This window comes from Mycobacterium sp. 2YAF39 (genome assembly GCF_052114565.1).
In the GTDB taxonomy this organism is placed as follows: domain Bacteria; phylum Actinomycetota; class Actinomycetes; order Mycobacteriales; family Mycobacteriaceae; genus Mycobacterium.
In genome coordinates this window covers 113,925-171,162 of the sequence record NZ_JBFREZ010000001.1, presented here as the reverse complement: position 1 = coordinate 171,162, position 57,238 = coordinate 113,925, and the positions used below count along the sequence as shown (strand labels likewise).

Sequence of the window (57,238 nt, the reverse complement as noted above, 5' to 3'; positions counted from 1 at the left end):
GCTGTCGTCGGTTCAGGTCGCGTTCCTGGCCGTAAAACCCGGGCCGCCACCGCTGTCGGCGGTGCTGCGCGCCCACCTGGCGGTCAAATCCGATCTCGTACTCGCGCTGGCGGTCAACATCTTCAACCTGATTCCCGGTTCGATCGTGCTGGAGATCGATCAGACCAGGCGCATGCTCTACATGCATGTGATCGACGTCGGCAACGAAGCGGCGGTGGCCCGGTTCTACCGCCAGGTCACCGTGGTGGAGCGGTTGCTGGTGTCGACGTTCGAGCGCGAAGAGCATTGGCGGCCCTCGACAGATAAGGCGGATCGCGCATGACGTACGTGTGGATCGCTGCGGCGGTGATGTTGACGATCGCCGCCGCCGTCACGATGATCCGATTGCTTGCGGGTCCGAGCACCCTGGATCGACTGGTGGCGCTGGACACGCTCGTCGCCGTGACGATGTGCGGTATCGGAGTCTGGGCCGCCTACAGCCTCGACACGACGGTGACCTACGGCTTGACCGCGCTGGCGCTCATCAGCTTCGTCGGCTCGGTGAGCGTCGCCAGGTTCCGTGTCCCCGACGTCGAATCCCCTGTCGACTCCGGGAGCCGGCGATGAACGCGTTCGACATCGTGACCGCAGTGCTGATCCTCGGCGGCTCCGCACTCGCGCTGACCGCGGCGATCGGCGTCGTCCGTTTCCCGGACACGCTGACCCGTATGCATTCGGCTTCCAAACCCCAGGTGCTCGGCCTGCTGCTGGTGCTGATCGGCGCGGCGATCCGGCTACGCGGACACGTCGATGTCGGCATGGTCATCCTCACCGGGTTGTTCACCGTGATCACCGCACCGGTGGTGGCCAACCGGGTGGGTCAGCTGGCGTATCGGGAACAGAACGTGCGCGACGATCTACTGACGAAGGACGAACTGTACGAGTTCGCCGAACCCGAGGGTGGCAATGACCAGGACTGACGACGACAGCTGGGACATCACCGAGAGCGTTGGTGCCACCGCACTCGGTGTGGCGTTTGCACGCGCGCAGGAGGCGGCCACGAGTTGCCCGCTGTTCACCGACCCGTATGCGCAGCGATTCGTCGATGCGGCCGTCGCGCGTGGATGGCAGCTGCCGCCGTCGCACATGGTCGAACGGATACGGATGATCTCGAACTACGCGGCGTCGCGCACGAAGTGGTTCGACAACTTCTTCATCACCGCGGGGGCAAACGGCATCGTCCAGGCCGTCATCCTCGCCGCGGGGCTCGACGCCAGGGCATGGCGGCTGCCGTGGGCGACCGACGGCGTCGTCTACGAGATCGATCAGCCGAAGGTACTCGCCTTCAAGGCCGAGACGCTGGCCGACGACCGACCCGCTGCCCGCTACGTCCCAGTACCCATCGACCTTCGCCAGGATTGGCCGAAAGCCCTGCGCGACGCGGGATTCGACCCCACCGAACCGACGGCGTGGGCTGCCGAGGGCCTGTTGCCGTACCTCCCCGCCGAAGGCCAGGACCTGCTCTTCGAACGCATCCATGACCTCAGCGCGCACGGCAGCCGGGTCGCTGTCGAATCATTCGGCGCCGGGTTTTTCGATCCCGAATATCTGGCGAGCCGACGCGAACAGCTGCGCGAGATGCGCGAGAAGGCGGGTGTCGACGACAGCGATACCCCCGACGTCGCCGACCTCTGGTACATCGAGGACCGCACCGATGTCGCCGATTGGTTGATGGATCACGGCTGGCGTGTGACGTCCGAGGACTCCGAGGCGCTGATGCAGCGTTATAACCGCGCGCCCGCGGAGAACGCCGCGACGCCGCGCACCGTCTTCGTCGAGGGTCAGCGCGCCTAGTCCAGGGCTACTCGGAAAGCTGGAACTCGACCATCGCGGTGACGGTGTCGACGGCTTCGCGGAGCGCGCCGATTCGTGCGGCGACCGTTGGCGCGGCGAGCACTGCGTACTTGTCGGCAGGCCCCATCGGGAGTCGGGAGGCCAAGGCGTACAACCACAGCGAGGCATCGCCCGACGCATCGGCACCCGCGACGATGTCCCTCGCGACCACCTGTGCGCCACGTGCCTGCGCGATCCGCTCGAACAGCGCGACCATGCGGTCCTCGATGTCCCTGATCCCGTCGACGTCCACCTTGTCACCGGGTTCGTCGGGCCAGGGCTCGACCGCCGCCCGTGGGTACGGGTCATCGGGCTGCCACTCCAGCACCCGTATCCGCTCACCCATCACACAGCGCAGGCGATAGCGGCCCTCGCCGAGGTCGGCGCTCTCGCTGATGTGGGCCATCGCGCCGACGTCGCTGCGGACGTCCCCGCCGCCGACCTCGCGGCCCGCGGCGATGAGCACGACACCGAACGCCGGATCGTCTGTGGCGAGGCAGTCAGAAACCATTGCGCTGTATCGCGGTTCGAAGATCCGCAGCGGCAGCTCCTCACCGGGCAGCATCGCCATTTGCAGCGGGAACATCGGCGTGGAGGCCATCGTCAGATGTCCAACTCGGCGACCAGCGCGTCGACCACCGCTCGCAGATCGCCGTCGTTCGCCTCGGCGACCCTGCGCTGACGTTGGTAGGACCCGCCCGAGTTGCAGATGTCGGTGACCATGCGCAGTTCGTCGGCACAGTTCAGCGACGCAGCGACCGGCTCGAGGCGGTTCAGCAGGTCGTCGAGATCGTCGGTCACCAGTCGTTCGTTGCTGTCTTCGTCGAGAATGATCACCGCGTCCAGGCCGTAACGGGCTGCACGCCACTTGTTTTCCTGCACATGCCATGGCGGCATCGTGGGCAGCCGCTCGCCCGCGTCCAGGCGATGATCGAGGTCGACGATCAGACAGTGCGTCAACGCGACCAGCGCGCTCAGCTCGCGGATGTTGGACACCCCGTCGAAGATCCGCGCCTCCACCGTGCCTTTGTGCGGTGACGGTCTGATATCCCAACGGATTTCGTTCATGTGGTCGATGATGCCGGTCTTCTTCTGGTCTCTGACGAAATTTTCCCACTCATCCCAGCGGTAGAAGTGGAACGGCAACCCGGCCGTCGGCAGCTGCTGGAACATCATCGCCCGGTTGGACGCATAACCGGTGTCCTCACCGTCCCAGAACGGCGACGACGCCGAAAGCGCCAGCAGATGCGGGTAGTGGTTGAGCAACGACGTGTTGATCGCCATCACTTTGTGTGCCGACGAGATGCCCACGTGCACATGGACTCCCCAGATCAGCATCTGACGGCCCCACCACTGCGTGCGCTTGATCAGTTCGGCGTAGCGGGGTGCATCCGTCAGGCTCTCGGAGGTCCATTTCGCGAACGGATGCGTGCCCGCGCAGAACAACTCCATCCCCCGATCGCGCACGATCGGGCGCACCGTCGACAGCGTCGTTCGCAGATCGTCCATGGCCTCAGGGACGGAATCGCAGATACCGGTGACGATCTCGACGGTATTGCGCAGCAGTTCCTTGTGCACCCGGGGGTTGTTCTCGCCGAGTTCCTCGATCACCTCGGTGGCCACGTTGCTCACGTCGCGCGTTTCGGCGTCTACGAGTGCGAACTCCCACTCCACCCCGAGTGTCGGCCGTGGCGAGCCGACAAAGTCTATGTGGCTACTACTGCGTGCCGATGACACCGCACGCCACGCGCTTTCCGGCATCGCCGGTGGCCAGGGTGGTCTCGTCTGGCGGCGGTTGACCATTGACCTGCTGGTACCGCTCCGCAGGGATGTTGGCGAAGTTATCGGCCTTCTCGTGAATGATGATCGCGGTCTTGGCGCCGTTCGTCAGGTCCTCGGCGGTGAAGGCGTCGGTGGTCGTGACCAACATCGCGGAGCCGTCCTGGCGAACCTGCAACGACGACAGGTCGCCGCTGGCCGGATGGCCGCTGTGCCCGGGTACCTGCAAATGTCCACCGGCGGAGTTGAAGTCACCGGGCGCACCACCCGTCGGCGCGACCGAGTTGGCCTCGCACTTGCCGACCGAGTGGATGTGCAGGCCGTGGAAGCCCGGCGCCAGTTCGCCGTCACCGGTGGTCTCCACGGTGACGGTGGCGTATCCGTCGGTGAACACGATCTCGGCCGTGGCGACCGTGGTGCCGTTCGGCAGTTTCAGGTCGGCTTTCAGCGTCTCTCCGCTGGCCTGTCCTTCCTGCCCGCCACCGTGGCCACCCTCCCGCTCACCGGGCGGCGCCGCCGGCGGCGGCGAGCCGGTCCAGACCGACGGTGTGGTGCCCGGCGTGGTTGCGGGTTGTTCGGGAGCGCTGCAGGCACTCAACACAAGAGCGGGAACAGCGAAGCAAGCTGCGACAGCGACGGTCTTGAGCATGTGCAAGAGCCTAGCCGGTGACCACCACGAGCACGCCCGGCGGCTGCTCGGCCAACTCGGGAAGCCGCGGTTCGACCGGTGCGTCCAACAGCCGGCCCACCTCTTCGGCGGCCTCCCGCTCCCCGGGTGCGTCGCTGAAATACACCGTGTTGACCGTTACGTCCGGCAGCTGAAGGTTACCGGTCTCGGCGACGTTCCAGCCGCCCTCGCGCAGGCGATTCGCCGTACCCTCCGCAGCGCCGTCCACCTCCGAGATGTTGAACACCCGCACCTCGGGCCGTGCCGGCTTCGGCGACTCCGACGGGCTGGTGCTGGTGGTGGTTGCCGCGGTGGTCGTCGCGATGGACGATGTCTCGCCATCGTCGTCGCCGCCACCCATCGCCTGGAATCCCACCAGCAGAAACACCACGCCGAGGAACAGCAGGACCATCACCATGGCGCGCAGGGGGAGACCAGAGGAATTGTGCTGATTCATTGCGTTCACTGTATCCAGCCGAACAAGCCGGTCCCGAATCCCCGAGGGGCTCAGGTTACGTCGAAGCCCAGCCGGCGCGCCGCTCGCGCCTTCTGCCTGCTCGCACGCAACCGTCGCAACCGCTTGACCAGCATCGGGTCCGCTACGAGCGCCTCAGGGCGATCTACCAGCGCGTTGAGCACTTGGTAATAGCGGGTTGCCGACATGGAAAACAGTTCCTTGATTGCGTCTTCCTTGGAGCCCGCGTACTTCCACCACTGACGTTCGAACGCCAGGATGTCGTGTTCGCGCCGGGTCAGCCCACCGGCAAGGGCAGGGTCGTCCCCGGATTGCTCAGTCCGCGCGATTGCGCCGTCCATATCGCTCCTGGACCCTTCCAACACTCGAAATAACATCGCTGTGGTTCGGCGATCATTCAACCACGGGTTTGCAAGCTGAGGCGTTCGACATGCCCGCGAGTCGGGCGATCAGGATTGCCGACTTAAGCTGTTGCGCGTGGCAGTCGTACCCATACGCATCGTAGGAGATCCCGTCCTGCACACCGCGACCGAGCCGGTGCCCGTCGGCGACGACGGTTCGCTGCCGACGGATCTCGCAGACTTGATCAACGACCTTTACGACACGATGGCAGCAGCCAACGGTGTCGGGCTTGCCGCGAATCAGATCGGTGTGGCCAAGCGAGTGTTCGTCTACGACTGCGCCGACGAACGCGGCAGAACCACGCGGCGCAAGGGTGTCATCGTCAATCCGGTGCTGGAGACCTCCGAGGTTCCGGAGACGATGCCCGACCCCGACGACGATGACGAGGGCTGCTTGTCGGTGCCGGGGGAATCCTTTCCGACGGGCAGGGCCGACTGGGCCCGGGTGAAGGGGCTGGACGCCGACGGCACGCCGATCACGCTGGAGGGCACCGGCTTGTTCGCCCGGATGCTGCAGCACGAGACCGGACACCTGGACGGTTTCCTGTACCTGGATCGGCTGGTCGGCAGGCACGCCCGAAGCGCCAAACGCGCGGTGAAATCACACGGGTGGGGCGTGCCCGGACAGACATGGCTGCCGGGCGAGGATCCCGACCCCTTCGGTCACTGATGCAGATCCCGCCGGTGGGAACGCGGGTGATGATTCGTCACCGGCTGCCCCCGGGGTCGGAGCCGCCGCTGACGGACGTGATCGGTCACCTGATGCGGACAGCGCCGACGCTGCAAGTGCGGACCAAGCGCGGGGATGTGGTGAGCGTCGCGGTCGAGGACGTGGTCGTGATCAAGGCGCTCACCGCCGCGCCGGTGCGCACCGCCGACATTCGCAACCTCGAGCATGCCGCTGCGCTGGCCTGGCCGGGCGTTGAGCAGCAATGGGTCGGCGGATGGTTCTGCCGGTTCGGACACGGCAGCACGAGGCGCGCCAACTCCGCTGTCCCACTGGATTTCTCAGCGTCGACTGATCTGGCTGCGGTTGCCGATTGGTATGCACAGCGATTGGTGGCACCCCTGCTCAGCCTGCCCGACCGGCTCTTTCGTGTGCCGCCGGATGCGTTGCCCGATGCCGAAAACCTCGTCATGGCATGCGATATCGAGCCTGGCGCTCAAGGCAACGGGGTGCACTTGGCGACGCGACCGGACGACGAGTGGCTGCGCATCTATGAGCGCGATGTCCCCTTGGAGGTGTTGACCGCGGTGGTCGATGGCTCGGTGATTTTTGCGACGATCGCGGGCGCAGCCGTTGCGCGGGCAGCTCTCACCGAGGCGCCCGACGGCACCCGCTGGTTGGGCTTGTCGGCGTTGAAGGTTGCCGATGATCAGCGCCGCCGCGGACATGCGCGGTCGCTGTGCACCGCGCTGCTAGGTTGGGGCGCCGACCACGGCGCACGCCGCGCCTACACCCAGGTCCTCGACGATAATTCCTCCGCCACAGACCTTTTCAAGTCGATCGGCTTCACGGTGCACCACCGCTCCCGCTACGTGTCGGCGGACACCCTTCAGAAGGGTGGTGGTTTGTAGATCGCGGCGAGCCAGGCTTGGTGTTGTCGTTCTTCTTCGGCGATGAGTTCGGTGCGTTCTCGGCGTTCGGCATTGATGCGGTCACGGCGGTCCTGGGCGCGGGGCTGCTTGCGCCGCGGCATCATCGCGCTGCGATCAGTCTCTGGGTCCACCACGTGCGCCGGCAGATCGAGATCACTCGTCGGCGTGGCCAGCGCGGGGAACATCGCCGCACCGTGAGGTTCAGTCGTGTAGCTGTGCCCGGTCGGCGAGGTCAACACCATCTTGCCGTCGGGCAGTTGTCGGTCGTTCCAGCCGCAGAATGTCTTGAGTAGATGGTGAATCCGGCAGTAGTGCTTGGTGTTCGACGGATGCGTCGGCCCCAGAGGGTAAGGCACCGTGTGGTCGATGTCGCTTTTTTCGACGGGCTTGTCGCAGCCCGGCCAGCGACACGTCAGATCGCGCCACTGGAGGAACTCCTTGGTCTTCGCACTGGGCCGATACCCTCGATCAGGTGCCGCACCCGTCGGGATGGTGAGCGGCTTGAGCGTGGCGGTCTTCGCCACTTCACGCACCGACTCAGCGGGCATGATCCCGAAGCCACGCAGATACCCCGGCGCATCACTGGTGCCGTCCAGCGTCGCTTGTTCGGCAAGCACATGGATCACGGTTGTGGCAGCCGCGCTCTTCGCGTCAGCCTGTGCCGCGGCGCAGACCTCCCGTCCGCACTCACACGCGAGGGTGGCCTCCAGGCGCGACAACGCGCCGGCCGCATCCGCACGACGCTGCGTCTGAGAGCGTGGATCGTGCTCACACACCGTGGCCGCCAACGCATCCAGCCGCGCGGTCAGTGCGGCCCCGTCGGTGGCGCGCAGGTGACCCGACGCAAAGGCCATACCCGGACCGGCCTCGTCGACGTCGAAGTACCGATTCTCGTCGACTTTGGGAGGAACGCGCACTCCGGCGGGATCAAACTTGGCCACCCACTGATCCACCCGATCCTGCAACTTTTTCTTGGAGAGCTTCATCCACTTTTCGCAATGCCGCGCGATCGCCTCGTCCAACTCAGACATCACGGCGTCATCGACGTTGTCGGTCCGGTTGATAATCGTCGACACCATCCGAAAATCGATGGTGCCGCGCAGAAACACCTTGGCCACCGACGGCAACCGATACGCCAACGCGCACGCGAACTGCACCTGGCCGACCGCGCGGGAATGGCTGATGTTCTGCACCGCCGACACGTCAGCAGCTGTCGCAGCGCAGTAATCGACCAGACACCACTCCATATCAGCCAACGCACCCTGATGCCGGACATACAACTCCGCCACCGCCAACAACCGCTGCGCGATACACATCGACTCGTAGCGCATCGACTCACCCATCACCTCGATGAGCTGCCGATCCCGATCACACTCGAACATACGTTCGACACTACAACCCACCGCCGACAAGTTCGGCCTCCGTAGGCTCGGAGGTATGCGGGTGGCCACATGGAACGTCAACTCGATCCGCGCACGAGTCGACCGCGTCGCGGACTGGCTCGAGCGCGCCGACGTCGACGTGCTCGCCATGCAGGAGACCAAGTGCTCCGACGAGCAGTTCCCCACCATGCCGTTCCTGGCGGCCGGGTACGACGTGGTGCATTGCGGCTTCAACCAGTGGAACGGCGTGGCGATCGCGTCGCGCGTCGGTATCGAGGACGTACAGGTCGGCTTCGACAACCAGCCGACGTGGAGCGACAAGCCCGAGGTGGAAGCCGCGGCAGAAGCGCGTGCACTGGGTGCGACGTGCGACGGGGTCAGGGTATGGAGCCTGTATGTGCCCAACGGACGCTTCGTCGGTGCACCGCATTACGTGTACAAGCTCAAATGGCTTGCCGCGTTGCGTGATACGGCGCAGAAGTGGCTCACCGATGACCCGAACGCCCAGCTCGCGCTGGTCGGCGACTGGAATATCGCACCGACCGACGAGGACGTGTGGAGCGTGGAGGCCTACGAGGGCAGCACCCACGTCACCGAGCCGGAGCGGGCGGCGTTCAACGCCATGCTGGACGCCCAATTCACCGATGTGGTGCGGCCGTTCACCGAAGGTCCGGCCGTTTACACCTACTGGGACTACACTCAGCTGCGGTTCCCGAAGAACCGGGGTATGCGCATCGACTTCATTCTCGGATCCCCGGCGTTGGCGCAGCGCGTGACCCATGCGGAGATCGTTCGCGAGGAACGAAAGGGCAAGGGCGCCAGCGACCACGCGCCCGTTCTCGTCGAGCTGACGTGAGGGACTAGGCAGCGTTGTCGGCGCCAGGCGCGTCGGCGTAGCGGCCGGGGTTGAACAGCGACGCGACGGCGCCGATCACCATCATCACCGCGGCCGCAGTGAACACGACGGTCAGGCCGGTGTGGAACGGTGCGGTGATCAGCTGCGGGAAGAACGTCTGACCGGTCAGTACGTCGGCGTTCACACCCGGTGCGTCGAGTGCGCCCGACGGACCCAGGAGTTCGGCGATCGGGTTGTAGCCGAGGAACGCGGCGAAGAGACTGCCGACCGGCGGCAGGTTGGCCACCTCATGCGCCACACCGGCCGAAACTCCTTGCGCCTGAAGGCCGTCGTACATGACGGTCGGCAGCGTGTTGGCGAGTCCGACGATCATCAACGAGAAGAAGATGCCGATCGACAGCGAGTTGCCCGCGTTGAAGAATGTCGATCGAACACCAGATGCGGCGCCCCGCTGCTCCGCGGGCACGCTCGACATGATCGCTGCGGTATTGGGCGCGGTGAAGATGCCGCCGCCCAGACCGTTGAGGAACACGAGCAGCGCGAAGATCCAGTAGTCGAAATTCACCGGGATCATCAGCAGCGCAACGAAGGTACCCGCCATCAGCAGCATTCCACCGACGGTCAGCGGCCGAGCCCCGAAGCGGTCGGACAGCCAACCCGCGGCCGGCGCCCCGACGAGGAACCCGAACGTGGCCGGGAGCAGATAGATGCCCGCCCACAGTGGCGTGGTTTCGAAACTGTAACCGTGCAGCGGAAGCCAGATGCCCTGCAGCCAGATGATCAACATGAATTGCAGGCCGCCGCGACCGACTGACGACATGAGCCCGGCGAGATTACCCATGCCGAACGACGCCGACTTGAACAACCTGATGTCGACCATCGGTGACGCGCTGTGCAACTCGAGCACGCAGAACCCCACCAGCAGCAACAGGCCGATGCCGATCGACCCCAGCACCCACGGGCTGGTCCAACCGGTTGTCGAGTCACCATAGGGCTGAATTCCGTACGTGATTCCGACCAGGAGCATCGTCAAGCCGAGCCCGAACGAAAGCAGGCCCGCCCAATCCAGCCGGCCTGCGGTCCGACTGCCCAGCTCACGCAGCGACCGGTAGCTCCATACGGTGCCGAGAATGCCGATCGGCACACCGACCCAGAACACCGCCTGCCAATGCAGCTCCGACAGGAAGCCACCGATCAGCAGGCCGAGGAACGATCCGGCGACCGCGGCCACCATGTTGACGCCGAGCGCCATACCGCGCTGGTTGGCGGGGAACGCGTCGGTCAGGATCGCTGACGACGACGCCATCAGCATCGCGCCGCCAACGCCCTGGACGACCCGCCATGCGATCAGCCAGACGGCACCGCCACCGAGATGAAACGGGTCGACGGACAGTGCGATCGCGGCGACCGTGAAAACGACGAACCCGAGGTTGTAAATCCGGACCCGACCGAACATGTCACCTAGGCGACCGAACGGCACGACGAGGACCGCCGTCACGACCAGGTAGCCCATGATCATCCAGAGCAGGTAACTGACATTGTGCGGCTCGAGCGGGTTCAGCCCGATGCCGCGGAAGATCGCAGGCAGCGAGATCAGCACGATGGACGCGTTGATGGCAGCCAGCAGGATGCCCAACGTGGTGTTCGACAGGACAACCCACTTGTAGAACGGGTGGGCGTGGTCCATGGCAACCCGCCGGGTGGCGGTGTTTTCCATCGGCGTGCCGGCCGTCCCGGCAGTGTCGGACTTATCCGTCTCGGTCGTCATCTACTTCGCTTTTACATATCAAGGGCGCCGTCAGGCACAAAACACATATATTAGCTATACAAAGCAACCCGAGGCAATTCCTATTCCCGCGCACCACCGACCTGAGCTAGCGTGGCAAGCGTCCATAACACGGGAGCGCACACCCAGTGCGCTGAGAGGACGGGTGGGCCCGTCGACCGTACGAACCTGACCGGGTAATGCCGGCGTAGGGAGATGATCGAACTGTCGCATCCGTACCTTCCGCTGACACCGCCAGGCCAGACGCCGCTTCGGGTCATCACGATCGCCGGATCCGACTCCGGCGGCGGTGCGGGCATTCAAGCCGACTTGCGGACGTTTGCCATGCTCGGCGTGCACGGCCTGGTCGCCGTCACCGCGGTGACCGTGCAGAACTCCGTGGGAGTCAAGGGGTTTCACGAGATTCCACTGGAGGTCATCGCCGGACAGATCGAAGCGGTCGCATCCGACATCGGCGTGCAGGCTGCGAAGACCGGCATGCTCGCGTCCTCCGCGATCATCGACACCATTGCCGACACCTGGCGCAGCCAGGGTCTCGCAGGCACCGTGCCGCTCGTCGTCGACCCGGTGTGCGCGTCGATGCACGGCGATCCACTGCTGCATCCGAGCGCGCTGGATTCCCTGAAGGGTCAACTGTTTCCGCTCGCCACCGTGGTGACACCGAACCTCGACGAGGTGCGTCTGCTCACCGAGATAGACGTCGTCGACGCCGATACGCAGCGTGCGGCCGCCCGCGCCCTGCATGCGCTCGGACCGCAGTGGGTGCTGGTGAAGGGTGGGCACCTGCGGGCGTCCTCGCACAGCCCGGATCTGCTGTTCGACGGCACGGACTTCGTCGAATTCGACACCGCCCGTATCGACACCGGACACGACCACGGCGCCGGCGACACGTTGGCCGCCGCGATCGCGAGCGCACTCGCCAACGGCTACACCGTGCCCGATGCGGTCGCGTTCGCCAAGCGTTGGGTGACCGAATGTCTGCGCGCCGCATACCCCCTGGGCCAGGGCCACGGCCCGGTGTCGGCACTGTTCAGGCTCCGCGAATGACTCTCGAGCAGATCGCAGGCATCGCCCACGAGCCGACGCGAAATCCCAAGGGTGTCGTCGTGCTGACCCACGGCGCAGGTGGCAGCCGAGAATCGCCGTTGCTGCAGAAGATCTGCGACCAGTGGGCTGCGCGCGGCTGGCTCGCGGTGCGGTACAACCTGCCGTACCGGCGGCGACGCCCAAAGGGACCGCCGTCTGGATCCGCCGCATCCGACCAGGCGGGCATCGTCGAGGCCATCGAGCTGGCACACACCCTCACCAAGGGTCCGGTTGTGGCAGGTGGTCATTCCTACGGCGGCCGAATGACGTCGATGGTCGTCGCCGACGACGCAGCGAAAGTCTCTGCGCTGACCCTGTTCTCGTATCCGCTGCACCCGCCCGGGAAACCGGAGCGGGCGCGCACCGAGCACTTGCCCCTGATCTCTGTGCCGACGGTGTTCACCCATGGCACCGCCGATCCGTTCGGCAGCATCGAGGAACTGCGGCCCGCCGCGGCACTCATCCCCGCGGCCACGGAGATCGTCGAGATCACCGGCGCCCGACACGATCTCGGTTCGAAGTCCTTGGATGTTCCGGCACTGGCGATCGACGCCGCACTACGATTGCTTGGCGCGTCCTAGAGACTGGGCGAACGCTGGTCATCGTTCCGCGGATGACGCTAATGTCACGGCATGACCACGCCGCCGGGAAATCCCCCGCCATATGGCCAGCCACCGTCTCCGTACGGTCAGCAGCCTCCGTACGGCGGCCAGCCGCCGAATGCGTATCCGCCACCGCCACCGGGTTCCTATCCGCCACCGCCGCCAGGTGCGTACCCACCGCCCCCGCCACCGCCTTACTCTCAGCAGCCGCCCGGCTATTTCCCGCCGCCGAAGTCCAATTCGAAAAAAATCATCTTCGTCATCGCCGGAGTCTTCGCACTGGTGGTCGTGCTCGTCATCGGCGTCGTGGTGCTGTATCTCGCTTTCGGCCAGGGCACCGTAACGGCGACGGACGTCAAGATGGGCGACTGCCTGTCGGAGATCCCTGGTGACACACAGGTGCGAACGGTGAAGACGATCGAGTGCACAGAGCCGCACGCGGGTGAGGTCTTCGCGGTGATACAGATGCCGGGGGGCGATTTCCCTGGCCAATCCGCCATCGATACATACGCCGACAAGTGCAGTCCTGAACTGGCGGACTACGCACCCTCGGCGATGACGGACGACTCGGTCCAGCTGTACGTGCTGTACCCCACTGCCGAGACGTGGGAACAGGGCGACAGGGCGGTGACCTGCATCGCGACGCTCGACCCGCCGCGGTCCGGCACGCTCAAGGGCTGAGCCCTTAGCCGAAGTTGAGTGGTACCTGAGGTACCGTTTAGGGATGACTTCGGAGCATTTCGACGCCGTCATCGTGGGCGCCGGTTTCGGGGGGATCGGTGCTGCCATCCAGCTCAAGCGGATGGGGTATGAGAACTTCGTCATCCTGGACCGTGAGGACGACCTCGGCGGAACGTGGCACATCAACCGCTACCCGGGCCTGGCCGTCGACGTCCCGACGACCACCTACTCCTACTTCTTCGAGCCCAACCCCAACTGGTCGCGGCTCTTCTCCGCCGGCTCGGAGATCAAGCAGTACGCCAACGACGTGGCCGACAAGTACGACGTGCGCAAGCACATGCGGTTCAACACCACCGTCGACAGCGCCCGCTGGGACGAAGAAGCCAAGGCCTGGTGCGTCGCACTGGCCGGCGGTGAGACGCTGAGCGCGCGCTACCTGATCACGGCCACCGGCTTTCTCTCCCAGCCGAGGACACCGGACATCCCGGGCATCGCGGGCTTCGCGGGCAAGGTCATCCACACCACGGACTGGGACGACAACTACGACCTCGACGGCAAACGGGTCGCCATCATCGGCACCGGTGCCACCGCGGTGCAGCTCATTCCCGAACTTGCGAAGAAGGCCGCAGACCTGACCGTGTACCAACGGACGCCGATCTGGGTGGTGCCCAAGCTCGACTTCGGCTTCTCAGAGCGTGCGAAGCGCCTTTTCGCACGAGTGCCGTTGGTGCAGCGAGCCATCCGTGCGATCACCGACGCGCTCTACGAGTTCTTTGTTTTCGTCGAGCTGCACCAGGGCGACGTCTTCTTCCGTCGACTGAACGTCGCGGCAGGCGACCTCTCCAAGACGCACCGCATTCTCTCTGTTCGGGATCCCGAAGTGCGCAAGCAGTTGACACCCGACTATGACTTCGGCTGCAAGCGGCCGACGTTCTCCAATGACTACTACCGGATGTTCAACAAATCCCATGTCCACCTGCAGTCCAACGGGATCGAACGCATCGAGCCGGACGCAATCGTCTCCAACGACGGCACGAGGACGCCGATCGACACACTCGTGCTGGCCACCGGATTCGACCTGTGGGAGGCGAACTTCCCCGCCATCGAGATCGTCGGACGAGAGGGCCGCAACCTCGGAAAGTGGTGGCGCGACAACAGGTTCCAGGCGTACCAGGGTGTTTCGGTTCCGTACTTCCCCAACTACCTCAGCATGGCCAGCCCGTACGCGTTCCTCGGGCTGAACTTCTTCAACAGCGTCGAATACCAGATGCGGCATATGGACCGACTGTTCGGCGAGGTGAAGCGCCGCGGCGCCACGACGTTCGAGGTCACCGAGACCGCCAACACCCGCTACTTGGACCGGATGACCGAGCTGATCGGCGATTCGGTGTTCATCCGCGGCAATTGCGCTACATCGAGGTCCTATTACTTCGATCCCCGCGGTGAGCCCAACCTGCTGCGCCCCATGGCGACGCGCACGGCGATCAAGGAAGCCTCCGAGTACCCGTTGAGCGACTATCAGATTGCGTGACACGAGAGGAACATCAGCTGTGCCGAAAGGGAATTCACGTGCTGCCCAGGTGGCCGGGCTGGGCTTGGCCGCCGTCGGACTGGCTCATTTCGTGAAGCCGCAGCTGTTCGAGTCGATCACCGTGGCGGCATTCCCGCGCGACACCCGCCAACATATTTACGTCAACGGCGGGATCGAAACCGCGATCGGGCTCGGGCTCGCCGCACCGAAGACCCGCCGCTTCGCGGTCCTCGGCACCGTCGGGTATCTGGCCTACTTGGCGGGCAACGTCGCGCGTAATCGGTAGCGGCCCAACAGCGTCAAGTCGAGAAGCCGCTTCACCGTCGCCAGGCTGTGCGGCGATCGTTCATAGCGCATCAGACGGCCGAGATCGATAACCAGTGACATCGAGGCGTGGACGGCGAACCGCGCTTGTCCGGGTGTCCACTCCGGCCGCACCGCCACCACCAGTTCCACCCAGGCCTCCACAGTCGATCGCTGCATATTGCGCAGGATCTTCTGATCGGACGCCGACATGTTGAGGCGCTCGCTGTAGTAGACGTAGTCCAGCTCCGGCCGGTCGAACGAGCGCACCACGTACCCGTCGATGACCGCGGTCAGAGCTTCTTCCGGGTCGTCGATCGTCGCCGTGATCGTCGACGTGTCCGCCGACAGCCGGTCAGCCGCCCTCCGGAACGCCGCCGCGAGGATGTCGCTCTTACCCGAGAAGTAGCGATAGATCCCCGACGCCGGCATGCCGACCGCCGCCGCGATGTCTTCCATGCCGGTGTCCCGGTACCCGTTGCTGTTGAACAGCTGCATCGATTCGTCCAGCAGCGCTTCGTATCTCGACGACTCCACGCCCGTCGGAGTGTCGGCTTCGACGGTATCGTCGCCGTCGCGCGGGTCGGGAAGTTCGGCGGAGAGAACCGCGTCGGCGAGGTCTGCCAGCAGCGCCCGCACCTGAATGGCCGGCAGCTTGGCCCGGTGATCGACGATGCTGCCAACCACCGAAAGGACCGCCGTGGACAGCGTCCACCGTTGCCGCGCCGTCAGCTCCGGACGAATGGCCCGCAGCGGTCGCTGGATTCGTTGATGGACGGTGCGCATCTGCGATATCAGCGTGGCTTGATCGTCGCCACGCAGGTACCTGCCCTCCCACCGGTACAGCCCGCCGGACTCTCTATTGGCCATCGCGGTGTCGATGAGCGAGGCGATCAGCCGGTGCAGCACGAGTTGCGGGTCCTCGGCCGCGGCGTCATCGGCGAATTCCGTGCAGTCCACCAGCTGCTGGCCGAGGCTGAGCACCGCGTCCCGGAAGAGCTCGTACTTTCCCGCGTAATGCCGGTACAGCGCGGCGGCCGAGATACCGACGCGCGAGGCGATGGCCTCCATGCTCACGCCATGGAAGCCCAGCGTGCTGAACGCTTCTGCCGAAGCGCGCGCGATCTGCGCTTTGCGGTCCTTGGGGCGGCGCCGAATCGTGTCGTCGCTCGCGGGCCGGGGGCGCGCCATGGCGACCACCATAACGGACCTTACGCACACATCGCGTCCCACTTCGGCTGAAAAACCTGAGTCCGAGGCGTTGCAGAGACGAGAATCACCATTAACATAGGGGGGCAGGATCGTGAACGGGGGAACACTTTGCAACAGCGTCACCATCGCCTGGCGTACACCGGAATCGCCGCAGCAGCCTTGCTGGCCGTCGGACTCCTGGCGTTGAACTTCCCGGTCTTCCTCGATGCCTACGACCATTGGGGTTGGCAGATCAAATGCGGCACGGGTTACTTCTCCGATCTGACTCAGGCGGCTGCCACCGTCGGCGACGTGAACTACGTCGACGAATGCGAATCTGCTCTGCTGATACGGCGCACGTGGGCCGGCTCGCTCGTGCTGATCAGCGCGGCGGTGGGTCTCGTCGTCCTGGTCGCTTCCGCGACGACATCGGCTCGCGAGGAGACCCTGCTGGGGTACCGCGAGACTGCCGGTGACCGGCTGACCTAGCATCAGCGCGTGAGCGCGCCCGGCAGCCCGGAACCGGAACTACATCGTCGGCTCGGCACATTCGACGCCGTGACCATCGGTCTGGGTTCGATGGTCGGCGCGGGCATTTTCGTCGCCTTGGCTCCCGCGGCGGCAGCCGCCGGGTCGGCCCTGCTCATCGGTCTGGGTATTGCCGCCGTGGTCGCGTACTGCAACGCCACCTCGTCGGCCCGATTGGCCGCCAAGTACCCGCAGTCCGGCGGCACATACGTGTACGGCAGGGAGCGCCTCGGCGAGTTCTGGGGCTTCACGGCGGGGTGGAGCTTCGTCGTCGGCAAGACCGCATCATGCGCGGCAATGGCGCTGACCGTCGGCTACTACGTGTGGCCGTCCCACGCGCATGCCGTCGCGGTGGCCGCCGTGGTCGCCCTGACGGCGGTGAACTATCTGGGCATCCAGCGCTCGGCGCTGTTGACACGCCTGATCGTCGCCGTGGTCCTTGTCGTGCTCGCAGTGGTGGTGGTCGTGGTCCTTGGATTCGGCGATGCGGATGTCGAGCGGATAGGCATCGGCGCCGACGTCTCGGCCTTCGGCGTGCTGCAGGCCGCCGGACTGCTGTTCTTCGCGTTCGCCGGGTACGCGCGCATCGCCACTCTCGGGGAGGAGGTGCGCGATCCGGTCCGCACGATCCCGCGCGCCATCCCGATCGCGCTGAGCATCGCGCTGGTGGTCTACGGTGTGGTCGCCTTCGCGGTGTTGAGCGAATTAGGCAGTGCCACATTGGCTTCCGCCACGGCTCCCCTTGCCGACGCGGTAGCGGCAGCGGGGTTCGGAGTTCTGGAGCCGATGGTGCGCGCTGGGGCCGCCGTTGCTGCGACCGGTTCATTGCTTGCGCTGGTCCTCGGGGTCTCCCGAACGACGCTGGCGATGGCGCGTGACCGCCATCTGCCGCATGCGCTGGCCGTGGTTCACCCGCGGTTCGGCAGCCCGCACCGGGCCGAGGTTGCGGTCGGCGTCGTGGTGGCCGTCGCGGCGGCGGTGGTGGACGTCCGCAGCGCGATCGGCTTCTCGTCGTTCGCGGTGCTGCTGTACTACGCGATCGCCAACGCGTCGGCCTGGACTCTCGAGCCGGTCGGCCGGCGACATCGGGCCTGTGCCGTGAGAGTCATCCCGGCCGTCGGGCTGGCGGGCTGCCTGCTGCTCGCGTTCACTCTGCCCGTGTCGTCGGCGATCGTCGGCTCTGGTGTGGTCGCCGTCGGGATCGTTGCCTACGGTCTTAGGGCATGGCGTTCTTGACATGGACTCCGCTGTTCAAATGGACCAGAGTCGACTCGCGCGCCGACGACGACTTCGTCGTCGCGCCTGACGAACGTCTGGACTGGTTCCGCACGATCGGCATCGGGGCACAACATGTCGTCGCGATGTTCGGCGCCACCTTCCTGGTGCCGGTGCTCACCGGATTCCCTCCGGCGACCACGCTGCTGTTCTCGGGTGTCGGCACGGTGCTGTTCCTATTGATCACCGGTAATCGACTGCCCAGTTACCTCGGGTCCAGCTTCTCGGTGATCGCTCCGGTCACCGCGGCGGTCGCGTCCAACGGCACCGGCAGCGCTCTAGGCGGCCTCGTCGCGGTCGGGCTGACCCTGATCGTCATCGGCGCGATCGTCCATCTGGTCGGCACACACTGGATCGATGCGGCGCTGCCGCCGGTGGTCACCGGCGCGATCGTCGCCCTCATCGGTTTCAATCTCGCGCCCTCCGCGAAGTCAAATTTCGACAAGGGTCCGCTCGTCGGCATCGTCACCCTGGTGCTGCTGGTGGGAACGCTGGCATTCTTCCGCGGCATCATCGGACGGCTCGCGATCTTCATCGCCGTTGTCGCCGGATACGTGCTCGCCCTGATCCTCGGCGACGTCGACACGTCGGGAATCAAGGCGGCAGCGTGGCTCGGTCTACCCGAGTTCCAGACGCCGACGTTCACGCTGGCGGTGCTGCCGATGTTCCTGCCCGCCGTGATCGCATTGGTCGCCGAGAACGTCGGGCACGTCAAGTCGGTCGGCCAGATGACCGGTACCGACGTCGACCCGGTGACGGGCCGCGCTCTGGTCGCCGACGGGGTGGCCACGACATTGGCAGGCTTCGGCGGCGGTTCGGCGACAACCACATACGCCGAGAACATCGGGGTCATGGCGGCTACCCGCGTCTATTCGACTGCGGCGTACTGGGTTGCCGCAGCGGTCGCCATCATGCTGTCGCTGTGCCCGAAGGTGGGCGCGGCGATCTCAGCCATCCCCGCAGGGGTTCTCGGCGGAGCAACCGTCGTTCTCTACGGACTGGTCGGCATACTCGGAGTGCGGATCTGGCTGACGAACCGGGTCGATTTCTCCAAGCCCCTCAACCAGATGACCGCCGCGATCCCGTTGATCATCGGCATCGCCGACTTCACCTGGCATGCAGGGAATCTGACGTTCACCGGTATCGCGCTCGGTTCGATAGCCGCCCTCGTGGTGTACCACGGTATGCGACTCTTGGGTCTGCGCCAGACTAGGGAGCGCTCCGATGCCGCTGATCCGGCGCCGGAACTCCGTTGACACCCTCGACCGACTGCGCGTAGGTACCCACCGCAAACGCCGCTGCGGACCCCATCACCGACAGCGCGTCGCGGTCGATATTGTCGATCGTGTCGCGGGCTGTGCGGTAGTTGGGGTCATACGGTGCGCCGGCGCGGCCACCCCAAAGCCGGGCCTGCACCTCGGTTTTCGCCTGGTTTGCGCCCGCCGTCAGGCCTCCGACCGGAACGCCGGCGGACAGGAACGCGTAGTAGTCGGTATAGCGGGTCAGCGGCATATCGGCGGGCCGCACCCCGGCGTTGTTGAGGTATCCCGCCAGCGTCCGTTCGATACCCGCCGAGCCGTCAGGGACTGTCTTCAATGGGATTTCGGGGTTCGGCTGGCCCGACTGGTCACCGTCGTAGGTGAAGTACCCGGCGTTCGGTGAGCCGATCATGTCAAGGTTGAGGTACAGCGCGATCTCGTCGAGCTCTCCGCCCTGCAGTCCGCGGATGTATTTCGTCGCCCCCTGAAGCGAGTTCTCCTCCGAACCCCATAAAGCGAACCGCACGGCATTGTGGATCTGCGGAGACGAACCGAGCGCCGCCGCGGTCTCCAGCACCGCCGCGACGCCGGAGCCGTCATCGTTGATGCCGGGACTGACGGCTGAGCTGTCGAGGTGTGCGCCTACCATCACCACGTTATTGGTATCGCCGGACTTCGTTTGTGCCAGCACGTTTCGTACCTTCTTCATGACCGGCTTGTTGTCCAGCACCAGCTTCACGGGCGCGTTGGTCCTGCGCAACGCCGCGTTGACATCGTCGCCGATGACGCCGACGGGGACGGTGAGCTTCTGGTAGTACCCCGGAGTGAAGAGGCCTGCCGGGCTGCCGTTGGCCCCCGGGACGCTGACGACGAGCATGCCGACGGCACCTCTGTCCACGGCGGCGTTCTCCTTGTCGACAATCGAGCAGCCCGTGTCGTCGACGACGGCGATCGCGCCCTTCACCGATGTCGTGCCGTAGTCAGCGGCGCGGCAGCCGGCCGCCGCCTTCTGTGGTCGCAGCGTCACCGCGTTCAGCCCGCCCCGCGGGGTGGTGATCAGAAGTGACGCCTGGTCGACGTCGTGATTGCGGCCGCCGATCGTGAGTTGCGGGTTTCCGCCCTGCGTGCGTTCCAGAACCTCGAATTCCGGAGTTTGGACATCAAAACCCTTGTCCTGCAGAAACTTTACGACGTAGTCCACGCTTGCGTCGTATCCTGGGGTGCCATTGGCCCTGCTGCCGCCGTTCGCATCCGCGATCTTCTGCAGTTCCTGCAGGTGGGTGTACATCCTGTCAACGCCGACCTTGCCCGCCAATTCGGCTGCCAGATCCGGTGACGGCCCCGCCGAGTCAGATGAGGAGCACGACGTCAGCACCACGACCGCCGCGACGGCTGCTGCCCACTTCATCATGATTCGAGTACGTGGCGCGTGCGGTCGTCGCGGATCGGGATACCGTTACGTCCACTCTGATCCTGCGCGTAGAGCGCGACCGCGTATGCGGCACCGCGACCGTTGATTTCGAACGCGGTCTGATCCAGGTTGTCGATCGTGTCGCCGGCCTTGTGGTAATTCGGATCGAACGGCTGACCCGCTTCGCCGCCCCACCGCTCGGCCTGCTCGGGAGTCATCTTCTCCTCGGCGCCGGTGAACAGACCACCTGCGGCGATACCGGCGAGGGTGAAGCTACTGAAGTCGGAACGACCTTCGAATTGAATGTCCTCGGGGTCCTTTCCGGCTCTCTTCAGATACGCCACGAGCGTGCGCTCGATACCCGCCGACCCTTCCGGTATGCGCGGCGCCTGCGCATTCGGGTCCGGCGCAGCGGACTGATCGCCGTCGATGGTGAAGTACCCGGGGTTGGGCGAGGCGACCATGTCGAAGTTCAGGTAGAGCGAGAGATCCTTGAGCTGGTCGACGTTCAGAGAGGCCACGTAGTTGTTCGACCCGAGCAGCCCGAGTTCCTCTGCGCCCCAGAACCCGAAACGGACCGCGTTCTTCACATCCGGGGTCGGGCCCAGCTGCAGCGCCGTCTCCAGAACCGTCGCCACTCCTGAGCCGTTGTCATTGATCCCGGGTCCCTCGGGCACGCTGTCGAGGTGGGCACCCGTCATCACCACGTCGGAGGTGGATCCCGTCTTCGTCTGGGCCACCACGTTGCGGGTGTGCTCGACGCGCACGCCTGCGTTGAGTTTGATGGTCGTCTGCCCGGGGTCGGCGCGCAACCGCTCGCCGGAAGCCTTCGTGATCGAGATGACCGGGATCTTCACGTCGGCGTCGCCGAGCGTGCCTCCCATCTCGTCGCCGTCGACGTTGTTGGTGACGATCAACGCGACCGCGCCACGTTCGGCGGCCGCGGCCTGCTTGTCGCCGAACTGACACTTTCCGCGGTCCACGAGAACGACCGCACCCTTGACCGGAAGGCCGTCGTAGTCGGACGCCGTGCACCCCGGCGAGTCCTCGACGCGCGCGGGCACCAGCTCGCCCGCCACACCGTCGGGCCCTGTGCCGATGGTGTACTCGAGCGGCGCGGCCGCGATCGGGGCACCTCCCACAGTCAGGGCCGGCTTGTCGGCGTAAGGAATTCGCACTTCGAACTCGGGGGTCTGGACGTCGAAACCTTTGTCCCGCAGCGTGTTCGCGACGTAGTCGACACTCGCGTCGTAGCCGGGGCTACCGAGCGAACGGTTACCCCCGTGCTCGTCGGCGATCTCCTGCAGTTTGGTGACGTGCGCCATCATCGCGTCTTTGGTCACGGCCTGTGACACCTTATCCGCGAAGTCCGTGGCGGCCGTGGTGGGACCCGCGGGGGTCGGCGGTGGCTCAGACGGCTGAGGGCGCATTTCGCGTCCACACCCCGACAGCACCATGACTGCGACCACCGACAGCGTGGCGATTCTCGAAAACGTTGTATGCCCCATCGCCCACCACGTTAGCCCGAGCCGGGCGCACCGCGACCGGACATCTGCGCAACAACCAGATCTGCGACGATTCGCATGCCCGCGGCGTTGGGGTGCAAGGGCGCAGGGCGGCCGGGCAGCGGCAGACCGAATCGTGTCGTCCACGGATCTGCAGACCACGCGTGGTGCTCAGTGCTGTGCTCGGCGACGCGCACCAATTCGCAACCGGTGTCAGTGGCGGCCTCGGCGGTGGCCCGCGCGAGTTCGGCTGCCACGTGGCGCCCCGTCGCGACATCGGTATCAGACAGCGGAGGCGCAGGGACGCCGGGCGGGGGCAGCAGCGTCAGGTAGTCCACGAACAAAACCCGCGCTTCGGGTGCGCGCTCGCGCAGCACGCGACCGACACGTCTGAGTGACTCACCGACCTCGACGAGTGCCCGATCGCGCGCTGAGGCGTCGAGCTGTTCGGTGAACCGGGCGCCGAGCAGCGGCAGGGCACGGACGAACCGGGGCAGACCGGCTGCGTAGAGCAACGGCACATATCCAACGTCGTTACCGCCGATCGTCACGGTGACCAGATGCTCGGTCCCGTCGAGCGCCTCGATCTGCGCCCGAGCTCCCGGCTGCGGCTCCGCCAGCACATTGGCGGTCGTCGCACCGGAGTACGTCACGTCGACGAGTTCGAGCCCGAGCCGCTGCGCCACCAGGTGTGGATAGTTACGGGCCGAACGTCCCGCGAAGAACGGGGCGCCCTCGGCCCGTGGCCTGATGCCGGGACCGGCAGCCATCGAACTGCCCAGTGCCACATACCGACTCATCGGACTCAGAGCGACGGGCTGGACGCCTGCGCCCAGAACCTCTTCGGAATCCGGCCCGCCTGGCGGGCCAGGTATCCGGCGATTACTGCTGAGGCCATCGCCGCGGCCATTGTGGGCGGATCGGCGGCACGGGTGACGGCCGTCGCGAGAAGCACTGCGTCGCAACCCAGCTCCATCGCCAGCGCGGCGTCGCTAGCGGTGCCGATGCCTGCGTCGAGCACCACCGGCACGGACGAGTGTTCGACGATCATCGCGATGTTGTGTGGGTTCGCGATGCCCAGCCCCGTACCGATCGGCGAGCCCAGCGGCATGACCGCCGCACAGCCGGTGTCCTCGAGCCTGCGTGCGAGCACCGGGTCATCGTTGGTGTAGGGCAGCACGACGAACCCGTCGTCGACCAACTGCTCTGCTGCCCTGATCAATTCGACAGCATCTGGCAGCAGTGTGCGCTCGTCTGCGATGACTTCCAGCTTGACCCAGTCGGTATGCAGCGCTTCACGCGCGAGCTGGGCGGTCAGCACCGCCTCGGCGGCGCCGCGGCAGCCGGCGGTGTTCGGCAACGGCGTGATGCCGAGCCGGTTGAGAAGATCGAGCACACCGGTGCCGCCCTCGCTGTCGACGCGCCGCATCGCCACGGTGGTCAGTTCGGTGCCGGACGCCACCAGCGCCTCTTCGAGAACGGTGAGGTTGGCCGCACCGCCCGTCCCGAGAATGAGTCGCGAACCGAACTCGCGACCCGCGATCGTCAGCGTCGTGTCAACCACCCTGCACCGCCGTCACCACCTCCACCCGCGCGCCATCGGCGAGCGTCGTCTGCCATTGCGAGCGGGGAAGCACCGACCAGTCGACCGCTACCGCAATGCCCTTGACCGAAAAGCCCAGCTGGTCAAGCAATGCGGCGACGGTCGTCTCTTCTTCGACTTCCACGGCTTCGTCGTTCACCAGGATTTTCATTGAATCCTCACCGCGCTCCCCACCAGGTCGACGTCGGGCAGCGGAGCACCGTTCAGCTCGCCGAGGATGGCCTCCGCCGTCCACGGTGCCAGCAGAAAACCGTTGCGGCCGTGTCCACCTGCGACCAGCGTGCGCTCGTCGAGCCTCCCGACGAGCGGCAGCCCGTCGGGAGTCATCGGGCGCAGGCCTGCGGCGCATTCGGCGAGTTCGTACTCGCCGAGCGCGGGCATCACCGCGCAGGCGTCGTCGAGCAGTTCGCGCACGCCGGTGACCGCCGGCGCGCTGTCGCGGCCGTGCTCGTACTGGGTGGCGCCTACAACCAGGCCGTCGTGTCGAGGCACGAGGTACACCTGACGGCCGTGTACGCGGGCGCGAATCACGCGCTGCGGCACCGGCATACATCCTCGCCGCCAGCGCAGCCGAAGCACCTCACCCTTCACCGGGCGGATCGGCAGGCCGGGCCACAGCGACGGCGCATCGATACCGTTCGCGATCACCACGCTCTCCGCTCGAGCTTCGGTCAACGCACCGACGGGCGGCGCCCATTGCACTCCGAGGCGTTCACAATGTGCGGCAAGCGCATCGACAAGCACCCGATTGTCGACGGCCAATTCGGTTTCCGCGCGGAAGCCGTGACGAATGCCCTGGGCCAGCAGCGGTTCGATCTCGCGGGCGGCGGTGGTGAGTGTCACCGGATGCCCCTGCGCAGCCAACCACTCGCCGACGGTTCTCAGGTCCGTGGCATCGGCCCTGTCCACGGCGACCACCAGAGACTCGCGCGCGGTGACGACGCGCTCCGGCAGGCCATCGAGGAAAGACCCCGAGCCCACCCGGTTCCACATGGCCAGCGATGCCAGCCCGAGCCGCAGCAGACGTTCCTCGCCGGGCCAGCCCTCGCTGTGCGGGGCGAGCATCCCGCCCGCGACCCATGACGCGCCGTACTCATCGCTGCGGTGGACGCGAACGGCCCAGCCGTCGAGCGCGGCGCGGCGCGCGACGGACAGCCCGATGACGCCGCCACCGATGACGGCGAGTGATCCTGTACCTGAGCCCATGGTCCCTCCCTTCGCCGGCATGACCCGGATCAGGTGTGACGGTAAGGGCAGGCGTGCCCACTCTCAGCCCCCGGTCTCGGGACTCCCGTGTCGACTCCCCAGAGTACTAGGGCCGCGCCAGTGCCATAGGCGCCTTCGCTGCCGCCGACCGTCGACGGTGCTGCGCCGCGCGCATCAAGATCTTGGGCCTCAGCAGGTTCGTGGGCGGATCGAGCAGCCCGACGACCCGCATGAACTGTTCGGCGACCTCGACGTCGTACTCCGCTACGGCCCCCAACCGGTCGGCGTACGCGTTGGTCAGCCGAACCGACAGCGGCCTGTTGCCCTCGATCTCCGGAAGGTTGAGGTCGGCGCCGGATGCGAACTTCCATGCGACTGCGATGGGTTTGGCCGCGGCACGGAAGTACCGTCGCGCCAGGTCCGTCGGCCCGGCCTGCAGACACCGGCCCAGTGATTCCGCCTGAAGCAACGCCACGGTCATGCCCTGCCCATAGATGGGGTTGAAACTGCACATCGCATCGCCGAGCACCAGCAGCCCACCGGGGAACCGGCGCAGCTTGTCGTACCTGCGCCACCGGCTCTCGGGGTAGCCGAACAGACATACCTCGGAGAGTGGTTCACCAGCGCTGACCGCGTCGACCAGATGCGCGGGCGCGATACCTGCGGCGACCGCAACCATCTCCTCGAACTCGTCGGGTGGCCGATACCCGGCCACGCCGAACACCGTCAACATCCACATGTCGTCCTCGTATCCCAGTAACGCCATTCCGGTCGGCCTGCCGGGAACCGGGCTGACGAGGACGATCTTCTCCCGCAGCGTGCCCGGCGGCAGGCGCAGCAGCTGACTCGCATACGTCACGCGCACCTTGACCTGTTCCTCGGGCGGGCGGCCGTAACCCAGCGCCGCGAGGAATGCCGGCGTCCGCGCGGCGCGACCCATCGCGTCGACCACCAGGTCGGCGTTGAGCAGGTGTTCCCGGTCGCTGCTGTTGGCTCTGATCCGCGCTCCCGTGACCCGATCACCGTCCGCATTGCATATCAGCTCGACAACGTCGTACCCATCCAGCATGCTGACATTTCCGATGGCGCGAAGCCGCTGTCGGACAAGGCTTTCCAGTAACGGTCGGCTCGGCATGAAGATCGGGGGAATATCGACGAAGCTGCCGCTGCGGGTCGTCACGTGTCCCCCTGCCGACATGTGCACCTCAGAAAGGTCCCGATAGTCGAGCATCGGCACCTCAGCTCCGACGAGATCTTCGGTGAACCCCGGGAAGAACTCGTTGAGAGCCGCCAAACCTCTCCCGAGAATCGCGTGACCGTGCCTGCCCTGCGGGACGCCCCGCCGATTGGCCGCCCCCGGCGGAAGCACATCGCGTTCGACCACGGTCACCGTGTCGTAATAGTCCGCGAGGACACGCGCGGCCGAAAGCCCGCCCATGCTCGCTCCCAGCACCACTGCGTGTTCACCGATTCTCGCCATGAATCGACCATCCGCGGCCGGGCGGGGAGGGCATAGCGTAGTCGGCTACGCCAGTCCCGAACGCGGTCGCTACCGTCGCGGTGTGCCCCAACTCCGCGAACGCCTGAACTCAGCGCAGCTCTACCTCTGCACCGACGCGCGGCGCGAGCGCGGCGACCTTGCGGAGTTCGCGGACGCGGCGCTTGCGGGCGGGGTCGACATCATCCAGTTGCGGGACAAGGGCTCTGAAGGTGAGCGGCGATTCGGCCCGCTGGAGGCGCGCGCAGAACTCGAGTCGCTGGCCGTCCTCGCCGAGGCCGCGCACCGGCATGGTGCATTGCTTGCCGTCAACGACAGGGCCGACATCGCGCGCGCCGCAGGCGCCGACGTCCTGCACCTCGGTCAGGACGACCTGCCGCTCGCGGTCGCGCGGAACGTCATCGGTCCCTCTTCGCTGATTGGCCGGTCCACCCACGACGACGCCCAGGTGGCCGCGGCGACGTCAGAAGATGTCGACTACTTCTGCGTTGGGCCCTGCTGGCCCACACCGACCAAACCCGGCCGCGCGGCACCGGGTCTGGATCTGGTGCGCGTAGCGGCGCAGTCGGAGACGTCCAAACCATGGTTCGCCATCGGCGGGATCGACTCGACACGTCTGCCCGAGGTCATCGCCGCCGGCGCGCGACGGGTTGTGGTGGTCCGCGCAATCACGGCGGCCGACGACCCGAGCGCTGCGGCGCGACTACTGAAAGACGAGCTCAGAGACGCTTGTTGACCAGCAGCGGGATGGCCGCGGATTCGGTGCGCAACAGTGCCCAGCTGGCGGCGAAGCCCGGATGGAGCGGCAGTTCTGCGACTTCGTCCTCGGCGACCCAGCGCAGTTCCGCACTCTCCCGATTGGGCGTGGTCGGTAGCTGCTGCGGGGCATCGGCGATGACCGTGGTGTAGCTCCAATATTCGTCGTCGGTGCCGAACACCTCTTTGGTGATGACCTTCGCGCGCACCGTGAGCTGGTCCTCGGTCAGCCCGGCTTCCTCGTGTGCCTCCCTGATGGCGGCCTGCTCCACGGTTTCGTGACTATCCCGGGCGCCGCCCGGTAGAGCCCACGTTCCGCCCTGATGACTCCACGGCGCCCGGTGTTGCAACAGCACCGCCGCCGAACCGTCTCGGTGCGGCGCCCGCAGCAGCAGACCGGCCGCACCGTGCCTACCCCAGAACCAGGCGCCGGTGTCGGACACCACCCAGCCGTCACCATCGCCGCGCACGCGTCAAGAATACGGACGCGCGTCTTCAATGAAGCTCTTAGCATTTTTTTATAGAGTGGAGGCCGTCGGAAAAGCACTAACTGGATGAGGTCCACGCACACGTGACTGTGGAGTTGGCGCACCCGTCGACGGAGCCACTTGCGTCGCGGTCGCCCACAACACCAGCGCACCCACGCTGGTGGTTCCTCTGGACCACCCCCGGCCGCATCCTGAGCATCGGCGTCGTGTTGTCCACGTTGGTGATCGCGAGCGCATTTGCCACCTCGACGACCATCAACGACCGCCAAGAGGCGCTGACCACCGTCCTTAACCACACCGAGCCGTTGGCGTTCGCGGCCGGACAGCTCTACACCACGCTGTCGGTCGCCGACGCCGCAGCGGCGACGGCATTCATCGCCGGCTCCGAACCGCAGGACGTCCGGCAGCGCTATGAGCAGGCGATCACCGACGCCTCTGTCGCGGTCACCCGCGCGTCGAGCGGGCTCACCGACGAGCCGATGGTGCAGCTGCTCGGCCGCGTCAACGCCGAACTCTCGGTGTACACCGGGCTGGTCGAGACCGCGCGGACCAACAACAGAGCCGGAAATCCGGTCGGCTCCTCATATCTGTCCGAGGCGTCGGCGTTGATGCAGACCCGGATCCTGCCCGACGCGCAGCGGCTCTACGAGCAGACCGCGGCGCGGGTGGATACTGAGACGTCGGCCTCGACACGGATTCCCGGTCCGGTGATCCTCGTCGTACTCGCGACTCTGATGTTCGGTGTGTTCGCGAACAGGTGGCTGGCGCGCCGGACCCGACGTCGGATCAACATCGGATTCGTCGCGGGCGGCATGGCGGTGCTGATCATGCTGGTCTGGGTCGGAACCGCACTCATCATCTCGACCGCCGACAGCCGCAGCGCGAAAGACACTGCGGCCGAATCGCTCAAGACCGTGACCAATCTCGCGATCAGCGCACAACAGGCCCGTGCCGACGAAACGCTGTCGCTGATTCGCCGGGGTGACGAGAACGTGCGCAAGCAGTCCTACTATCAGCGCATCGACGTGATGCAGCAGCAACTGTCGGACTACCTCGCGCGCGACGACGTGGTCGACAAGACCGATCTCGCCGACGCCGAGCAGCTCCTCAAGAGGTGGCGCGCGGCCGACGACCGGATCAACGCCTACATCGCAGTCGGCAACTACCAGGCGGCCACGCAGGTGGCGCTCGGCACCGGTGAGGACGACTCCACCCCCGCGTTCAACAAGCTCGACGACGCGCTCGGCAAGGGCATCGCCGAAAGCCGCGATCAGCTGCGCGGCGACATCGTCAACGCCCACCGCGTGCTGTCTGGCGCTACCGTCGGAGCAGCGGTCCTGTCCGTCGTGGCCGCGCTGGCGGTGGCGCTGGGACTGTGGCCAAGATTAAGCGAGTACAGATGATCGGGAAGCTCAGGCAGCTGACGGTCGTCCTCGCCGCGGCCGCGGTGCTGACGGGCTGCGCGCAGGCGTCGTCGGTGATTCAGACACCCGGCGTCACGCTCCCCCCGCCGACACCCGCGGGCATGGAGGAAATGCCGCCGGAACCGGTGCGAATACCCGACGACGCCAGCGACGACTGCGACCGCACCGCGAGCCTGCGCCCGTTCAACAATCAGGCCGACGCCGACGCCGCGGTGGAGAACATCCGGACGCGCGGGCGGCTGATCGTCGGACTCGACATCGGCAGCAATCTCTTCTCCTTTCGCGATCCGATCACCGGCGACATCACCGGATTTGACGTCGACATCGCCGGCGAGATCGCACGCGACATCTTCGGCACCCCGTCACAGGTCGAGTACCGCATCCTGTCGTCGGCCGACCGGATCGCCGGACTGCAGAACAACCAGGTGGACGTCGTCGTCAAGACCATGACGATCACGTGCGCACGCAAGAAGCTCATCAACTTCTCCACCGTGTACTTCAACGCCAACCAGCGGATCCTGGCATCACGCGATTCGACGATCTCGGAACCGTCGGATCTGTCCGGTAAGCGGGTGTGCGTCGCGAAGGGCACGACGTCGATGCAGCGGATCCAGGAGATCACGCCGCCGCCGATCATCGTCGGCGTCGTCGCCTGGGCGGACTGCCTGGTCGCGTTGCAGCAGAGGCAGGCCGACGCGGTGAGCACCGACGACTCCATCCTGGCCGGGCTGGTGTCGCAGGATCCGTATCTTCACATCGTCGGGCCCAGCCTCAACGAGGAGCCCTACGGAATCGGGATCAACCTGGAGAACACCGGGCTGGTGCGCTTCGTCAACGGCACGCTGGAGCGCATCCGGCGCGATGGCACGTGGAACACGTTGTACCGCAAGTGGTTGACGGTGCTCGGCCCCGCGCCTGCACCCCCAGTGGCAAGGTATTCGGGCTGATGGCCGAGGTACCGTCCGAAGAATTCGACGCAGCCGGACCGGGCACCCAACCGGCCAGCCTCGAGGACATGGACGTGGACAGCGCCGCCACGCTGCGGCCGATGGCCACCCAGGCGGTCTTCCGCCCGCACTTCGACGACGATTCCGAGGGAACGTTCGCCGGGACCGGCGACACCGAACCGCAGGAGCAGACGACGGCGACGCGGGCTCTCTCGCCGATGCGCCGCCTCGGCGGCGGTCTGGTAGAGATTCCACGCGTACATGCGAAGGATCCGCTTGAGGCCTTGATGATCAACCCGGTTGTCGCCGAGTCGAAGCGGTTCTGCTGGAACTGCGGCCGCCCGGTCGGCAGGTCAACCGATGACGGTGAGGCGCTGTCGGAAGGCTGGTGCCCCCACTGCGGCAGCGCGTATTCGTTTCTGCCGCAACTGAGCCCCGGCGACCGGGTCGCCGACCAGTACGAGATCAAGGGATGCATCGCCCACGGCGGACTCGGCTGGGTGTACCTCGCGCTGGACCACAACGTCAACGAACGCCCGGTCGTGCTCAAGGGTTTGGTGCACTCCGGCGATGCCGAGGCACAGAAGATCGCGATGCTCGAGCGGCGGTTCCTCGCCGAGGTCACCCATCCCGGAATCGTGAAGATCTACAACTTCGTCGAGCACGAGGACAAGAACGGCAACCCCGTCGGGTACATCGTGATGGAGTTCGTCGGCGGCACGTCGCTCAAACAGGCCAAGAAAGCCGAGCGGGTACCGGTCGCGCAGGCCATTGGCTACATGCTGGAGATCCTGCCCGCGCTTGGCTATCTGCACTCGATCGGGCTGGCCTACAACGACCTGAAGCCCGAGAACATCATGATCACCGAGGAGCAGCTCAAGCTGATCGACCTCGGTGCGGTGTCGACCATCAACTCGTTCGGATACCTCTATGGCACACCGGGTTACCAGGCGCCGGAGATTGTGCGGACGGGACCGACGGTCGCCACCGACATCTATACGGTCGGTCGCACCCTGGCGGCGCTGACGCTGAATCTGCGGACACGAAAGGGGCGATACACCGACGGTCTGCCGGAGGACGATCCGGTGCTCACCGAGTACGACTCGTTCGCGCGGCTGTTGCGCCGCGCGATCGATCCGGATCCGCGGCGGCGATTCGCCAGCTCGGAGGAGATGACGAGTCAGCTGCTCGGAGTGCTGCGCGAAGTGGTGGCGCGGGACACCGGTGTGCCCCGGCCCGGCCTGTCGACGGTGTTCTCCCCCTCGCGGATGACGTTCGGGGTTGACCTGCTGGTGGCCCACACCGACGTGTACCTCGACGGGCAGGTGCATTCCGAGCGGCTGACCGCGCAGGAGATCGTCAAGGCGCTGCAGGTGCCACTGGTCGACCCGGCGGACATCGGCGCCACGGTGATATCGGCGAACGTGCTCTCACAGCCGGTGCAGACGCTGGATTCGTTGCGGGCTGCCCGGCACGGTGCGCTCGATTCCGAGGGCATCGATCTCTCGGAGTCGGTGGAGCTGCCGCTGATGGAGGTGCGTGCGCTGCTCGACCTCGGCGATGTCGCGAAGGCGACGCGCAAACTCGACGATCTGGCTGAGCGCGTCGGCTGGCGCTGGCGACTGGTGTGGTTCCGCGCGGTCTCGGCGATGCTGACCTCCGACTATGACTCCGCCACAAAGTATTTCACCGAGGTCCTCGACACCCTGCCTGGCGAGCTGGCACCCAAGCTCGCCCTCGCCGCCACGGCGGAACTGGCGGGTGCGGTGGCCGACGAGGCCCACCAACGCAAGTTCTACGACACCGTGTGGTCCACCGACAACGGCGTCATCTCCGCCGGGTTCGGCTTGGCCCGCTCGGAATCGGCGGCCGGCGACCGCGACGGCGCCGTGCGAACGCTGGACCAGGTACCGGTCATGTCGCGGCACTTCACCACCGCGAGGCTGACAAGCGCGGTGACACTGCTGTCGGGGCGGTCGACCAACGAGGTCACCGAGCAACACATCCGCGACGCTGCCCGACGTGTCGAGGCACTCCCCGACACCGAGCCGCGAGTGCTGCAGATCCGGGCGCTCGTCCTCGGCACCGCGATGGACTGGCTGGCCGACAACACCGCAAGCACCAACCACATCCTCGGCTTTCCGTTCACCGAGCACGGACTGCAGCTCGGCGTCGAGACGTCATTGCGCAACCTCGCGCGCGTGGCGCCTACCCAGGCTCATCGGTACGCACTGGTTGATTTGGCAAACAGCGTGCGGCCCACGTCGACCTTCTAAAAGACCTGGCCAGACCCCAATTTCTCAGCAAATCCCAATGGTGGATGCGCTGATCTCGTAGTAGCGTTCGTACCAGGTTGAGTCCACAGCCTTCGAATGAGAAGGCAGATTGGGGGCTCCAAGTGACTGCATTTCACACCGCTCGAGTCTTTCGACCGGATCCCCAGTCGCTTGACCAGCGCGAAGCCCAGCATAGAGCCGTGTTCAGCGCACACCGCGATCCACCGACGACGGTGACAGTGGCAGTCGACGGGGAGGTCGACGCGTCCAACAGCCGCAGTCTCGCCAGCTACGTCGAGCGCCACCTCGCCGGTTCGACCCACGTCGTCCTCGACCTGCGGATGGTCGACTTCTTCGGAACGGCCGGCTTCGCCGCGTTGCACAACATCAACGTGATCTGTGCCGGCGTCGGCGCCACCTGGTCCCTCAAGGCCGGGCGACAGGTGCGCCGCCTTCTGGATATCTGTGATCCCGACGGTGCCCTGCCGCTCGAGAAATCACAGTCAGTGCTCGATGACGTCCATACACGCCCGGGCGATCGCCAGCTCCTCGTCGGTGGGAATCACTAGGACTGTCGTTCGAGACGTCGCGGTCGAGATTCTCCGCGCCGCTTTCTCGGAGCTCGCATTGAGCTGATCGTCGAGCTCGACGCCGAGCGCCGCCATACCCGCAAGGGCGTCGCGTCGAACGGCGGCGTCGTTCTCGCCCACCCCCGCGGTGAAGGTGATGACATCGGCGGAACCGAGCACTGCAAGGTATGCACCGATGTATTTCCGTAGCCGGTGGATGTACACGTCATAGGCGAGCTGCGCCGCTTCGTCACCGGCTTCGATGCGCTGGTGAACCACCCGGAAATCGATCTCGCCGCCGAGGCCGATCATTCCGGCACGGCGGTTGAGCATCGACTCGATGTCGTCGACGCTCATCTTGGCGGTGCGCCACAGATAGGTGATGAGACCCGGGTCGACGTCGCCGGAGCGGGTGCCCATCACCAGGCCCTCCATCGGCGTCAGTCCCATCGACGTCTCCACCGGCCGGCGGCCGACAATCGCCGACGCCGATGCTCCGTTGCCGAGATGCAGCACGATCTGGCGTAGTGAATCCAAGGGTGCGCCGAGAAATGTGGCCGCCTGCTCGCTGACGTACTGGTGCGAGGTGCCGTGGAATCCGTAACGCCGGATATGCCATTGTGCGGCGATGTCGCGGTCGATGGCGTATGTCGACGCTGCCGGCGGTAGGTCGTGAAAGAAAGCGGTGTCGAACACGGCGATGTGCGGCAGGTCGGGAAGCGCCTTGCGGGCCACCTCGATACCCAGTAGTGCGGGTGGGTTGTGCAGCGGCGCAAGCGGAGACAGCTCGGCGATCTTGGCGATCAGTGCCTCGTCGACGAGTGTGGGCTCATACAGGTCCGGTCCACCGTGCACCACCCGGTGCCCCACCGCGACCAGCCCCGCCAGATCGTCTGCCAACTCGTCGAACACCACCTGCAGCGCCGCGGCATGGTCGGGGATCTGGCCTTCCCCGATCCGTTCGACGATGCCGTCGGCGACCATGCATCCCGAATCCGGTTCGACGACAGCATATTTCAGCGACGACGAACCAGAATTCACCACCAGAACGCGACTCACAGCGTCTGCGCCTGAATCGCCGTGATCGCAACGGTGTTGACGATGTCCGCGACGAGTGCGCCGCGCGACAAGTCGTTCACCGGCTTCTTGAGCCCCTGCAACACCGGGCCGATCGCGATCGCACCCGCGCTTCGCTGGACGGCCTTGTACGTGTTGTTGCCGGTATTGAGGTCGGGGAAGATCAGCACCGTGGCGCGTCCGGCGACCTCTGAATCGGGCATCTTCGTCTTGGCCACCGACGGCTCGACCGCCGCGTCGTATTGGATTGGGCCGTCGACCAGCAGGTCCGGTTCCCGTTGCCGCACGAGTTCGGTTGCGGCCCTGACCTTGTCGACCTCCACGCCAGTGCCACTGGTACCGGTCGAATACGACAGCATGGCCACACGAGGCACGATGCCGAACCTGGCCGCCGTCCGCGCAGACGATATCGCGATGTCGGCGAGTTCTTCCGACGTCGGGTCCGGCACGATCGCGCAGTCTCCGTAGGCCAGCACCCGGTCCGCGAGACACATGAGGAAGATGCTGGACACCGTCGACACGTCGGGCAATGTCTTGATGATCTCGAACGATGGCCGCACGGTGTGGGCGGTGGTATGGCGCGAACCCGACACCATGCCGTCCACCATGTCGTTGTGAACCAGCATGGTGCCGAAATACGACACGTCGTGGATGATTTCGCGGGCGTGCTCGAACGTGACACCCTTGTGCTTGCGCAACTCGGCATATTGCTCGGCGAACTTGTCGCACAGCTCGCTGGTCTGAGGATCGATCACCGCTGCCGCAGCCAGGTCGAGTCCGAGTTCGGCTGCGCGCGAACGGATCTCGGATTCCTCGCCGAGGATCGTCAGATCCGCGACCCCGCGCCGCAGCAGCCGCCCCGCGGCGGTGAGGATGCGATCGTCGTCACCCTCGGGCAACACGATGTGCTTGCGGTCGGAGCGTGCCCAGTCCAGCAGCTGGTAGGTGAACATCTGCGGGGTGACCACCGAAGGGATCTCAATGGTCAACTGCGCCAGTAGATCCGCAGTATCGACGTGTGCGTCCATCAGAGCGAGCGCGGTGTCAATTTTGCGTAACGAGGTTGCGGTGACCCGGCCTCGCGCCGACGCCACCCTGCTGGCCGTTTCGAACGTGCCGAACCGTGTGGCGATGATCGGCAGCCGCAGGCCAAGCCCCGACACCAGCGACGCAATGGACGGGTGCAGCTCCAAGCCACCGTTGAGGATGAGGCACGACAGCGACGGGAAGCCCTCCGCGGCGTGTGCGCTCACGACCGCAAGCACGACGTCGGACCGGTCGCCCGCCGTGATCACGGCGACACCTTCATTCAGCCGCTCCAGAACGTGCTCGGCGGTCATGCCCGCCACCAGCACGTGCATCGCCTCACGCGACAGCAGCGCGGGATCGCCCGCGATCACGGTGCCCTCGACGGCGGCCTGCAGCTCGGCCGCCGAAGGTGCGACCAGCAGCGGCTCCTCGGGCAGCACGTAGCACTTCGGGGCGAACGGCTCGAGCGCCGCGGCCATGGCGTCCATCTCGCCGGCGTCACACCGGTTGGCGACCACCGCCGCGGTGTGCGCGTGCTGGGCGCGGATCTCGGCCAGGCACACGTCGACGATTTCGGCGACCTGTGTGGGGCTGCGGTCCTTGGCCTTCACCGCGAGCACGATGGGAGCGCCGAGGTTGGCCGCGATGCGGGCATTCGTCGACAGCTCACTCGGTGCGGCCACATCGGTGTAGTCACTGCCGACGATCAGCACCGCATCGCACTGGTCGGCCACTCGGTGATACCGGTCGACGATGTCGCCGATCGCACTGTCGGGGTCCTCGTGCAACTGCTGGTAACTGACGCCCACACACTCCTCGTACGTCAGTCCGGCCGTCGTCTGCGAAAGCAGGAGCTCCAGGATGTAGTCGCGCTCCTCACCGAGGCGGGTGATAGGGCGGAATACGCCCACCTTGGCGACGGTGGCGGCCAGCCGGTGCAGGATGCCCAGCGCGATCGTGGATTTGCCGGTATCGCCCTCTGGTGACGCAATGTAGATCCCCGAAGTCGGCTCAGCGGGCACTCGTCAAGCCTAGGGCAACTGTTGGCTCGCGGGCGGGCCGGAGTGGCGGCCGAAAATGTGCTAAAAATGCACGTTCGTGCGTGATCTTGATTTCCACCCCCGCGTAGACACACTCCGCTGGTCGGATACCCGCTGCTAGCGCGTTTTAAAATTGACGCATGTGTGATTTAGGTCATACGGCACGGCAAGTACCGGAATTTGCTGATAATGTACGGATCAGCCTAAATGCGTCATCAATACTGTCGTTGCTTAGGCAAAAAGCATAACTGACCGCCCGCGGGGGGCCGTCCCTGAGGTGAATCTTGGAAACGAAGTTCGCTGCTCCCGTGCGCCCAATCGCTCTACCAGAGGAACCACCAGTTCGGCCTTTTGCGGTCACGCAGAGGCACTGGTTCCGTCTCGCGGTTATCGGGATCTTGGCTCTTGCCGCCTATGCATTTGTCCTCGCCGACGTCATCGGCAACGCGCTATCGGGGTCGAGGGCGGCGATCCTGCTGGTCCTGCCCATCCTGATCGGTGTCATTGCCACGGGATACCGGCGAGCACCCGGGGGCGGCGTCAGCGATGCCGAATCGGACTGGATCGTCGCCATCCTCGCGGGGATCGTCGGCTTCACCGGGATTCATCTGTTGCAACAGCGGATGCCGACATTGGCGACGCTGTGGCATTTGGACTCGCTCGGTGTCGTGCTGTGGACCGCGTGCCTTTTCGCCATCATGTTCGGCGTCCGGTACGTCGTGCGGATGTGGCAACTGTGGTTGTTCGTCGTCTGTTGCGTCAGCCCGTTGCCGTTTCTCATGGCAGCGGCGGCGTTCGGCGGTTCCGATACCGCGATCACGCTGCTGACGGCCACCCTCGGCGCTGTGGCGGTGTTCCTCGCAGGGCGCGGCGCACCGCTTGGCCGGCGGGTGTCGGCCACGCTGGTGTGCCTGGTCAGCGCGGGCGTTCTCACGGCGGTGATCGGCGATCACCTCCGACTCTTGGCCACGGTCGTGCTGGTTGCAGGCATCGTGCCGGTCATCGTCACCGCCGTCATGCTGTCGGGTGCGAGAGGGCGACGGGCCACCGCAACCAGCGCACAGATCAACCTGCCTCACCGATCACCGCTGTCACTGCTGACGCTGGCGCTCGTGGCGGGTCTGTTGTTGACGATCAATCAGCCTCGCGCGCACAGCGAGGATCCTTCTGCAGCTGCTGCCGACTGGGCGCAACTCGCCGGTCTCGGTTCGCCGGACACTTTCCCGTTCATCACGAGGTACATGGGTCCCGACGCCACGCTGGTCCGCTATGCCGTACCCGCGAAGGCAGGGATGCCTACAGCAGCCGTCGACGTCATCACCACCAAGCGGGCTTCCGCGCTTCACGACCTCGACAACGTGATCTGGTACCCGACGACAAGGCCGCTCGAATACCGGCCGGTCGCAGACGAATCGATGCCCGCAGGCGCACGCGTCATCCACAGCAACGCCGACGCGACAACGGATGCAGCCGCGGTTGACTGGTACGCCGTCACCTGGGTGTGGGAGGCCGGTGACACCTTCCAACGTGTCACCGTGATCGTCAACCAGAGCCTTGCCAGCGATGCGCCGCCACCACCCCCGGAAGCCCTGTCGTTTCTCGACACATCGATCAGGCCCGTGCTGTGGTTGGCCCGCCAGCAGCCCGACGGCAACGGCCAGGTCGACCCCCTCGTCGTTGAGCGCGCGGACCACGTGATCGACCTGCTCGTGAATTCGTCCGTCACCGAACCCGGGGCGGAAACCAGTGTCTGAGACCCAGGAAGCGGTTGCGCTGCCGGCACACTTATCGGCACGCACGCTTCTGGGCCGCACGTCGTTGATCACCCTCGGCTGCGTAGTGGCGGTCCTCGTGGCCATCGTCATCGTCCTGCCGCACGACGTGCCACCTCTCATCACCGGGCTGATCGCGCTGTTATATCTGTGGTCGACGATCGACCGAAACTATCTGGTGCTCAGGGGTTTGAAGACGTCGTCGATGATCCGCGTGAGCAACGAAGAAGCAATGATGCTCACCGACGATGAACTCCCGGTCTATACCGTGCTGCTGCCTGTGTACGACGAGCCGGCCATCGTTTCCAACCTCATCAACGGGGTGGGCAGGCTCGACTACCCCAGCGACAAACTCGAGATCCTGCTGCTGGTGGAAGAGGACGACATCGCCACGCAGACGGCGCTCTTGGACGCGGATCTGCGGTCCGTGCGGATAGTCCTGGTGCCGCACAGCTTGCCCAAGACCAAGCCCAAGGCGTGCAACTACGGTATGTCCCTGCCAGATCTGAGGGGCGAGCTGGTCACGATCTACGATGCCGAGGACATTCCCGACCCGCTACAGCTCCGTCGCGCGGTTGTCGCCTTCCGGCGTAGCGCACCCGATGTCGGCTGCTTACAAGCGCGGCTCGCGTACTACAACGAGCGGCAGAATCTGCTGACCCGGTGGTTCTCTCTCGAGTACGACCAGTGGTTCGGTGTGGTGCTGCCGGCTGTCGAAGAGTTGCAATGCGTTGTGCCGCTGGGCGGAACGTCCAATCACATGCCGGTGAGGGTGTGGCGTGAGATCGGCGGCTGGGACGAGTTCAACGTCACCGAGGACGCTGATATCGGAGTTCGTCTGGCGCGGCACGGCTACCGGACGCGCATAATCGACTCGATCACGTTGGAAGAAGCCAACTCTGATGTGGTGAACTGGATCCGGCAACGGTCCCGCTGGTACAAGGGCTACCTGCAAACGATCATGGTCCATCTGCGCAACCCGGAAAGGCTGCGCAAGAAGATCGGCATCAAGGCAACTCTGCGTCTGATCAACATGACCGGTGGCGTACCGCTGACCGCCGCCGTCAATCTGCTCTTCTGGTTCATCATGGTGGTGTGGGTACAAGGTAGGCCGGGGTTCGTGGCCGAACTCTTCCCGGCGCTGACCTATTACATCTGCCTGGTGCTGTTCATCGTCGGTGCACCGATGTCGATCTTCGTCGGCCTGATCGCCACGCAAGCACTGGGTAAACCGTATCTGTGGTGGGCCGCGCTCCTCACACCGCTGTACTGGATCCTGCAGTCAGTCGCTGCGCTGAAAGCCTTGTATCAGTTGTTCTTCCGCCCATTCTTCTGGGAGAAGACCGTGCATGGTCTCACCCATTCGACAGCCTCACCCCAAACCACTGGAGGAAACTAATGCGCACGATCGTGCGGGCGCTCATCGTGCCACTCGCGTTGACCGGCGCTGTCGTCGGTCAGACCGTGCCGCCCGCCGGGCCCGTCGCATCCGCGCAGCCGTACGTCAGCCCTGTCGCCGAACCGGCGAACGTGACACCTGCGGTCAGCTGGACGCAGTTGGGGCTGCCCGAGCGGATGGACCTGGTCGGCTCGAACCAGCAGTCCGACACGTCGATCCCGGTGCCCGAAGGCATCGGACCCTCGATGCTGACCGGCCAGATCGGGTCGGTCGTCAACGTGGTCGAGGGACGCGTCGACGTACTGGATGCACGCGGCATAGTGCTGGGCAGCATCCCCGTACCCGTCGGTGTGGCCACGGTGCCGTTCACCGTCGACATCTCGGCCGCACAGGTGACCGAGGGCCGTGCACCGCTGAGTTTCATTCTGCGCGAGAACAACCCGCCGTCGAACAGCTGCACCGTGCTGCCGTCACTGTCGCTGAGCCAGCTCATGACCACGTTCTCCGGCCCGACCCCCGACCCCTCGACGGTGGCGGGCTTCCTGCCCGGCTACCTCGACCAGATCCTGATCAACGTCGGCCCGCATCCCAGTGGCAGCCAGCAACAGGCCGCCCTCAATCTGGTGGCCGCACTCACCCACGTGTACCGCCCGATGCCCGTGCGTATCAACGTCACCACGGCGGCCAACACACCACTGGCGGGCGGCGCATCGAGCCGCGTGATCGACATCCGAGACGGCCAGCAAGCCGGAATCTCCGTCGAGAACCCCGGAACCCCGAACGCGTTGCTGGCGATTACCGGCGTCGGCGACGAGTTGATGCAACAGGTCGACCTGATGGCAGACCGACGGATCGGACTCGCTCAAACCGATTCGGCAATAGTGCTTTCCGCGCGCACCGAAGTGGCTCAATCAACCAACATCAAGACCTTCGGTCAGCTCGGGATGACGGGTTCGACGTCCGCACTGGGCACCAGCACGCTCTACGCAGGCTTCGACGTCAGCTCATTCGGAGTGGGCCCCATCACCAGCGCCACGGTCCACTTGAAGGCCAAGTACACCCCGGTCGTCGGTGGGGAGGGCTCCATTCTCATCCGTTCCGGCTCGACGGTGGTCGCCACCCACACGCTAGACAGCTCCGGTGTTCTCGACGTGACCGGCGACATCCCCGCGGAATCGATCACCTCGAATGTCGGTATGGCGATGGAGATTCGCTACGTCCCGCGCCAGGAGTGCGCGCCGATGAACGATCGGGTGACCTTCACCCTCGATCCCACATCGACAGTGGCCGTCGAACCCGGTACGCACAATCGGGGCGGGTTCCCGGTTCTGCCGATGGCGTTCACCCCGGAGTTCGATGTCGCCATCGACACCTCCGAGCATCTGCCCTATGCCGCACAGGCGATCAACCTGATGGGACAGCAGACCGCAGTCACGCTGCGGCCGCGTCTGACCGAGTTCGCGGAGGCCGCCGCGTCGGGTACCCCGCTGCTCGCTGTCACAGGTAGTGACGAACTGGCCAAGGCCAAGATGAACGCGCCGCTGCTGCCCGGGGATAAGAACAACGTCGAGGTCAACGGAACCACCGCCACCGACGTCGATCTCAAGGGCGCGCTCGGTGTGGTCCAGGCGTTCACTGACAAGGGACGCACCGTGCTTGCCGTATCCGGCAGCGGCGACTGGTCACTGGTGGACACCAGCTTCGACTACATCCGCTCCCTGCCAAATAGGTGGGCCACGCTTTCCGGCGACGTGGTCGCCACCGGCGCCGCGGGCGAAACGGTGAACCTCACTGTTCGCGAGGGCGGCGGACTGGTTAACGAGTACCCCGGCGACCCCTGGAAGTGGTGGGCATGGGCCACGCTGGCGGTTGGCGCTGCAGCGGTGTTCGCGGCCGCGGCATGGGTGGTGTTCCGGCGACGTCGGCGCGTAAAGCAGTGACACCATGACCGTACCTGCAAAGCGTTGGGGCGTAGCTCTTTTCGTCGTTCTCTTCGCGCTGTATTTCACGGTCGGTGCGGTGCTCATACTCCGGTACAACATGTTCGACCCTGACGCGCCCAGCCGGGTCGCGAACGCCGGATACGTCCTCCTGAGTCGCCAGCCTCACCTTTCCGCGATCGGATTCGTCTGGAACCCGCTGCCCAGCCTCATCGAGATCCCCGTGCTGGAATTGAGCAGATGGTTTCCGGAACTGAAGACGCACGGGCTCGCGGGCGTCGCGCAGAGTGCCGTGTTCATGGCAGGCGCGGCGTTGATGATCCGGCGGATCGCACTGGACCGCGGTGTCGGCACGGCCTGGCGCTGGCTGGCGATAGTGTGCTTTGCACTGCAGCCGATGATCATCATCTACGGCGCGTCCGGAATGAGCGAAGCGGCGCAGGTGTTCTGCATCATTTGGTGTGCCCGTCATCTGATGCAGTGGGTGAACAAGAAGCGGGTCGGCGACTTGGCCTGGGCCGGGGCCGCACTGGGCGTCGGCTACCTGGCTCGCTATGAGATCGTGGCCGCCGCCTGCGGCGCGGCTCTGTTGGTCGCCGTGGTCGCGTTCCGGCGTTCCGAGAACACGAACCGCTTGAGCTCGGCGGTCCTGAGCGTTCTCATCGTGCTGTTTCCTCTCATGGCGGCGTTCTCCATATGGGCGTTCACCGGCTGGGTGGTATCCGGCGAGGCGTTCGCCACGCTCACATCGCAGTACGGCAACGGCAGCCAGGTGGCCGCAGCGGTGGAACGCTCGGGCCCCAGTGTCAAAGCCGCGTCCGACGATTGGGTGGTGATCGCGGCACGAATGCTCGGCATGCAGCCGTTCGTAGGGCTCGCGGCAGCGGGTGCGGTTGTGCTGGCCGTGCTGAGCAGGAAGGCCGACGCACTGGTCCCGGTCTTCACGTTCGGACCGATCCTCGCTTTCGCCGCATGGGGCCAGTACTCGTCGACCACGTTCGGCTGGTTCCGCTTCTATCTGCTCGCGGTGCCGCTGGTGATCTGTGTGGCGTTGGCGTGCTGGGAACCCGTCGCCACGGCCGCGCGGGCCGCGCGGCAATGGTGGCGGGCCGACAGTGTCCCGAGTCGGGTCGGGGCGGGACTGTTGTGCGCGTCGCTGACCATCGGACTGCCCGTCACCGTGATCGCGATGTCCAACCCACGAATCGGCAACCAGCAGTTGCAATACGGACTGAAGTCGTTGATCTACCCGGAGGACTACCCGCCGTCTGAACAGTGGTACCGGCGGTTGATGGTCAATGACCGCTCACTGGCGCAGTACTTCGACCGCAAGAATCTGCCCGACGGTTCGGTCCTGATGGACACCTTCAACACCTGGGGTATCTGGCTGGCGTCCGAACGTCCGAAGCAGTTCGTCATCACCAGCGACTACGACTTCACGACCGTGCTGAACCGGCCGTGGGACTTCGGCGTGCAATACATCGTCGCGAGCAATCCGGGGATCTCCAACGCCGACGCCTTGAACATCCGGTATCCGACGCTGTGGGCGGACGGCGCCGGACTCGGCACACTGGTCCACTCCGTCTACGGAGCCACGGGCGACGAGCGGTTCCGCATCTACCGGACCACGGGGCGACCCGCCCCGCCATCCGGCGACTAGACCGGCGGGCCGAGGCTAATTCTCTGCCGGCAGGTTCTTGACAGGTCCTGAAGTTCCATACACTTCGAAAATCTGCTCCCCACACACCGTCCACGCAGGACGCGTTGTGAAGAATGAGAAGTCCTCCTTGCCCAAGCCAATAGCGTGAGCAAAGCTCCAATCCTTTTCGCCAGGGGGAACTCCGACTAGAAACACCTTTCCCCCTTGATCTCGAACCCCGTCGATGCGCTTTGCTATCTCATTCAAGACATCAGCTTTACTCCGGCGCCCGTTTCGGACGGGCCCCTCCGATGGTAGAAGTGCCCACGGGCTGTCTGCAGCGGTGTCCAGCATCCAGTGATAGACAGATATCGTATTACGGTGCGCAAAGTACGGAATAGTGAGGAAATAGCTTTCCCAGCCACTCGTTATCACCAGGTCCGCCGGACCGGTAGCGGCACCAATGCTCTCAGTGACCTGGTATGCACAATTCGGGCGCATCCTCGGCACGACAGAGAATGACAAGGCCAGCGCGGCGACGAGCACGAAGATCCCAAATCCACGTATCAACTGCGTCCGCGTGAAATCCGGTTCGGATTTCACGGAAACCGCCATGCCGATCAGTAGCCACCACGGCACAAGAGCGGGGATCCAGAATGAGGGGTCTGACGCCACCCAATACAGCGCGAATCCGGAATAGACAGCAGCCCACGCAAGAAACACCGCCAGAGTTCGCCTATGGTCATTCCAGATGTACTGTCTTCGCCTCAATATGAGAAAGATCGAATAGAGGAATCCTGCAGATATGGCAACGGTGGACAGCACCATGAGGGCGCGTTGACCGCTCGAAGCTGCGGAAAGCCACGAGGGCCACGATTCCTCCTGCATACCCGGATACCCGCCGAGATTCTTGACTATGGCGATTCCCGCCCTGACCGGTGTCGACAGCGACGGCTTGCCCCATATGCCAACCGAGGACAGGGCGAAATGCCAGTCGAGGAACCCTTGCAGAGTTCTGACCTTGGCAATGATTACGGCGACCATCGTGTACAACACAAGAGACAAACCGCCCGAGACAAACACGAACAACAGCGATTGCCGAATGCGCGACCGCCAGTTCATCTGCGTCGCCATCAAATATCCCACCAGCACCGGAAGCGCCAGCAGGACCCCGGTCTCATAGACGGCGACTGAAACAAAAACCAACGCTCCGAGCAATAGCGGACTAGCGAACCTTGATGCATCGCGGTCGGCGATGATGGCATATAGGACGAACAACGCAAATGCGAGTGGAAGAGTGACGGATTCGGAGTCGGTGCTATATACCCAAACTCCAGCCGAAACCGCGGATATAACCGCCACCCACAAGGACAGAATCTGGGAGTTGGTGACCCTTGCGCCGACCAAGTACATCATTCCGCCGGAGACAGCACCTCCGAGCGCACTGAGAACCTGCAGCGGCAGTAATGCGCCACCATGCCAGCCAGCGAGTTGCCAGGCGTGGTAAAAGCCTCGGCCGATCAGCGGATACATTATGTGGTTGGGCGCCAATAACGCTTCCAGCTCGCCATTCTCGATCAGCATGGCGAACTGAAGGCCGTCACCGAAATAGGTACTGGAGAGTGTGCAAAGGTAGAGCGCGAACAGCGCTGCGGTTAACAGGGTGGCGATCTGGGCGTCCGTAAATCGAGTGCCACGAGCCACGTTTAGTGCCCCCGTTCAGCTCCCATGTTTTGAAGGCTGGGATTCGGGCTGCACCCGTCGGCGACGAGCCACCAGGAACACAGTCACCCCAGCCGCGACGGCAGCCACCACCAAGCCGCCAGCGAGCCACCACATCCACGTGCTGTTTGTTCCAGACGTCGACGATGCCGGTAGGGCCGCGACGCCTACGGAGGGATTGGAAACAGTTATGGGTTCGCTGCCCGGGGTCGAGACGACCGCTTGGCCGGCCAACGCGTCCCAACGGTCTGTTTTCGCGGAGAGCCAGCGCAGCAAGTCGTCGAGCTGGTCGGGTGCCTCGTTGGATGTTGCGATCAGAATCGGCCTTTGGCCATCGAATACGGTCTGCAGCGAACCGAAACGCGTTGTCGGATTGAGGGTCAGCGTGGCGGCCTTGTTGTCGGAGCCCACGCCCCAGACGGTCACGTTGTTCTTGTCTGTATCGAAGGGAGCCGTGATCGTCGGTACCGGCCAACTGCCCGCAGAAATGAGAATCGCCGGGTCGTCGCTGTCGATCGCCTGCTTGAGATTGGTCACGGTGGTGTTCAGCGGTACCACGCTCATGTGTTGGAGGCCGCGGATAATCTGGGTCGCGCGCACAGTGTCACCGAACGCGTCGTCCCCGATACCGATTTGGATGTTCGGCATAAGCGCCTGTGGAAGCGCGGTAAATCCGAGCACGCCAGGCGAGTTGGCATCTTTGGACTGAATTTCGGTGTTGTCGTCGATTTTGAGGGCAATCGGAACGAAGTGGCCGCACGATCCGGCATCCCCGGCCACGTTCACTCCTACTGTGAGGCCGGTGACACGTGTAACCAGCTGGTCCGGAATGTCGACCCAGCGGTCAATTGTGCCGTTGTCTTCAGTCGGCCATCGGTCGATCGTCTCTCCACCGACCGTGGCGGTCACTTGACCGCCGAAATTATTGGGAAGAGGCGTGTACGAACCGACGAGGTGCACTCGAATCCCGCTCAGCAGATGACCGAAACGTGTCGCGTCGATGGTGATTGTCGCCTCAGGCAACAGCCCCTCCGCATGCAACCCGGACTGATTCAGCTGTGCGAGCGTGGCGGTATCGCCGAGAAACTCCTGCGGGTCGGGCAACGGCCCTGTGACAACCGTGTCGGAGCTCAGTGCATATTGCAGCAAGCTATCCCCCAGCAACCGCACCTGGTTGGTGAGCTCATCACCAGGCCCGGAGACAAGCAATGCGGGCATAGCCGTACTGCTCGCCTGGAGCGAAAGTCCCTTCGCTGGGCCATCTTTGATGATTATCTGCCGTTCCAGCGGCGTGGACGGCCCGAGCACGGTGGACGTGGCATCAGCGAGCGGAACAACGAACACTTCAGGATTCTGCGAGCCATAGCGCCGCTCGATTGCGGCGGCCAGCTGAATCCCCGCGCCGGACTCCGACTTCGACGGCTTGGGCGGCAGCGCGATGGTGAGCTTACGAAGGACGGGCGGGAGAAACTCGGCGACATTCGTCGGCGCGACTTCCGCTCCGCTGTACGTGACCGAGCCGTTGGCGAGCCGTACCGGAGCCAGGGGATTCCAGCAGTACTCCTCGATCGGTATCACCGTCATCGTCATCGTGACAGTCACCGAATTACCGACCACCTCTGCTCCGGCCAGGGGAATTACCACCGGACGCTGGTCATCCAGCGGCAACCCCAGCCGGCTGATCGTGCGGCCGTTCTGTGTTACTGCCAGGCTGGCATACCGGAGGCTGATCGGAACCTCGATCGTCGCGTTAAGCGCCACAGGAGCCAACCCCTGTGGCACGGGAACCGTCAGTGTGCTGGCGACGTTGTCCCAATTTCCCGAGAACTTGAATGTGATGTCGTTCGACCCCAGATCGGCCAACGACAGTGTCGGAGAATCGACGAGGGCGCCGACATCGCTAACCGGCTGAGCCGCAGCGGATGGCGCCATCCAAAAAAGCATTCCGATGACCGCGACAAGTGCGCCAAAGCGGGGTGCAAACACGTGCGAAACATATCAAACTTCGCCCGTTTTATTAGCGCGGCACCATTAGGAACATCAATCTGGCGATTGGCGGCCAGCGGCAGCAAGACGCCGAAAAGACACCCTAACGTTTTTGTCTCTCATGGAAGGAAACGCACGACGCCCCGTTACGATCGCGCTAAGGCGTCGTGATGGCTGGCAGCCGCAGAGCGCCTCCTGGTGCCCGCATCCATTACGAGGAGCAAAATGTCGTTCGTGTCCACCCTTCCCGAGATGTCAGCGTGAGCAACCCGGAAATCAGCGGCGGCCGCGCCGAGGACCCGGGTGGTCCGCGGTCGTCGATGAACGCACTTGAAAGAGTGTTGTCCATCTCGCCGGCGCTTCGACGCGTCCTGGTTTCGGAGACGGGCCCCGGACGGCTGCTCCGCCGCGCGTGGTACGTGGGCACCCAGCAGTGCAACCTGTGCGGGAGCTGGGTTCGCTTCAGGGAGAGTTGGATCGGCGGCCAGCTCGTCGCGTACGGATTCCCGTATCCCATCAGTGACTTCGAGACCCTGAACCACGACCGGTACCTATGTCCGGTGTGCCGGTCCAACGATCGCGATCGTCTCTACAAGCTCTACATCGACCGCTTCCTGCAACCGAACGGCGTCCGGCGAGTGCTCGAGTTCGCGCCGTCGACGACTCTGTCGGCATACGTGCGCAGCCGAGCCGACCTCCGATACCGCACCGCAGATCTCATGATGGCCGGCGTCGATGACGTCGTCGACATCACCGATATGCCGATGTACGCCGACGGTTCGTTCGACTTTTTCATGTGCTCGCACATCCTCGAACATGTCTCGGACGACGGCCGCGCCCTCAAAGAGCTGTACCGGATCCTGGCACCCGGCGGGAGCGGCATCATCATGACCCCGGTGATGCCTGAGGGCAGGTTCGACGAGGATCCCTCGGTCACCGATGAAGCAGAGCGGTGGCGGCGCTTCGCCCAGGGCGACCATGTGCGGCTCTACGACCGGTCCACGCTTTGCTCACGGATCCAGCAGAGCGGCTTAGAGCTTTCCCTCCTCGACAGGAACACTTTCGGCGACAAGACCTTCGAACGACATGCCATCGCACTCGGTTCGGTGCTGTACGTCGTGCGCAGGCCGGTGAGTGACAAAGTGTGAGGCATCGGCGACATTCGTGCAGTCAAGTTTCCTATTCATTACTTTAATCGCAACGGCTTCAGCGGACATTCCCTCGCGAATGGCATCGCGCAAATAAATACCCCCCACACTCGGGAAATGCCGATCGTGCGCAGCGATGTAAGCCATTTGCCATGTTTCCCCACAACCGTCAATATCCATGGCCCATCGTTGTGCATCGACGACCGATGCGTTGCTCACGCATTTCGCGAATCCAAGGCGGCGGCGGAAGCCTGGACTTTTTGCCTGGTGGAGTGAGCAACCGCGTGTTATTGTCCGGTGGTGGATCTATTGCACAGTGCTCGTATGATGGTGCGCCGCGCGGGCATCGACGTATCGCGCTACCGCCCTGAATTGGACGATAATCGCCGCCTGGTGACTCAACTCGAATCACATAACGTTGACGTCGTCCTTGATGTCGGCGCCAATATGGGACAATACTCCACGCAAATTCGCGGGGCCGGTTTCAAGGGCCGAATCATTTCCTTTGAACCTTTATCTAGCCCATTTTCTGTTTTACGAACTGCCGCACTGGCCGACCCGCTTTGGGATTGCCGACAATGTGCGCTAGGTGATTACGATGGCACAATATCGGTAAATATCGCGGGCAATGAGGGTCAGAGCAGTTCCGTCTTACCGATGCTGGAAAGTCATCGAGGCGCCTTTCCAGAAGCCAATTACGTCGGCACCGAGGAAGTACCGATATACCGCCTTGATTCGATGGCCCCAGAGGTTTTGCGGCCGACCGACGTGGCTTTTCTCAAAATCGACGTGCAGGGTTATGAGAAGCTTGTGCTCGCCGGCGGCAAGTCAACGGTGAGTGATCGTTGCGTCGGCATGCAACTCGAACTGTCCCTGCTCCGCTTGTACGGCGGCGACATGCTGATACGTGAGGCGCTCGATCTCGTCTATTCGATGGGTTTCACGCTGACGGGTTTGGTGCCATGCGTCACGGATAATCGCACGGGCCGACTGCTACAGGCCGACGGCGTGTTCTTCCGTGAGGACGATTGAACAGGAATGCCCGATCGACCGGCCTGCACTTGACCCGTTCTCCCGTGGTGCTGCAATTCTCCTCGATGCCACCGTCTGCGCAGTACGGCGGCGCGGAGCGAGTCGTCGGATCCTTCGCCGACGAGCTTGAGCTGGCTGGTTTCACGGTGCACACCTGCGGATTGAAGCCGCGCGACGCCGACCCAGTCGAGCCCGGTCACCCGATCAACAATATTTACTGGCCGTTCGACGGTGGGCATCGCAGTGCCGCGCAGCGGGTGCTGTGGCATGCGATCGACACTTTTTCGCTCGCAAGCAGACGTGCGGTGGAAAAGATTGTCGACGAACTGCGGCCAGACGTCGTCATCACACACAACCTGCGCGGCTGGGGCTATGCCCCGTGGGTCGTCGCGGGCAAGCGTGGAGTCCCCCTGATTCATGTGGTGCACGACTACGGTTTGATCTGCAATTCTTCGACACTGTGGCACGGCGGGGTGTGCACCGACATATGCACCGCATGCCGACCACGACTCAAGGTGGCGCAGCGTCGCTGGCCCGGCGGACAGTTGGTTGGCGTATCGAGAGCTGTTTTGTCCGAGCACCAGCGGTTTGGACTGCAAGGCGTCGAAGACGCAGTCGTCATATACCCGACCGAGGCTGCAGGGGATCTGCGGCCCACCGCCCAGCCGATCTCGACTGTTGTCCCAAAGGTAGTGGGCTACCTCGGGCGAGTGAGCGAACCCAAAGGAGTCGAAGTCCTCTTGGCCGCGATCGACGGCATTGACAAGACACTGCTCGTGGCCGGAGAAGGTGAACGCGGCTACGTCGAGCGCCTGATGGCCCAGACGGACGACAACGTCCAGTGGCTCGGGTGGTCCGATCCCCAGGTGCTCTATGACGCGATCGACGTCCTTGTCGTTCCCTCGGTATGGCTTGAGCCATTCGGAATCATTGTGGTGGAGGCGGCCCGGGCGGGTGTGCCCGTGCTGATCGCCGAGCGTCCCGGGCTCATCGAAGCCGCCCACGTCGCCGGCGCACGTTATGCCACATTCGAGCCCGACAACGTCGAGGCGCTGCGGCAAGCACTCAACCGTCCGCTCAGCGACTACCGCGTCGAACCGACCACGATCGAGCAGCCCAACATCGTTGAGTTAGTCACGGAGCTGACTTCGAGAGGAAAGGCCGGGTGAAGCGAATCTTCTTGTGGGCGTTGTCGTTTATCGCAGTCCTCGGTCTCGTGATCGCGGTATGCGTTTCGCTCCGGGGTAAGGACGAATCAAGCGAGATCGGCATGATGGTGCGACTTGTCGACGCGGACCCGGCGACCGTTACCCGCGAGTTCGACCTGATGGAGAAGATGAACGTGACCTGGGTGAGGGCGGACTTCTTCTGGCCGCTGATCGAGCCCGAACGAGGAGCGTTCACATGGACTTACTCCGACGCGATCGTCAAGGAGGCATCGGCAAGGCGGATGAACGTTGTCGCCATCCTCAGCCATACCCCCGAGTGGGCACGCGGGGCCGGAACGACAAGCGACTATCCACCGGTTCACACGTCGGACTTCGCTGAGTTCGCCCGAGCCACCGCCGCGCGTTATGCGCCGTTGGGCGTGCACACCTGGGAAGTCTGGAACGAACCGAACAGCGACTTCTTCTGGGCGCCTGCCCCCGACGCGAACCATTACGGGCAGCTCTTCCGGGCGACGGCCGCAGCGGTGCGCGCGGTTGACCCGAACGCCACCCTGATGACCGGCGGCCTCACCCGCGGTACCGACACACCAGATGGCTTACGGATCTCCCAGATGACATTCGTTAAGCAGCTGTACGCCAACGGGACCGCGCAGCTGGCTGATGCGATAGCCGTCCATCCGTATACCTTTCCGGCGCTCCCCTCACAAACCAATGTCGCGGTGATCGGAGGGATCAATGAAGTGCCTGCGCTGCATCAGTTGATGGAACAACATGGGGACGGTGGCAAGAAGGTGTGGATCACCGAGTTCGGTGCGCCCACCGGAACGGCAACCACCGCTGTCTCCGACAAGGACCAGGCCGACACGATCCTGCAGGCTCGCGAGCTGGTCCAGCAATGGCCTTGGGCCGGACCGCTAATCGTCTACGAGCTGCGCGACGGTGGCAGCAATCCCGCTGTCGACGGTGAGAACTTCGGCGTGGTGCGCAGGGATTTCAGCTTGAAGCCGGCAGGTAGGGCTCTCGTCGAACACGAAGATTCGTCATAGGAATCGTTCGATCAAAGATGCGTGTCCTGATCGACAAGCGCAACCCTGCGCCGGCCGGCCCTGCGATCGGACAACACTTGCAGGCCAACCGCACCGAAGGCCCCCACCAGCAACCCGGCCACCGCGCCGACTGCCGCATTCAACATGACGTTCCGATTGGACGGCGCCGACGGTATTGATGCCGGTGTCACTTGGGTGATGACGACGATGCCGTTCTCGATTCGCGTGATGGTCGCTCCGAGCTCCTCCAAAGCGGCGTCCGCGATCTGAGCTGCCTGGGCCGGATCGCTGCACGTCACGGTCATCCGCAGCACCGCCTGATTGGGCACCGGTTCAGAAGCGATCGTTACATTCGATGTGTCGCGCACATCCAGACGCGCGTACACCGGAAGGAGCACCGGAGTGGTGGTGCCGAGCTGGGCGTAGCTTGTCATCCGGTCGGCGATGTATTGCGCACCATTGCCCAATGCCCAGGACGGTCTGCTCTGCGGGCTGCTGACCGAAACCACACCCTCTGCCGAAGCGCTGTACACCTCCGGCTGCAGCATCGTCAGGATTCCAGCGAGCGCCGCTGCAGCCACCGTCGCACCTGCCACGATCAGCCACCTGCCTGCGATCGCTTTCCATACTGCCGCGACATCCATCGCTGCTCCTACCGTCTTCGCGCGCTCGGCGGCATTGCGCTGTCGCAGTTTACCGGTCGGTCTCACTTGCGCCCCAGCATCCCGCGTAGCGAGAGGCCGGCGAGCTGGATCAGCGCGTAGCAGAGCGCGAAAACGTTATCCATCAGCCGCGATCGGGTGACAACAACGCCGCTCTGTCGCCGGATCTGATACTCGTCCCAATGGATCTCCCGCCAAGAACGCGTCGCGCTGATCCCGGTGTAGTCGAAGTTGCACACGAAGTCCGCCATCACCAGCGGAGGCGAGCAGTCACCGGCGCGCACCATGAACAGCAGATCGGCTGCGACGGCCATCTTCTCGTCATAACCGCCAAGGCGCCAGAAGAAGTCTCGCTTGAACGCCGCCGCCTGGTGCGGCAGCGACCGCCCCAGGATCGCGACGTTGAACATGCTGAACGGGACCACCGCGAGCACACTGTGAAGCTCCTTGTTCGCCCCTACCACGCGTGCCAGACCATAGAGCCAGTCGGGATGCCCCGCATTCTCGATCGCGGCGGCGACACGCGTCAGCACGTCGGCGTCGCCGAACAGATCACCGGAGTGCATGAACCAGACGTATTCGCCGCGAGCCATCTGCGCGCCCTTGTTCATGCCGTGATAGCGACCCCGGTCGGGCTCACTCACCCACGTGCCGTCGAAGTTGGCCGCCAACCACTCCGCGGAACCATCGGTGGATGCCGCGTCGATGACGATGTGCTCAAAGTCGCGGAATGTCTGCGATTTCGCGGAGTCGATCGTCGCGCGAAGTCCGTCCGCATTCTGATAAGCAATCGTCACGATGGAAAAAAGCGGTGTGTCCACCCGGTGTCCTCCATGGTTGGGTCAGCCACGTCCGGTGGCGGCGGGTGGGACGTCGGCGCCAAAGACCTGGCCCGTCCCGAAGATCGTATGCGCCGCGCACGCCCAGCTGAAACGTTCGGCATTGGCGCGCGCGTTGGCGCTGAGCTGCTCGCGCAGTGTGGGCTCGGCGATGATGCGTTTGACCAATTCGACGCACCCGCCCATGTCATCGGGATCGAACGACATGCCGCCGTCGCCGGCTGTATCCGTCATAGCGGAACCAGTGGCAAACACTGCGGGGCAGCCCAACTCGCCTGCCTCGATGATCGGGATGCAAAAGCCCTCGTAGCGCGACGGCGCCACGAGCACCGCAGCGCCCGCATAGAGCTGTTCCAACTGCCGATCGTCGACGCGGCCGAGTAGACGGACGTTGTTGCGGCCTTGCAACTGCACGGTCTTGAGCACGTGTTGGGCACTCCCGACCACGGCGACCGGCACTCCTGCGTCACCAAGCGCAGCTATGACCGGAGCGACGTTCTTGTGCGGGGCAAGATTTCCGACAATCAGGGCGTAAGAACCCCTCTCGAACGGCAGCGGCTCGCCCGGTCCGTTAAGTGGCTGCGACTCAATATGATCGGCCCCGCATGGCGCCACGTCAAAGCGCGCCTCTGGTACACCGAGTACTGAGGCCAGCTCAGCGCGGCTGAAAGGCGATACCGTCACCACCCGCTTGGCTGTCCGCGATAGGACGCCGTACATCACGCGATACCAAATGACGAATGCAGGGTGGAAGTTATGAGGAAACCGGAACGGTGTTGCATCGTGCATGACCAGCGTTTGATTTCGTTTCAGCACCGGCGCCGGCCCACACAACGAATAGAGGTGCTTGCCGCGCGTCAGCCAGGGCAGCACAATCTGTTCGAAAAATACGCCTCGGAACCGTGAGCGGACGATCGCGAAGTTCGAAGCCCACGGAGGCGCGATCGCATCCTTGGGTAGGACGAGAGTGATCTGTGCTGCCGCCGGCGTTGAGCTGACACTCCGCATTACCTGCGTGGCGTAGCGCTGCGTCCCAGAAGGCGACTGTGCCAGCCACTTACCGTTGACACAGACGGTCATTGGAGCGCCCGTTCCTCTGTTACAGGGTCCGACCGTGTGCCTGCGGCTTTTCTCCTGCCGTGGATCGCCGGGAAGCACAGAAGAACAGCGGGCACAGCCCAGACCCCCCAGTCGGTGCTGTCGATGAGCCACGGCCGCTCGCTCACCGACAGCACGAACACCGGAACCAGGACACTGCCCACCACCAGGCTGTAAGCACCGCGGGCATTCCATAACAGCAGTGCCAGCGCCGCGAGGAACAACGCGAATCCGATGAGCCCGGTCGAGAACATCACCTGCAGCCATTGGTTGTGTACCGAGTAGGCATTTATCGCGAGCAGTCCTGAGTCTCGCAAGCTCTCCATGGCGTACACACCCGTCCCGTACCAGAGGGTGCCGGGATCCGTCAGCGCTTGTCGCGCCAAAGACCACAGATAGCCGCGGCCGGTGAAGGCGGTCGGGTCCAGCTGTGTGAACGGCACAATCATTCCCACGACGAAGAGCACAGCCAGCCCGAGGTACATCAGCCGCGTGCGAATCGGCGCGGCGGTGGGCCGCCTGATATCCGGACGAAGCGCCATCAGGGCGACGAACGTGATCACAGCCGCGATGGAGCTCGAACGACTGCCGGTCATCAGGATCATCGCGAGCAGGTAGGCGCACAGAGGCAGACCTTCCCACGAACGAAAAGCGATGTATACGAACGGCATTCCAAGCGTGAGGAGCATCGCGAAGGCGTTCTCGTTGCCGTGAATTCCACCGTAGACGAAGCCGAGGATGCCGCACTTATCCGCGCTGCACGGCAGAACCCCGAAGTCGCGGTCGGGTACGAACGGGAGAAAGGTGAATCCGCTGGCGAGCGCGACGAAGACACAGAATGCGCCGATGCCGACATGTATGCCAAGCCCGCGCGGAGCCACTGTGCAGGCAATCATCAGCGCCAAGTACACCAACGACACCGGACGAAATGGGTTCTCGCCGTGTAGAAGCGACGAAAGGAACGATACAAGCACCACGACGGCGAGCAAGGCCGCAGGAACGTCTACCGGCACACCACCGCGTCTGGAACGCATATAGAAGACGGCCGCGGCTATCAAACCTAGGAGCAGGGACAACCCTCGCCAGGCCTGGTGCCACTGCGGTGGCAACACCCAGGGCGCCTCATCGGCGGAGACGCCTTCCGTCTTGATCCACGCGCCGAGATAGGTGACCACGACATCGACGGAGATCTGGGTGCACGCGGCGATCACCGCGGCCAGCGTGGCAGTCCTCGACCACTCGCCGCGCTGCAGCACCTTGCGCATCGCGTTCAAAAACACCAGAAACACGACAACGGTTACCGCAACGATCATGCTGGAAGTCAACGAATTGACCATCGGTCAACTCAACTCCGTCGCTGGTGTTGAGGTGATGCGATTCGCCACTATCAACCCCGGTATCAGCTGGCACACCGCGACCGTCAACGCCGAAGCCAACACTGGGCCTGCCGGTCCCAATATCGGGGCAAGAACCCAGGACAGCGGGAGGTTCGTAACGACGAGTGCAACAACGCAAACGGCCTGAAAACGAAGCCCTTTCGGCGTAATCAGCATTATGCCCTGCGAGACATGCAGTGATTGCACAACGAGGAGGAGGCCGAACGCGGCCAACAACGACGTCGGCGGCGTCGCAGCTCCGGTGCTCATCCATCCAATGACGAAGGGAGACAGCAGGACAAATCCGATTGCGGCGATGACGCCCGCAGCACCGAGGATCGCCAGACTGGTCAGCCAGGTCTTGCGGCGGGTGGCCGTTGTCTGCTTCTCAACGGCGAAGTGAGGCCACAGTGCAAGCGCCGCGACGACGACAACCGACTCCAACGGTAGGTACAGCTGAGCAGCATAGGAGTAGTTCGACAGGCTGGTGAGATCGACGCGGTGAGACAGCACAATACGGTCGGAGTACAGCGCGAGAGGCAGACCCAGCTGCACCACAATCCACGGCGCCGCCGTGGCCCATATCGGCATACCGGGGAACCGGTCACGCCGAAATACCTGCGATAGCAGACCTTTGACGAAGCCGGCATCTGTCCTTCGCACCGCGAGCGCACCGCACATGAGGCTCACCAACCCACCGATCGGGATTGCGAGAGCGTAGGCGAGCGTCGGCGCGTGCAGTAGATAAAGCCCTACGGTCAGAGCAAGCGAAACCGGTGCCGACACCGCAGCCAGCACGGTGGCCTGGTGCATCCGCCCGCTGCCCCGCAGGACGTTCGCGCCCAATGAGAACGGTATCCCTATAGCGAAGGTCACCAGCGTCAGCGCGGCAGCGACGTCGAGACCTCTGCCGAACTGAACCCCGTGAACACCGAGCAAGCTGGGCCACGCATTGAGCAGAGCCAACACGACCGCGGCCAGGCACAGCACAGCCGCCGAAAGCAATGTCGCGCGCATCGCAGTCAACATCGTGCGCCGGAACTGCTCTTCACCTGACTCATCCACCTGAGCGCGCGCCGTGGAAACCGCCGGCCCCGCACCCAGGTCGGCCGCCTGAGCCAACGGCATGCTGAGTGTGGCGACCAACATCACCACGCCGAATTGTTCGATTCCGACCGCCGAGGTGATTATCCGCGCGACCAGCACCTGCGCGAGCGCGGTGACAGGCAGGACGATCAGCCGTGCGCCACCCGATACCAGCAGCAGCCGTCCGATCGACCGCGATCCGCCGGTGGCGCTACTCCGATCTGAATTGATGAACAGCTTCGTGGCCGCGGCGTCCATCGTCACCGCGAGTACGAATCCGTATCTGCGTCGGCGGGAACATTCGATCCCGGCCTCGACGATCCGCGTCGAGATCGAGTCATGTAGTAGATGCACACCGCGGTGCCGACGATCAATCCGGCGATCAATCCGCCCAGGGCCGCGTACCAACGAGGACCAGGCGGACCCACGATTGCAGGCTGAATCAGCACGATCTGCACGGGGGATGCCGGCTGCGGCGGTGCGCCATCCAGCGCGATGAAGCCGGCGCCTCCCCGCTCGACCGAAGTAACGGTCCGCCCGAGGTTGACGAACACAGAACTGGCGATCTGGGCAGCAGCACGGGGGTTGGCATCTTCGGCGGCCACCTGCACGATCACGCTGCCGGGAACGACGGAAGCGCGAACCTGCCCACGTAGCTGTTCAACTGTGCCTTGGTGGGTGTCGGCAACCACTCCCTGCAGGACCTCGGTCGAGGTCGCTAGGGCGGCGTAGGTCGAAATCCGCTGGACGATAAACGAGCCGCTTGCATATGGATTCTCGTTCGCGGGATCGCCGGGATTCTGTGGAGTGAAAGCGACGAACCCAGATGCGGTCGCGGTGTAGGTCGGCGTTGAGGACATGGTCCACAGGATTCCTGCGGCTAGACCAAGCGCCCCACAGATGGGGATGACCAGCCACCACCACCGTCGCGAGCGGTGGTTGCCGACAGTTTCGGGATGCCCCATCACCCCTTACCCTTCGCGTCTTCAGACCCGCGCTGCACGGACGGTTCACTGGAATGCATTGATCACTCCTCAAGGCCGAGCACCTGTGGGGCAAAGGTCTCGAGGACACCACGAGATTACCGCAAATTCACCACCGCTCCGACGAACCGCGCCAATAACGGATTGGCTCGTGCTTTAGGCCGCTCGAATTCTTGCAGAGAGGCAAATAGACGGCGAATTGCACCAAATACCGGAACCGCCGACACATTGACCTTGTC

At 64.6% G+C, this 57,238-nt stretch carries 54 protein-coding genes and 1 riboswitch (1 of these 55 running past the window's edge); of the genes, 28 read left to right on the top strand and 26 right to left on the bottom strand.

Annotation, left to right across the window (positions count from 1 at the left end; translation table 11 throughout):
* The 4 genes in view from AB4Z42_RS00810 to AB4Z42_RS00795 are tightly spaced (each overlapping or abutting the next) and all read left to right on the top strand, a layout consistent with a single transcriptional unit that may run on beyond the window.
* On the top strand, window positions 1-322 hold the 3' portion of the coding sequence (locus AB4Z42_RS00810; RefSeq protein WP_442007232.1) for a Na+/H+ antiporter subunit E. It extends 218 nt beyond the left edge of the window; the window shows 322 of its 540 coding nt (coding positions 219-540); its start codon lies beyond the left edge, outside the window; its stop codon occupies window positions 320-322.
* Window positions 319-606 carry a monovalent cation/H+ antiporter complex subunit F gene (locus AB4Z42_RS00805; RefSeq protein ID WP_442007231.1) on the top strand — a complete coding sequence of 96 codons (288 nt, stop codon included), beginning with the start codon at window positions 319-321 and terminating at the stop codon, window positions 604-606. Before AB4Z42_RS00810 ends, AB4Z42_RS00805 begins: the two co-directional genes overlap by 4 nt.
* Entirely contained in the window at window positions 603-959 is a 357-nt protein-coding gene (gene mnhG, locus AB4Z42_RS00800; RefSeq protein WP_442007230.1) for a monovalent cation/H(+) antiporter subunit G, read from the top strand. The genes AB4Z42_RS00805 and mnhG overlap by 4 nt, the downstream gene beginning before the upstream one ends.
* Window positions 946-1,833 (top strand): SAM-dependent methyltransferase, encoded by an 888-nt coding sequence (locus AB4Z42_RS00795; protein ID WP_442007229.1) that lies wholly within the window; start codon window positions 946-948, stop codon window positions 1,831-1,833. The genes mnhG and AB4Z42_RS00795 overlap by 14 nt, the downstream gene beginning before the upstream one ends.
* 7 nt (window positions 1,834-1,840) lie before the next feature.
* Here the strand turns inward: AB4Z42_RS00795 and AB4Z42_RS00790 are convergent, their stop codons facing one another.
* The 5 genes from AB4Z42_RS00790 to AB4Z42_RS00770 are packed head-to-tail and all read right to left on the bottom strand — an operon-like array spanning window position 1,841 to window position 5,134.
* Complete coding sequence (locus tag AB4Z42_RS00790; RefSeq protein ID WP_442007228.1) at window positions 1,841-2,473, bottom strand: LON peptidase substrate-binding domain-containing protein; 633 nt, start codon at window positions 2,471-2,473, stop codon at window positions 1,841-1,843.
* Between the two features lie 2 nt (window positions 2,474-2,475).
* Window positions 2,476-3,633 (bottom strand): glutamate--cysteine ligase, encoded by a 1,158-nt coding sequence (locus AB4Z42_RS00785; protein ID WP_442007227.1) that lies wholly within the window; start codon window positions 3,631-3,633, stop codon window positions 2,476-2,478.
* On the bottom strand, window positions 3,590-4,300 hold the full coding sequence (gene sodC / locus AB4Z42_RS00780; protein WP_442007226.1) for a superoxide dismutase[Cu-Zn]: 711 nt from the start codon (window positions 4,298-4,300) through the stop codon (window positions 3,590-3,592). Before sodC ends, AB4Z42_RS00785 begins: the two co-directional genes overlap by 44 nt.
* 10 nt (window positions 4,301-4,310) lie before the next feature.
* The gene (locus AB4Z42_RS00775; RefSeq protein ID WP_442007225.1) at window positions 4,311-4,775 is read right to left on the bottom strand and encodes a LytR C-terminal domain-containing protein; all 465 of its coding nucleotides are present in this window, start codon (window positions 4,773-4,775) and stop codon (window positions 4,311-4,313) included.
* 50 nt (window positions 4,776-4,825) lie between these two features.
* On the bottom strand, window positions 4,826-5,134 hold the full coding sequence (locus tag AB4Z42_RS00770; protein ID WP_442007224.1) for a DUF3263 domain-containing protein: 309 nt from the start codon (window positions 5,132-5,134) through the stop codon (window positions 4,826-4,828).
* Between the two features lie 136 nt (window positions 5,135-5,270).
* On the opposite strand from AB4Z42_RS00770, the gene AB4Z42_RS00765 reads away from it, so the two are divergent.
* Window positions 5,271-5,864 carry a peptide deformylase gene (locus AB4Z42_RS00765; protein ID WP_442007223.1) on the top strand — a complete coding sequence of 198 codons (594 nt, stop codon included), beginning with the start codon at window positions 5,271-5,273 and terminating at the stop codon, window positions 5,862-5,864.
* Window positions 5,864-6,772, top strand: a complete 909-nt coding sequence (locus tag AB4Z42_RS00760) for an N-acetylglutamate synthase, CG3035 family (RefSeq protein ID WP_442007222.1) — start codon at window positions 5,864-5,866, stop codon at window positions 6,770-6,772. The genes AB4Z42_RS00765 and AB4Z42_RS00760 overlap by 1 nt, the downstream gene beginning before the upstream one ends.
* Here the strand turns inward: AB4Z42_RS00760 and AB4Z42_RS00755 are convergent.
* Entirely contained in the window at window positions 6,751-8,175 is a 1,425-nt protein-coding gene (locus AB4Z42_RS00755; RefSeq protein WP_442007221.1) for an HNH endonuclease signature motif containing protein, read from the bottom strand. The genes AB4Z42_RS00760 and AB4Z42_RS00755 overlap by 22 nt on opposite strands.
* Window positions 8,176-8,230: 55 nt before the next feature.
* Here AB4Z42_RS00755 and AB4Z42_RS00750 point away from each other — a divergent pair, with 55 nt between their 5' ends.
* Window positions 8,231-9,031 (top strand): exodeoxyribonuclease III, encoded by an 801-nt coding sequence (locus AB4Z42_RS00750; RefSeq protein ID WP_442007220.1) that lies wholly within the window; start codon window positions 8,231-8,233, stop codon window positions 9,029-9,031.
* 4 nt (window positions 9,032-9,035) lie between these two features.
* Here the strand turns inward: AB4Z42_RS00750 and AB4Z42_RS00745 are convergent, their stop codons facing one another.
* On the bottom strand, window positions 9,036-10,799 hold the full coding sequence (locus AB4Z42_RS00745; RefSeq protein WP_442007219.1) for an MFS transporter: 1,764 nt from the start codon (window positions 10,797-10,799) through the stop codon (window positions 9,036-9,038).
* 119 nt (window positions 10,800-10,918) lie between these two features.
* Window positions 10,919-11,028: riboswitch (TPP riboswitch) on the top strand.
* Between AB4Z42_RS00745 and thiD the strand changes: the two genes are divergently transcribed.
* The 5 genes from thiD (at window position 11,013) to AB4Z42_RS00720 (ending at window position 15,003) form a co-directional block, all read left to right on the top strand.
* Window positions 11,013-11,864 carry a bifunctional hydroxymethylpyrimidine kinase/phosphomethylpyrimidine kinase gene (gene thiD / locus AB4Z42_RS00740; protein WP_442007218.1) on the top strand — a complete coding sequence of 284 codons (852 nt, stop codon included), beginning with the start codon at window positions 11,013-11,015 and terminating at the stop codon, window positions 11,862-11,864. Its footprint overlaps the riboswitch before it by 16 nt.
* Window positions 11,861-12,484, top strand: a complete 624-nt coding sequence (locus tag AB4Z42_RS00735) for an alpha/beta hydrolase family protein (RefSeq protein ID WP_442007217.1) — start codon at window positions 11,861-11,863, stop codon at window positions 12,482-12,484. The genes thiD and AB4Z42_RS00735 overlap by 4 nt, the downstream gene beginning before the upstream one ends.
* A gap of 51 nt (window positions 12,485-12,535) precedes the next feature.
* A complete protein-coding gene (locus AB4Z42_RS00730; protein WP_442007216.1) occupies window positions 12,536-13,186 on the top strand; it encodes a septum formation family protein in 651 nt (216 codons plus the stop codon).
* Between the two features lie 43 nt (window positions 13,187-13,229).
* Window positions 13,230-14,717: a flavin-containing monooxygenase gene (locus AB4Z42_RS00725; RefSeq protein WP_442007215.1), complete on the top strand. Its 1,488-nt coding sequence runs from the start codon at window positions 13,230-13,232 to the stop codon at window positions 14,715-14,717.
* Between the two features lie 19 nt (window positions 14,718-14,736).
* Window positions 14,737-15,003, top strand: coding sequence for a hypothetical protein (locus tag AB4Z42_RS00720; protein WP_442007214.1), 267 nt, complete (start codon window positions 14,737-14,739; stop codon window positions 15,001-15,003).
* Here the strand turns inward: AB4Z42_RS00720 and AB4Z42_RS00715 are convergent.
* On the bottom strand, window positions 14,970-16,211 hold the full coding sequence (locus AB4Z42_RS00715; RefSeq protein WP_442007213.1) for a TetR/AcrR family transcriptional regulator: 1,242 nt from the start codon (window positions 16,209-16,211) through the stop codon (window positions 14,970-14,972). The genes AB4Z42_RS00720 and AB4Z42_RS00715 overlap by 34 nt on opposite strands.
* 129 nt (window positions 16,212-16,340) lie before the next feature.
* On the opposite strand from AB4Z42_RS00715, the gene AB4Z42_RS00710 reads away from it, so the two are divergent.
* From AB4Z42_RS00710 to AB4Z42_RS00700, 3 genes are read left to right on the top strand one after another with little or no spacing between them, the layout of a single operon-like run.
* A complete protein-coding gene (locus AB4Z42_RS00710; protein ID WP_442007212.1) occupies window positions 16,341-16,700 on the top strand; it encodes a hypothetical protein in 360 nt (119 codons plus the stop codon).
* A 9-nt stretch (window positions 16,701-16,709) separates the two neighbouring features.
* On the top strand, window positions 16,710-17,975 hold the full coding sequence (locus tag AB4Z42_RS00705) for an APC family permease (protein ID WP_442007211.1): 1,266 nt from the start codon (window positions 16,710-16,712) through the stop codon (window positions 17,973-17,975).
* Window positions 17,963-19,270 (top strand): uracil-xanthine permease family protein, encoded by a 1,308-nt coding sequence (locus AB4Z42_RS00700; protein ID WP_442007210.1) that lies wholly within the window; start codon window positions 17,963-17,965, stop codon window positions 19,268-19,270. Before AB4Z42_RS00705 ends, AB4Z42_RS00700 begins: the two co-directional genes overlap by 13 nt.
* On the opposite strand, the gene AB4Z42_RS00695 is transcribed toward AB4Z42_RS00700, so the two are convergent.
* The 7 genes from AB4Z42_RS00695 to AB4Z42_RS00665 all read right to left on the bottom strand — a co-directional run bounded on the left by AB4Z42_RS00695 (window position 19,224) and on the right by AB4Z42_RS00665 (window position 26,478).
* Entirely contained in the window at window positions 19,224-20,684 is a 1,461-nt protein-coding gene (locus AB4Z42_RS00695; RefSeq protein WP_442007209.1) for a M28 family peptidase, read from the bottom strand. The two genes, AB4Z42_RS00700 and AB4Z42_RS00695, sit on opposite strands and share 47 nt — an antisense overlap.
* The gene (locus AB4Z42_RS00690; protein ID WP_442007208.1) at window positions 20,681-22,192 is read right to left on the bottom strand and encodes a M28 family metallopeptidase; all 1,512 of its coding nucleotides are present in this window, start codon (window positions 22,190-22,192) and stop codon (window positions 20,681-20,683) included. Before AB4Z42_RS00690 ends, AB4Z42_RS00695 begins: the two co-directional genes overlap by 4 nt.
* An 11-nt stretch (window positions 22,193-22,203) precedes the next feature.
* On the bottom strand, window positions 22,204-22,989 hold the full coding sequence (locus tag AB4Z42_RS00685) for an SGNH/GDSL hydrolase family protein (RefSeq protein ID WP_442007207.1): 786 nt from the start codon (window positions 22,987-22,989) through the stop codon (window positions 22,204-22,206).
* A gap of 5 nt (window positions 22,990-22,994) precedes the next feature.
* Complete coding sequence (locus AB4Z42_RS00680) at window positions 22,995-23,753, bottom strand: thiazole synthase (protein ID WP_442007206.1); 759 nt, start codon at window positions 23,751-23,753, stop codon at window positions 22,995-22,997.
* Entirely contained in the window at window positions 23,746-23,943 is a 198-nt protein-coding gene (thiS, locus tag AB4Z42_RS00675) for a sulfur carrier protein ThiS (RefSeq protein ID WP_442007205.1), read from the bottom strand. The genes AB4Z42_RS00680 and thiS overlap by 8 nt, the downstream gene beginning before the upstream one ends.
* A complete protein-coding gene (gene thiO / locus AB4Z42_RS00670; protein ID WP_442007204.1) occupies window positions 23,940-24,998 on the bottom strand; it encodes a glycine oxidase ThiO in 1,059 nt (352 codons plus the stop codon). The genes thiS and thiO overlap by 4 nt, the downstream gene beginning before the upstream one ends.
* Before the next feature lie 106 nt (window positions 24,999-25,104).
* The gene (locus AB4Z42_RS00665; RefSeq protein WP_442007203.1) at window positions 25,105-26,478 is read right to left on the bottom strand and encodes an FAD-dependent oxidoreductase; all 1,374 of its coding nucleotides are present in this window, start codon (window positions 26,476-26,478) and stop codon (window positions 25,105-25,107) included.
* Between the two features lie 82 nt (window positions 26,479-26,560).
* On the opposite strand from AB4Z42_RS00665, the gene thiE reads away from it, so the two are divergent.
* Entirely contained in the window at window positions 26,561-27,232 is a 672-nt protein-coding gene (gene thiE, locus AB4Z42_RS00660; RefSeq protein WP_442007202.1) for a thiamine phosphate synthase, read from the top strand.
* Here the strand turns inward: thiE and AB4Z42_RS00655 are convergent.
* Window positions 27,216-27,722, bottom strand: coding sequence for an NUDIX hydrolase (locus tag AB4Z42_RS00655; protein WP_442007201.1), 507 nt, complete (start codon window positions 27,720-27,722; stop codon window positions 27,216-27,218). The two genes, thiE and AB4Z42_RS00655, sit on opposite strands and share 17 nt — an antisense overlap.
* 101 nt (window positions 27,723-27,823) lie before the next feature.
* Between AB4Z42_RS00655 and glnX the strand changes: the two genes are divergently transcribed.
* From glnX to AB4Z42_RS00635, 4 genes are all read left to right on the top strand, one after another.
* Window positions 27,824-29,143 (top strand): protein kinase G-activating protein GlnX, encoded by a 1,320-nt coding sequence (glnX, locus tag AB4Z42_RS00650; RefSeq protein WP_442007200.1) that lies wholly within the window; start codon window positions 27,824-27,826, stop codon window positions 29,141-29,143.
* Window positions 29,140-30,111: a glutamate ABC transporter substrate-binding protein gene (locus tag AB4Z42_RS00645; protein WP_442007199.1), complete on the top strand. Its 972-nt coding sequence runs from the start codon at window positions 29,140-29,142 to the stop codon at window positions 30,109-30,111. The genes glnX and AB4Z42_RS00645 overlap by 4 nt, the downstream gene beginning before the upstream one ends.
* The gene (locus AB4Z42_RS00640) at window positions 30,111-32,387 is read left to right on the top strand and encodes a serine/threonine-protein kinase PknG (RefSeq protein ID WP_442007198.1); all 2,277 of its coding nucleotides are present in this window, start codon (window positions 30,111-30,113) and stop codon (window positions 32,385-32,387) included. The genes AB4Z42_RS00645 and AB4Z42_RS00640 overlap by 1 nt, the downstream gene beginning before the upstream one ends.
* A 200-nt stretch (window positions 32,388-32,587) precedes the next feature.
* Window positions 32,588-32,956, top strand: a complete 369-nt coding sequence (locus AB4Z42_RS00635) for an STAS domain-containing protein (RefSeq protein ID WP_442007197.1) — start codon at window positions 32,588-32,590, stop codon at window positions 32,954-32,956.
* Here AB4Z42_RS00635 and AB4Z42_RS00630 read toward each other — a convergent pair.
* Together AB4Z42_RS00630 and pta are read right to left on the bottom strand one after the other, a co-directional pair.
* A complete protein-coding gene (locus AB4Z42_RS00630) occupies window positions 32,891-34,015 on the bottom strand; it encodes an acetate kinase (protein ID WP_442007196.1) in 1,125 nt (374 codons plus the stop codon). The genes AB4Z42_RS00635 and AB4Z42_RS00630 overlap by 66 nt on opposite strands.
* The gene (gene pta / locus AB4Z42_RS00625) at window positions 34,012-36,084 is read right to left on the bottom strand and encodes a phosphate acetyltransferase (RefSeq protein WP_442007195.1); all 2,073 of its coding nucleotides are present in this window, start codon (window positions 36,082-36,084) and stop codon (window positions 34,012-34,014) included. Before pta ends, AB4Z42_RS00630 begins: the two co-directional genes overlap by 4 nt.
* A gap of 416 nt (window positions 36,085-36,500) precedes the next feature.
* Here pta and AB4Z42_RS00620 point away from each other — a divergent pair, with 416 nt between their 5' ends.
* Genes AB4Z42_RS00620 through AB4Z42_RS00605 form a run of 4 tightly spaced genes read left to right on the top strand, consistent with a single transcriptional unit; the run spans window position 36,501 to window position 42,873 of the window.
* Window positions 36,501-37,856: a hypothetical protein gene (locus AB4Z42_RS00620; protein ID WP_442007194.1), complete on the top strand. Its 1,356-nt coding sequence runs from the start codon at window positions 36,501-36,503 to the stop codon at window positions 37,854-37,856.
* Window positions 37,849-39,273 carry a glycosyltransferase family 2 protein gene (locus AB4Z42_RS00615; protein ID WP_442007193.1) on the top strand — a complete coding sequence of 475 codons (1,425 nt, stop codon included), beginning with the start codon at window positions 37,849-37,851 and terminating at the stop codon, window positions 39,271-39,273. Before AB4Z42_RS00620 ends, AB4Z42_RS00615 begins: the two co-directional genes overlap by 8 nt.
* Window positions 39,273-41,213: a hypothetical protein gene (locus tag AB4Z42_RS00610; RefSeq protein ID WP_442007192.1), complete on the top strand. Its 1,941-nt coding sequence runs from the start codon at window positions 39,273-39,275 to the stop codon at window positions 41,211-41,213. Before AB4Z42_RS00615 ends, AB4Z42_RS00610 begins: the two co-directional genes overlap by 1 nt.
* A 4-nt stretch (window positions 41,214-41,217) precedes the next feature.
* Window positions 41,218-42,873, top strand: coding sequence for an ArnT family glycosyltransferase (locus AB4Z42_RS00605; protein ID WP_442007191.1), 1,656 nt, complete (start codon window positions 41,218-41,220; stop codon window positions 42,871-42,873).
* 15 nt (window positions 42,874-42,888) lie between these two features.
* Here AB4Z42_RS00605 and AB4Z42_RS00600 read toward each other — a convergent pair whose 3' ends face one another.
* Complete coding sequence (locus AB4Z42_RS00600) at window positions 42,889-44,556, bottom strand: hypothetical protein (RefSeq protein WP_442007190.1); 1,668 nt, start codon at window positions 44,554-44,556, stop codon at window positions 42,889-42,891.
* 15 nt (window positions 44,557-44,571) lie between these two features.
* On the bottom strand, window positions 44,572-46,560 hold the full coding sequence (locus AB4Z42_RS00595; protein WP_442007189.1) for a hypothetical protein: 1,989 nt from the start codon (window positions 46,558-46,560) through the stop codon (window positions 44,572-44,574).
* Between the two features lie 260 nt (window positions 46,561-46,820).
* Here AB4Z42_RS00595 and AB4Z42_RS00590 point away from each other — a divergent pair, with 260 nt between their 5' ends.
* From AB4Z42_RS00590 to AB4Z42_RS00575, 4 genes are all read left to right on the top strand, one after another.
* The gene (locus AB4Z42_RS00590; RefSeq protein WP_442007188.1) at window positions 46,821-47,708 is read left to right on the top strand and encodes a methyltransferase domain-containing protein; all 888 of its coding nucleotides are present in this window, start codon (window positions 46,821-46,823) and stop codon (window positions 47,706-47,708) included.
* Window positions 47,709-48,008: 300 nt separating this feature from the next.
* A complete protein-coding gene (locus AB4Z42_RS00585) occupies window positions 48,009-48,740 on the top strand; it encodes an FkbM family methyltransferase (protein WP_442007187.1) in 732 nt (243 codons plus the stop codon).
* A gap of 65 nt (window positions 48,741-48,805) precedes the next feature.
* On the top strand, window positions 48,806-49,909 hold the full coding sequence (locus tag AB4Z42_RS00580; RefSeq protein WP_442007186.1) for a glycosyltransferase: 1,104 nt from the start codon (window positions 48,806-48,808) through the stop codon (window positions 49,907-49,909).
* On the top strand, window positions 49,906-50,955 hold the full coding sequence (locus tag AB4Z42_RS00575; protein WP_442007185.1) for a cellulase family glycosylhydrolase: 1,050 nt from the start codon (window positions 49,906-49,908) through the stop codon (window positions 50,953-50,955). The genes AB4Z42_RS00580 and AB4Z42_RS00575 overlap by 4 nt, the downstream gene beginning before the upstream one ends.
* Before the next feature lie 11 nt (window positions 50,956-50,966).
* Here the strand turns inward: AB4Z42_RS00575 and AB4Z42_RS00570 are convergent, their stop codons facing one another.
* The 6 genes from AB4Z42_RS00570 to AB4Z42_RS00545 form a co-directional block, all read right to left on the bottom strand.
* A complete protein-coding gene (locus AB4Z42_RS00570; protein ID WP_442007184.1) occupies window positions 50,967-51,599 on the bottom strand; it encodes a hypothetical protein in 633 nt (210 codons plus the stop codon).
* 62 nt (window positions 51,600-51,661) lie between these two features.
* Window positions 51,662-52,438, bottom strand: coding sequence for a glycosyltransferase family 2 protein (locus AB4Z42_RS00565; RefSeq protein ID WP_442007183.1), 777 nt, complete (start codon window positions 52,436-52,438; stop codon window positions 51,662-51,664).
* A gap of 21 nt (window positions 52,439-52,459) precedes the next feature.
* Entirely contained in the window at window positions 52,460-53,536 is a 1,077-nt protein-coding gene (locus AB4Z42_RS00560) for a glycosyltransferase family 4 protein (protein WP_442007182.1), read from the bottom strand.
* Complete coding sequence (locus tag AB4Z42_RS00555) at window positions 53,533-54,867, bottom strand: O-antigen ligase family protein (RefSeq protein WP_442007181.1); 1,335 nt, start codon at window positions 54,865-54,867, stop codon at window positions 53,533-53,535. The genes AB4Z42_RS00560 and AB4Z42_RS00555 overlap by 4 nt, the downstream gene beginning before the upstream one ends.
* Before the next feature lie 27 nt (window positions 54,868-54,894).
* On the bottom strand, window positions 54,895-56,274 hold the full coding sequence (locus AB4Z42_RS00550) for a lipopolysaccharide biosynthesis protein (protein WP_442008062.1): 1,380 nt from the start codon (window positions 56,272-56,274) through the stop codon (window positions 54,895-54,897).
* Window positions 56,275-56,276: 2 nt separating this feature from the next.
* Entirely contained in the window at window positions 56,277-56,876 is a 600-nt protein-coding gene (locus AB4Z42_RS00545) for a hypothetical protein (protein WP_442007180.1), read from the bottom strand.
* Window positions 56,877-57,238: the final 362 nt, after the last annotated feature.

Excerpts from the sequence above, each read along its gene's own strand:
- AB4Z42_RS00805 (WP_442007231.1), top strand. The coding sequence starts at position 319 with ATGACGTACGTGTGGATCGCTGCGGCGGTGATGTTGACGATCGCCGCC.
- mnhG (WP_442007230.1), top strand. The coding sequence starts at position 603 with ATGAACGCGTTCGACATCGTGACCGCAGTGCTGATCCTCGGCGGCTCC.
- AB4Z42_RS00795 (WP_442007229.1), top strand. The coding sequence starts at position 946 with ATGACCAGGACTGACGACGACAGCTGGGACATCACCGAGAGCGTTGGT.
- AB4Z42_RS00790 (WP_442007228.1), bottom strand. The coding sequence starts at position 2,473 with ATGGCCTCCACGCCGATGTTCCCGCTGCAAATGGCGATGCTGCCCGGT.
- AB4Z42_RS00785 (WP_442007227.1), bottom strand. The coding sequence starts at position 3,633 with ATGCCGGAAAGCGCGTGGCGTGCGGTGTCATCGGCACGCAGTAGTAGC.
- sodC (WP_442007226.1), bottom strand. The coding sequence starts at position 4,300 with ATGCTCAAGACCGTCGCTGTCGCAGCTTGCTTCGCTGTTCCCGCTCTT.
- AB4Z42_RS00775 (WP_442007225.1), bottom strand. The coding sequence starts at position 4,775 with ATGAATCAGCACAATTCCTCTGGTCTCCCCCTGCGCGCCATGGTGATG.
- AB4Z42_RS00770 (WP_442007224.1), bottom strand. The coding sequence starts at position 5,134 with ATGGACGGCGCAATCGCGCGGACTGAGCAATCCGGGGACGACCCTGCC.
- AB4Z42_RS00760 (WP_442007222.1), top strand. The coding sequence starts at position 5,864 with ATGCAGATCCCGCCGGTGGGAACGCGGGTGATGATTCGTCACCGGCTG.
- AB4Z42_RS00755 (WP_442007221.1), bottom strand. The coding sequence starts at position 8,175 with ATGTTCGAGTGTGATCGGGATCGGCAGCTCATCGAGGTGATGGGTGAG.
- AB4Z42_RS00750 (WP_442007220.1), top strand. The coding sequence starts at position 8,231 with ATGCGGGTGGCCACATGGAACGTCAACTCGATCCGCGCACGAGTCGAC.
- AB4Z42_RS00745 (WP_442007219.1), bottom strand. The coding sequence starts at position 10,799 with ATGACGACCGAGACGGATAAGTCCGACACTGCCGGGACGGCCGGCACG.
- thiD (WP_442007218.1), top strand. The coding sequence starts at position 11,013 with ATGATCGAACTGTCGCATCCGTACCTTCCGCTGACACCGCCAGGCCAG.
- AB4Z42_RS00735 (WP_442007217.1), top strand. The coding sequence starts at position 11,861 with ATGACTCTCGAGCAGATCGCAGGCATCGCCCACGAGCCGACGCGAAAT.
- AB4Z42_RS00730 (WP_442007216.1), top strand. The coding sequence starts at position 12,536 with ATGACCACGCCGCCGGGAAATCCCCCGCCATATGGCCAGCCACCGTCT.
- AB4Z42_RS00725 (WP_442007215.1), top strand. The coding sequence starts at position 13,230 with ATGACTTCGGAGCATTTCGACGCCGTCATCGTGGGCGCCGGTTTCGGG.
- AB4Z42_RS00715 (WP_442007213.1), bottom strand. The coding sequence starts at position 16,211 with ATGGCGCGCCCCCGGCCCGCGAGCGACGACACGATTCGGCGCCGCCCC.
- AB4Z42_RS00700 (WP_442007210.1), top strand. The coding sequence starts at position 17,963 with ATGGCGTTCTTGACATGGACTCCGCTGTTCAAATGGACCAGAGTCGAC.
- AB4Z42_RS00695 (WP_442007209.1), bottom strand. The coding sequence starts at position 20,684 with ATGATGAAGTGGGCAGCAGCCGTCGCGGCGGTCGTGGTGCTGACGTCG.
- AB4Z42_RS00690 (WP_442007208.1), bottom strand. The coding sequence starts at position 22,192 with ATGGGGCATACAACGTTTTCGAGAATCGCCACGCTGTCGGTGGTCGCA.
- AB4Z42_RS00685 (WP_442007207.1), bottom strand. The coding sequence starts at position 22,989 with ATGAGTCGGTATGTGGCACTGGGCAGTTCGATGGCTGCCGGTCCCGGC.
- thiS (WP_442007205.1), bottom strand. The coding sequence starts at position 23,943 with ATGAAAATCCTGGTGAACGACGAAGCCGTGGAAGTCGAAGAAGAGACG.
- thiO (WP_442007204.1), bottom strand. The coding sequence starts at position 24,998 with ATGGGCTCAGGTACAGGATCACTCGCCGTCATCGGTGGCGGCGTCATC.
- AB4Z42_RS00665 (WP_442007203.1), bottom strand. The coding sequence starts at position 26,478 with ATGGCGAGAATCGGTGAACACGCAGTGGTGCTGGGAGCGAGCATGGGC.
- AB4Z42_RS00645 (WP_442007199.1), top strand. The coding sequence starts at position 29,140 with ATGATCGGGAAGCTCAGGCAGCTGACGGTCGTCCTCGCCGCGGCCGCG.
- AB4Z42_RS00640 (WP_442007198.1), top strand. The coding sequence starts at position 30,111 with ATGGCCGAGGTACCGTCCGAAGAATTCGACGCAGCCGGACCGGGCACC.
- AB4Z42_RS00610 (WP_442007192.1), top strand. The coding sequence starts at position 39,273 with ATGCGCACGATCGTGCGGGCGCTCATCGTGCCACTCGCGTTGACCGGC.
- AB4Z42_RS00605 (WP_442007191.1), top strand. The coding sequence starts at position 41,218 with ATGACCGTACCTGCAAAGCGTTGGGGCGTAGCTCTTTTCGTCGTTCTC.
- AB4Z42_RS00580 (WP_442007186.1), top strand. The coding sequence starts at position 48,806 with ATGCCACCGTCTGCGCAGTACGGCGGCGCGGAGCGAGTCGTCGGATCC.
- AB4Z42_RS00570 (WP_442007184.1), bottom strand. The coding sequence starts at position 51,599 with ATGGATGTCGCGGCAGTATGGAAAGCGATCGCAGGCAGGTGGCTGATC.
- AB4Z42_RS00560 (WP_442007182.1), bottom strand. The coding sequence starts at position 53,536 with ATGACCGTCTGTGTCAACGGTAAGTGGCTGGCACAGTCGCCTTCTGGG.
- AB4Z42_RS00555 (WP_442007181.1), bottom strand. The coding sequence starts at position 54,867 with ATGATCGTTGCGGTAACCGTTGTCGTGTTTCTGGTGTTTTTGAACGCG.
- AB4Z42_RS00550 (WP_442008062.1), bottom strand. The coding sequence starts at position 56,274 with ATGGACGCCGCGGCCACGAAGCTGTTCATCAATTCAGATCGGAGTAGC.
- AB4Z42_RS00545 (WP_442007180.1), bottom strand. The coding sequence starts at position 56,876 with ATGTCCTCAACGCCGACCTACACCGCGACCGCATCTGGGTTCGTCGCT.